The sequence below is a fragment of the Streptomyces uncialis genome, from assembly GCF_036250755.1.
Lineage (GTDB): Bacteria > Actinomycetota > Actinomycetes > Streptomycetales > Streptomycetaceae > Streptomyces > Streptomyces uncialis.
In genome coordinates, this window is sequence record NZ_CP109583.1 from 3,448,957 (window position 1) to 3,506,627 (window position 57,671).

Genomic DNA, 57,671 nt, shown 5'->3' on the forward strand with positions numbered 1-57,671 from the left:
GGACCGCCCCGGACCTGCCCGGAACGTACCGTTCCCCCAGATGTACCATCCGGCCGCATTGATCGGCGAACCGGATCACAGTGACCGTACTGATCGATTTCACCGGCGGTCGCGCTGTGTGACAGGGTGGATTTGTCCAAACCCTCACGCCCCATGGAGTTACCCCCGTGCTCACTGTCGGTGACCAGTTCCCCCTGTACGACCTGACTGCCTGTGTCTCGCTGGAGACCGGCCAGGAGTTCGCGCAGATCGACCACAAGACCTACGAGGGCAAGTGGCGCGTGGTGTTCTTCTGGCCGAAGGACTTCACCTTCGTGTGCCCGACGGAGATCGCCGCGTTCGGCAAGCTGAACGACGAGTTCGCCGACCGTGACGCGCAGATCCTCGGCGCCTCCGGCGACTCGGAGTTCGTGCACCACGCCTGGCGCAAGGACCACGCCGACCTGCGTGACCTGCCCTTCCCGATGCTCGCGGACTCCAAGCACCAGCTCATGCGGGACTGCGGCGTCGAGGGCGAGGACGGCTTCGCGCAGCGCGCCGTGTTCATCGTCGACCCCAACAACGAGATCCAGTTCACCATGGTGACCGCGGGCTCCGTCGGCCGTAACCCCAAGGAGGTCCTGCGGGTCCTCGACGCCCTCCAGACGGACGAGCTGTGCCCGTGCAACTGGACCAAGGGCGAGACCACCCTGGACCCGGTCGCGCTCCTGGCCGGTGAGTGAACATGGCCCTCGACGAGCTGAAGTCCGCGATACCGGACTACGCCAAGGACCTGCGGCTGAACCTCGGTTCGGTGATCGGCAACAGCGACCTCCCGCAGCAGCAGCTGTGGGGCACGGTGCTGGCCTGCGCGATCGCCTCCCGCTCCCCGATCGTGCTGCGTGAGCTGGAGCCCGAGGCCAAGGCCAACCTCTCCCCCGAGGCGTACACCGCCGCGAAGTCCGCCGCCGCGATCATGGCGATGAACAACGTCTTCTACCGCACCCGGCATCTGCTGTCGGACCCGGAGTACGGCACGCTGCGCGCCGGGCTGCGGATGAACGTCATCGGCAACCCCGGTGTCGAGAAGACCGACTTCGAGCTGTGGTCCCTCGCGGTGTCCGCGATCAACGGCTGCGGCCAGTGCCTCGACTCGCATGAGCAGGTGCTCCGCAAGGCCGGGGTCGACCGCGAGGTGATCCAGGAGGCGTTCAAGATCGCCTCGGTGATCCAGGCGATCGGCGTCACGCTGGACTCCGAGGCCGTCCTGCGCGGCTGAGCGCGACGGAACCGGGGAAGGGCCCGGCAACGGCTGTCTGCCGTTGCCGGGCCCTTCCGCGTACGCGGTCCGCGCCGGCCGGGTACGGATGAGGGGGCGTCAGCCGTCCGGGCGGTCGGCGGGCGACGGCGGCGTCCCCGGACCGGGTTTCTCCAGCGACATGTCCGGGGCCGACCCGGGCTGGACGGGTGCGATGCCCAGCGCGGTGGCGCCGTGCGGCGGCGGCGAGTCCCGCAGCGCGTACTCCCGCGCGTAGGTGCGCAGATAGCCGACGACCGTGTTGGTCACCGCGACCAGCGGCACCGCGACGACCGCGCCGCCGATCCCCGCGACCATGCCCCCGGTGGCGACCGCGAGCACCACCGCGAGCGGATGCACCCGCACGGCCCGGCCGAGGATGAACGGCTGGAGGATGTGCCCTTCGATCTGCTGCACCATCAGCACCACCCCGAGCGTCAGCGCCGCGGTGACCACCCCCTGGGTGACCAGCGCGACGACCACCGCCAGCGCCCCGGACACCACCGCGCCGACCAGCGGGATGAACGCGAACAGGAAGATGAACACCGCGAGCGGCACCGCCATCGGCACCCCGAGGCCGTAGATCCCGAGCCCGATGAACACCGCGTCGATGAGGGCCACGATCACCGTGCCGCGCACATACGCGGTGAGGGTCCGCCAGGCCCGCGGTCCGGCCCCGGCGATCCCGCCGCGCGCGGCGCTCGGCACCAGCTTGAGGACCCACTCCCAGATGCGGCGTCCGTCGTACAGCAGGAACAGCGTCGAGAACATCGTCAGCAGGATGCCGGTCAGGGCCTCGACGATGACGGTGACGCCCTCCAGCCCGGCGGACGTTATCGAGTCGGTGTTGGCCCCCACGGCGTCCCGCAGGGATCCCGCGATGTCGTTGATCTGGTCCTCGGTGACATGGAACGGGCTGTTGAGCAGCCAGTCGCGCAGGTCGTCGATGCCGTTCTGGACCTGGCCGGAGAGATTGTCGATGTTCTCCATGACCTGCCACACCACGAACCAGCCGACGAGCCCGAGGAAGACGAACCCGAGGATCGCGGTGAGCGCGGTCGCCGGTCCGCGGGGCACCCCGTGGCGGCGGAGCTTGGCGACGGTCGGCTGGAGCAGCGCGGTGATGAGCAGCGCGGCGACGAACGCGAGGACGACGAGCTGCACGGCACTGATGACCCGCATCAGCACCCACAACGTGCCCGCGAGGACGAGCAGTCGCCAGCCGACCTCGGCGGCGACCCGCAGCCCCCAGGGCACGGCGGCGGCCGGGTCGGGCCGGGCGGCGAGGGCCGGCAGATAGGTGACGGGGGTCGCGGGTCCGGCGTCCGGGTCGTCGACGGCCGGGCGCGGGCTCGTGTCACCCGCCGCGCGGCCGTGGTCATCCGTACGGCGGGCGCGCGGGTCGCGGTCGTCGGGGTAGTCGGGGTCGCCGCGGCGCTCGGCGGCGGCGCGGCGCGCCTCCCACTGGGCGCCGAGGTGGGTCAGCCCGGACCCCAACCGGCCCAGCCAGGCTGGTACTCGTGACATGATCCGTACCTTTTCCCGGCGTCCGTCCCGCTGTGCGCGTGCGCCGCGTTTCCCGCTCACCGATCCCCCCGGGGTCCCCGGAGCCCGCCCAACCGTACATGGCCGAAGCCCCGCACCGAAGGACGGTGAGGGGCTCGGAAAGGTTGAGCGGTGCTCCCCGGTCCGGTCGGGCGGACCGGGCCGGGGTGCGGTTCAGCGGCCGGTCAGTACCAGCGGTTGGCCTGCCAGAAGTCCCAGGCGCCGCAGGGGCTCCCGTAGCGTTCCTCCATGTAGCTGAGGCCCCACTTGATCTGGGTGGCCGGGTTGGTCTGCCAGTCGGCGCCCGCCGTGATCATCTTGGAGGCGGGCAGCGCCTGGAAGAGACCGTAGGCACCCGAGCTCGGGTTGACGGCCTTGTAGTTCCAGTCCGACTCGTGGTCGACGATGTTGCTGAAGCACTGGTACTGGTCGCCGGGGACCACGGCACGGGCCATCGACTGGATCTCGGCGATGCTGTACGAGCCCTTGGCCGTCGTCGGCAGGCTGCCGGTCGCGGAGGTGGACCGGGTGGCCGAACGGCTGGCGGCCTCCTTCTCCTCGGCCTCCTCGCGCTCCTTGGCCTCCTTCTCGGCCTTCGCCTTGGCCTCGGCGGCGGCCTTGGCCTCCGCCTTGGCCTGCTTGGCGGCCTGCTGCTTGCTGACGGCGTCCTTGGCCGCCTGGACGCGGGCGTTCTCCTCCGCGTCCTTCTTCGCCGCGGAGTCGGCGGCGATGGCCTGGGCGTCCGCCTGCTGGGTCAGCGAGGAGGTCATGACCTGGGCCTGCTGGCCCGTGGGAATTTCCGCGAGGAGGGTCGCGCCGGCCGCAGCCGCCTCGAAGTCGTTCGGGGAATCCTGCGGGGTACCCGAGGCGACGCCTACGACGGCGCCGACAGTGGTGACCGCGGTGGCGGAGGCCACGGCGAATCCCCGGACCGAGATCCGGCTCACACGATTTCCTTCCAGCATCGCCCGTACGGGTGACCCTCACGGACGCGATCGTGCCCTTGGCGCTGGCCTCCGAACTGCGGGGTCACGGGAGGCACGGACCCGGTGGACAACTCCCCTGACGGGAGCGGCCCGTGGTGCTCGGGCGGCATACGACGACAGTATGGAGTTCTGGACCGCTGTGGCGCCGGCGACCCTGAGGTGCCGGACAGCCGGGAGTGTCGTATGCGGGGCCTGACAGGACTGAGACTCTGCCGTAGCCGTACACCGCAAGGCAATTCCCGTTTACGTGGGAAAGCTCACACCCAGCTCAGGCCAGGGCTTTACCGAAAATCGCCCCATGACACGACGCCGCCCGGCTAAGCTCTCGGGCTTCCCACAGCTCCGAGGCCCGCCGGGCGGCGCCCAACACCCCCCAAAGGGGAGCGAATACGGTGAGACACCGTAAGACGCGGCTCCTGTCCTCCTACAGGTGCCCGTCCTCCAGCATCTCGGTCACCAGGGCCGCGATCTGCGAACGCTCCGAACGCGTCAGCGTCACATGGGCGAAGAGGGGATGCCCCTTCAGCTTCTCCACGACGGCGACCACCCCGTCGTAGCGGCCGACCCGCAGATTGTCCCGCTGCGCCACATCGTGCGTGAGGACCACCCGGGAATTGGCCCCGATCCGGGACAGAACGGTCAACAGGACGTTCCGCTCCAGCGATTGGGCCTCGTCCACGATCACGAACGCGTCGTGCAGCGAACGCCCCCGGATATGGGTGAGCGGCAGCACCTCCAGCATCCCCCGCGCGGTGATCTCCTCGATCACCTCACGGCTCGTCACCGCCGACAGCGTGTCGAAGACCGCCTGCGCCCACGGGCTCATCTTCTCGGCCTCGGTGCCCGGCAGATAGCCCAGCTCCTGCCCGCCCACCGCGTACAACGGCCGGAAGACCATCACCTTCTGATGCTGCCTGCGCTCCATCACGGCCTCCAGGCCCGCGCACAGCGCCAGCGCCGACTTGCCGGTACCCGCCCGGCCACCCATCGACACGATGCCCACGTCCGGGTCGAGCAGCAGATCCAGCGCGATCCGCTGCTCCGCGCTGCGCCCCTTGATCCCGAACGCCTCCCGGTCCCCGCGCACCAGCCGCACACCGCCCTCGGCGGTGATCCGGCCCAGCGCCTTGCCGCGCTCCGACTGGATCGTCAGCCCGGTGTGCACCGGGAGTTCCGCCGCCTCCGGGACGTACAGGCTGTCCTGCTCGAACAGCAGGTCGACCTGTTCGGCGGAGAGCGACAGCTCGGACATCCCGGTCCAGCCGGAGTCCGTGATGGCGAGCTCCGCGCGGTACTCCTCGGCGAGCAGCCCCACCGACGACGCCTTGATGCGCAGCGGCAGGTCCTTGGAGACGACGGTGACGTCGTACCCCTCGGCCTGGAGATTGCGGGCCACCGCGAGGATGCGGGAGTCGTTGTCGCCGAGCCGGTACCCCGCCGGGAGGACTCCCGGGTCGGAGTGGTTCAGCTCGACCCGCAGGGTGCCGCCGAGCTCCCCCATCGGGAGCGGGGCGTCGAGTCGGCCGTACCGGACCCGGAAGTCGTCCAGCAGGCGCAGTGCCTGCCGGGCGAAGTACCCGAGCTCCGGGTGATGCCGTTTGGCCTCCAGTTCCGTGACGACGACGATCGGCAGGACGACTTCGTGCTCGTCGAAGCGGGTCATCGCGTTGGGGTCGGCCAGCAGGACGCTGGTGTCGAGGACGTAGGTGCGCCGGTCTGGCAGGCGGCGCTTCGAGCTGGTCACCACGGAAGGACGTACCCCCTCGGATGAGGTCGGGGAGCCACGGAGCCGCAGGGCACCCCACAGGGATAGGGCGAACCGGGGTCGGGCCGCGAGGCGCGGGCCGCACGCCGGCCCTCCGCCTCGTCCGTACGGTACGTACGGTGCACCTGGTGCAAGGAGCCTCCCGGGCGGACGGCCCATGCCGTCCGCTGAGATCCGGCATCCCTCCCGGTACCGCTGACCGATACCGCTCGGATGCCGACCTGGGTGGCTTATTCCCTTCTGAACGCGCCCCCATGCAGGACCGGGTGACGACACCTTGACGAATGCCTGGTGAACGCCGCCCCACCGGGTGGGCACAAGACCGGATTCAGCCGCCGTAGCGCCGGTGCCGGGCCGCGTAGTCGCGCAGCGCGCGCAGGAAGTCCACCTTGCGGAACGCGGGCCAGAAGACTTCGCAGAAGTAGTACTCGGAGTGCGCCGACTGCCACATCATGAACCCGGAGAGCCGCTGCTCACCGCTGGTGCGGATGACGAGGTCGGGGTCGGGCTGGCCCCGGGTGTAGAGGTGTTCGGAGATCACGTCGATGTCCACCAGCTCGGCGAGTTCCTCGAAGCTGGTGCCCTTCTCGGCGTGGTCCAGGAGCAGCGAGCGCACGGCGTCGGCGATCTCCTGGCGGCCGCCGTAGCCCACGGCGACGTTCACGAGTATCCCCGTGTTGTCGAGCGTGGCCTGTTCCGCCTCCTTCAGGACCAGTTGCGTCCGCGCGGGCATCAGATCCATGGTGCCCACATGGTGGACACGCCAGCGTCCGTCCCGGGCGAGACCGCTCACCGCGTCCTCGATGATCCCGAGCAGCGGCCCGAGCTCGGACTCGGGGCGGTCGAAGTTGTCCGTCGACAGCATCCACAGCGTGACGACCTCGACGTCCGTCTCGGCGCACCAGCCGAGGAATTCGGAGATCTTGTCGGCCCCGGCCCGGTGTCCCTGCGTCGTGGTGCCGCCGGACGCCTTGGCCCACCGGCGGTTCCCGTCGAGGATGACCCCGATGTGCTTCGGTACCTGATCGTGGTCGAGGCGCCCCTCCACCCGGCGTGCGTAGAGTCCGTACACCAGGTCACGCAGGTTCACGTTGAGTCAGCCCCTTGGTGGAAATAGCAGTCGCCGAGGGGCGCCACCCTACCCGTGCGCACGTGCCGCGCCGACCCAGGGGCGAGCGGCTTCTGGAGTAGTTTCGGGCATATGAACGACACCACCCTCTACCGCGCGCGACCGGCCCGTTACGACACGATGGAGTACCGGCGATCGGGCCGCAGCGGACTCAAGCTGCCCGCGATCTCGCTGGGCCTGTGGCACAACTTCGGCGACGACCGCTCGCTGGAGTCGCAGCGCGCGATCCTGCGCCGGGCCTTCGATCTGGGCGTCACACACTTCGACCTCGCCAACAACTACGGTCCCCCGCCGGGCTCCGCCGAACTGAACCTCGGCAAGCTGATGCGGCAGGACTTCGCCCCGTACCGGGACGAGCTGGTCCTCTCCACCAAGGCGGGCTACCTCATGCACCCCGGCCCGTACGGGGAGTGGGGCTCCCGCAAGTATCTGCTGTCGTCCCTGGACGCCTCGCTGAAGCGGATGGGCGTCGATCACGTCGACATCTTCTACTCGCACCGTTTCGACCCGCACACCCCGCTGGAGGAGACCATGGACGCGCTGGCGTCCGCAGTCCAGCAGGGCAAGGCGCTGTACGTGGGGGTGTCGTCGTACACCGCCGAGCAGACGACGGAGGCGGCCCGGCTGCTGCGGGAGCGGGGCATCCGCCCGCTGATCCACCAGCCGTCGTACTCGATGATCAACCGCTGGACGGAGGACGACGGGCTCCTCGACGTACTGGAGGACGCCGGGATGGGCTGCATCTCCTTCGTCCCGCTGGCCCAGGGCCTGCTGACGGGCAAGTATCTGAACGGCGTCCCGGAGGGTTCCCGCGCCAGCCAGGGCAAGTCGCTGGACCCCGGTCTGCTGAGCGACGAGGTCGTCCGCCGGCTGCGCGGTCTGAACGGCATCGCGGAACGCCGCGGCCAGAGCCTCGCCCAGCTGGCCCTCACCTGGGTGCTCCGCGACGAGCGGATGACCTCGGCCCTGATCGGCGCGTCGAGCGTCCGCCAGCTGGAGGAGAACGTGGCCGCGCTCGACGGCCCCGAACTGACCGCCGACGAACTCCGCGAGATCGACGAGTACGCGGTGTCCACCCCCGGGACGAACATCTGGGCGGGCCGCGGCTGAGCGTCGGGGTTCGTGTGGATCCGGGTCGGGGCGTCCGTGTGGATCCGGGTCAGGTCCGGGGCCGCGGCTTGCTTGAGCGGGTCCGGCCCTGTGACTCGGGGCGGGCGTCGGTCCGGCGCTGTGACTTGGTGGGCCGGGCCTGATCCGGCGGTGCGCGCTGCCGGGTCGGCCCTGCGGTTTGCCGGGCCGGGCCGGGGTTCGGCGGGGGTCGCGCCCGGTGTCGGGGCGGACGGCCTGGGCCGGAACAGGGGACGGGCCGGTCCGTGGGGGGGGATACGGACCGGCCCGAGGGGGGGTTTCCACCATAACCCTTCGCCTGTGGGACCGCGTGCGCGCCACACGGACGACTACGCTCCGAAACCGTCCGGCGACCCTCCGGTGAGGTGTGCGGGTATCGCGCTCACCGGAGAAGGTGCCGGTACAGGGCCTTCGACCAGGCATTCCACGGCTCGGTGTGGTGCGGTGCGGTCCGCTCGGCACGGGCGTGCGCGGTCCCTCTTGGGGGTGACGGGGGTGGCTGCACGGGGTTGACGCACAAGTCGGGACGGGCGGGTGCCGAGCCCCGAGCGTGGGTGCCGGGACGGGGCATCGGCGGCCGGCCGAGGGGCTGTCGGCATCGCGCGGCCCCCTCCACCGCGCGATACCGCCCGCGCAGCTTTGCTGACGCGAATTACCTTGTCCGAACTTACGTGACGCTCACCGCTGGATCGAGCCATGCCCGATAACGATGTGGCGACCCCTGGGGCACCCCGGGGTGGGGGGCGGACGGGGTGGTCAGCCCTGGCCGCCGGGTTCGCCCTGCCCGGTACGGGGTGTGGTGGGCGTGCGGCCACCCGGCGCACGCAACGGACGCCCGGCACGGCGCGGGTGGTCCACCCGCGCGGGTCCGGCGGCGCCCCCGCCCCGCTGGACGGCATCGGCGCGGCGGGCGGGCGCGGTGGAGGTGACGGGGGTGGTGGGGGCGGGGGTGACCGGGGCGGTCGGGGCGGTGGCCCCGGAACCGGTGCTGCTCGGTTCCGGGGCGGGGGTCAGGCCGGGGGCGGCGGTCGGTGCGGGGGCGGAGCCCGTCCTGGGGGCGGGGGTCGAGCCGGGTGCGGGGGCGGCGGTCGGTGACGGGGCCGCCGTCGCCGCGTAGCCGGGGTGCTTGCGGGCGACGATGCTCTCCATGTGCTGGAAGCCCCACTCACCCAGGGGGCCCAGCGCGGCGTTCAGCTGGGCGCCGACCTCGGTGAGCGAGTACTCGACCCGGGGCGGGACCTCGGCGTACACCTCGCGGTGCACGATCCCGTCCGCCTCCAGTTCCCGCAGCTGCTGGATCAGCATCTTCTCGCTGACGCCCACCACCTCACGGCGCAGCTCCCCGAACCGCAGCGGACCCTCGGCGTCGTACAGACCCCAGAGGATCAGCGGCTTCCACTTGCCTCCCACGACATCGACGGCCGCGTCGAGACCGCACAGATAGGGACCCCGGACCTTACCCATGGCCAACTCCTCGTCACGGCATATCACTTGTGCCCATCACTTACGCGAACGACAGTACTGCCCCTTCGCGCGGGTGGGCACCTTCCGGCGGCTCAGCGGCCCCCCGGTCGGCGGGCCTCGATCAGGAATCGGGAGCTGTGCGCGACGAAGGGCCCGTCGCGCCGGATGTCCTCATGCAGCTCCCGGAGCCGGTCCCGGTAACGCTCCACCGTGAAGCCCGGCACCATCCACACCACCTTGCGCAGGAAGTGCACCACGGCGCCCACGTCATGGAACTCCATCCGCAGCCGCTCGGACCGCAGGTCGACCACATCGAGTCCGGCGGCCTCCGCCGCACGCCGGGCCGCCCGCGGGTCACGGGCCCGGCGCACCCGCTCGGGCTGGGGCCCCAGGAAGTACTCGACCACCTCGAAGGCGCTGGCGGGCCCGACCTCCTGGGAGAAGTACGTACCGCCGGGACGCAGCACCCGGGCGGCATCCGTCCAGTGCGCCCGCACCGGGTGACGGCTCACGACCAGGTCGAACGCCCCGTCCGCGAACGGCAGCGGATCGTCCTGCCCGGCGGCGACCACGACCACCCCGCGCGGCCCCAGCCGGGCCGTGGCACGGGCGACGTTGGGCGGCCACGCCTCGGTCGCCGCGACGAGCCGGGGCAGCACCGGAACGGAATCGAGCACCTCACCGCCCCCGGTCTGGACGTCCAGCGCGGCCGAGGCCCGCCCCATCCGCTCACCCATGGCCCGGGCGTACCCCCACGAGGGACGCTCCTCGGTGGCACGGCCCTCGAACCACGAGAAGTCCCACCCGTCGACGGGCGCGGCCTCGGCCTCGGCGACCAGAGCGGAGAAGCCGGAGGCACCGGCGGAGGGGACGGGACCGTTGGAGGCCGGGACGGTGGGGTTCTGATCGGTGGGGTTGGGATCAGCGGAGGCGGGTCCGGCCGGGGCGGGTCCGACCGGGGCTGGGCCGGCCGGGGCTGGGCCGGAGGTTGCGGAGGGGTCGGGGGCGGGGACGTCCATGACCTCGATGGTGTCAGGAGCGTCCGGGGTGGGCGAACGGATTACGGGGGGCGGGGGGCCTCGGGGGAGGCCGGCCGGAGGGCCGGGGCGGGGGTCCGGTAGCCCGGGGTACTGGTCGGGGTACTGGAGGGAGGGGGATCGGGCTGGAGGGCCCGGGGTTGTCAGTGGCCGGTGCTAGGTTCCCCGGATGAGCTCACATGTGCCCTGGACCGGGGACGAGAAGGAAGTACTCCGCGTCAGCCTGGACCGGCACCGCGACGCGGTGCTGTGGAAGCTGGAGGGGCTGGACGAGGAGCAGCTCCGCCGTCCGATGACCCCGACCGGGACCAACCTCATCGGACTCGTGAAGCATCTGGCGTCCGTCGAGTACGGCTGGTTCTGCGAGACCTTCGGGCGCCCGGTGGAGCCGCTGTGGTTCGACCCGGCCACCGATGAGGACAGCGTCCTCGGGCCGGACGAGACGTCCCGGCAGATCGTCGACTTCTACGGCCGGGCGCGCGCCGCCGCGGACCGCGTGATCCTGGAGACGGCGCTGGAGGACACGGGCACGGCGTGGCACGGGGCGACCGTGTCGATGCGGTGGGTCCTCGTCCATATGGTCGAGGAGACCGCCCGTCACGCCGGCCATGTGGACATCCTGCGGGAGCTGATCGACGGGGCGGCGGGCGACCACCGGCCCGGCTCACCCCGCTAGCGACAGGGCCTGGGACCGGTCGGGCCCCGGCGCTCAGGGGGAGGCCGAGCCCGCCGCCTTGTCGCCGCCGTTGTCCTGGGGTTCGGTGGCGGCCCCGCCGCGGGGGAACGACACCTCGACCCGCCGGTTCTTGCGGCGGCCCTGTTCGGAGGAGTTGTCCGCGATCGGATAGTCCTCGCTGTAGCCGCGGACCGCGTACGTCACCTCGGGGCCCAGGTCGGCGGCGAGCGCGTCGTGGACGGCGTCGGCGCGGCGTTTGCTGAGCAGCTTGCCGTGCTCGTACGAACCGAGGTTGTCCGTGAAGCCGAAGACCCGGATGTCGGTGGCCTTCGCCGACTTGATCTCGCCCGCGATCGTCCTGATCCGGGACAGCGCCTCCGGGTTCAGCTTGGGACTGTTCTTGGGGAACAGGACCTCCGCCTGAAGGGCGAACTTCACATCGGTGTTGGTGTCCTCGCGGCGTTCCTCGCCGCCCAGGTCCTCGACCACCGACTTGATGTCCAGCACCTTGGCCGAAGCGAGCGTGGCCCCGTCGGCGAGCCGCAGCCCTGGGCTGTTGCCGTCCACCTCTTGCGGCGGCCCCGCGTCGGAGACGCTGCCGGGCGGGGTGCTGGGGTCACCGGGGTCGGCGTGGGCGGGCGGGACGGTGAACACCAGGGTCAGCAGAAGAGGGACGGTGACGAGGGGGGTGACGACCCCGCCCGAACGCCTTCGCGGCGCACGACGGGGGTGCCCCGCGCTACGCGCGGGTTCGGGGACTCCGGTTACGGGGGCGGCGGCCATGGGTCACTCGCCCTCGGAGATCTCGATGGCGGCGGGCGGCATGGAGCCCACCTGGAAGTCGACCTTCGTAGTGCCTTCGGGGGGGGAGGGGAACTGAGCGAACCACTCCGTGGTGTCACCGGACATGATGCCTCCCGTGAATCGGGTGCACAGGCACCTGCCCTCGGTGTCGCGAAGCACGAAATACTTCTTCTTCCCCGCGTTGTCGACCAGGCTCGCACCTGCAATGGAGCCACCGTTCTTGGCGAGTTCACTCTCGTCCCCGCGCCATTCCCCGGCTGACCAGGGCTTGCCCGAGCCGTTCTGTACCTTGCCCTGAACAGTGACGAACCCTCCTTGGCCGCGCTCGGCCGAGGTAACGATCAGGGTCAGTCCCCCACCCTTGACAGTGGACATGACCTGCTCGACCGGCGCCTGCGACTGAACTTCCTCGGACTCATTCGCCGTGTTCTTATCTGGCGATGAAGCGGAAGGCTGACCGGAGACCCGCTTTTCATCGCTGCCACCATCACCTCCGCCACAGCCACCAACGGTGAGGAACAGGCCAGCGACGGCTACGACCGAGGCAAGCTTCCTGCTACTGGTTCTGTCCCGCCGGAGGTTCATCGGTACGGCTTCCTTTCATTCGGCCAGGTGCACGGAGAACAAGACGGACGCGTCAGGGAGATCATCCCGCTGGAAGTCCTCCGGGTCGATCTCGACAAGTTCACCGTCACAGTCGAGTTCGATGATCTCCGCAGGGTCTGCGTTCACGTCGAAGTCGCACCGCGGCTCGACAACTGCGACCGCTCGCGCGCTGGCATTCATCGACTCCGTGCCTGGGATGATCGAGTTCCCGACGGCGAAATTGGTCTCGATCTCTACGTCATAGCCCGGGTATCCGTTGACTTCGGTGGGGCCGAAACCCGTGACACTGGAGTCGTTCTCGGCAGCCAGTTGTTCGGCGGCCGCCTGCGCTCCGGTACCTTCCAGCAGATCGCCGGTCAGCCAGTCCAGCCAGTCCCCGTCCTCACCCAAAGCCGTACCCAGGTCGTCCAGCAACTCGCCCCGGGCGTCCTGAGCGGCAGCCAACGCTGCGGCATCAGCGGCAGACTGAGCGCCGTTGCGGGCCGCGGCAGCTTGAGCGAATGCGAAGAAGGCGAACGCGACGAAGAGCAGAATCCCTGTCATCCAGATGTAGATGGGCAGGGTCTGCCCTTGGTCGGCGTTCCGGAAGGTCGGGTACCTCAGCCTCCGAGGACGTCTGTCACGGCCGACAGAATCCGATCGGAGATCAACCCGTCGAGGCCCAAGCCATCGATCAGCGTGAAGATGCCCGCGATGATGATCAGCAGGCCCGCGTACTCCACGAAGCCGGCGCCCGCGTCGCGGGCGCGGCCGCGGAAGCGGGCGATGGTCCTGTGGCGCCATACCGTCAGACGAATCCTCATCGCGCGTCCTTCCGTTCCATCGCTGTACACAGCCGATTACGGAAAGGTACGCGATGCGGGCCGTTCTCCTCGTGGGCCCGTGGGCCCAACTCCGGTGGGGGCGCGGGGTCATCGGGACCACCCCTCGCGGAGGGGGGAGTGGGCGGTGCCGAGCCAGCGGGCGATCGCTTCGCTGCGGCTCGCGCTCTGCAACTTCGCGAAGATGCGGTTGATGTGGTTCTTGACGGTCTTCTCACTGATGAAACAGGTGGCGGCGATCTGCCGGTTGTTCATGCCGGACGCGATGAGATCCATGACCTCCACCTCTCTGGAGCTGAGACCGAACACACCTTGCTCGCGGCCGCCGTCGTGCCCACCGGGGGCGTAGCGGCCGCGGACCCGCCATGACTGTCCCACAAGTCGTTGCATCTGCGAAGGGACTTCGTTCGATCCGGACGATCCGGTGGGTGAATCCGAGACAGCCGGTCCCGATGGGGGGGCCGGAGAGAGCCACACGTCCCGCGCGGAAGCGGTGCAGGTGCCCTGACCATCCTTCATCCTCCGGACCGCGAAGACCAGTTCATCGGTGGTGAACTCGCCGTGCACCAGATATCCGCGTGCCCCGAGCCTGCGGGCCTCCCGTACCGTCCCCGGCTCCGCGCCGTACGTCAGCATCAGCACCGGGGCCAGACACGCGAGGGCGGGCAGGGCCGCGAGGCCGTCGGTGCCGGGCATCCGGACGTCGAGGAGGACGAGGTCGGGCCGGTGGTGGCGGACGGCGGCCAGGGCCTCGTCGCCGTTGGCGGCCTCGGCGACGACCGAGAGGCCGGGGCGGGCGCCGAGCAGGGCGGCGAGTCCGGCCCGGACGACCGGGTTGTCGTCGGTCACGACCACCCGGACAAGTGACGGTTCGAAGGGCTCAGCGGGCATGGTCGGCCTCCGGGAGGAGGAAGGGGACGGGGGTCGGTTCCGGTGACGCTGGGGACGGTACGGGTAGCGGCGGGAGGGTCAGGAGGATCGTCGTACCGGTGCTGCTGCCCGCTGGACCGGGTACCAGGCCTATGTGGAGGTCGGCGCCCAGGGCCGCCGCGCGTTCCGTCATCCCGAGGAGCCCGAAGTGGCCCTGTGCCCGCAGCACGGCGAGCCGCGCCGGTTCCGGGGGCACCGGGCCCCAGGGCAGTCCCCGGCCGTCGTCGGTGACGGTCACGGTCGGGCCGTGGCCGCCGCGCGGGCCGCTCACCGTCACGGTGACGCGGGAGGCGCCGGCGTGCCGGTGCGCGTTCTCCAGTGCCTCCGCCACGATCGTGACCGTCTCGCGGGCCGTGGCCCGGGGCACGGCCGGCGGGGACGCCTCCGGCTGGGGCTCCAGGACGGTGAACCGGGTGTCCGTACCGCTGCGGGCGCGGAAGGCGGCGACCAGGGACCGGAGTTCGGTCGGCAGGTCCACCATGGGGGGATCGTCGGGGGTGCGCGGTTCGGTGCCGCGCAGATCGCTCAGCAGGGTGCGGGACTCGGCCGCGGCGGCTCGGGCCGCGTGGGCGACCTGTTCGGCGCGGGTGCGCAGGGTGGCCGGGTCGACCCGGTCGGCGCAGAGCGCGAGGCCCTCGGCGGAGAGGGCGAGACCGTGCAGGGTCTTGGTGACCGAGTCGTGCATCTCGCGTGCCAGCCGAGCGCGTTCGGACTCGACCGCGTCCCGCACCGCGAGGTCCGCGTTGGCCTCGGCGAGGGCCTGGGTCGCCGCACCGAAGCGGAACATCAGGTTCCGTAAGGTCACGCCGATGATCCCGGCGGCGACGCAGAAGCCCGCCAGCAGCACCGTGCTCGGCCCCGTCCCCGGCCGGTGCTCCCAGGCCCGGTACGCCATGAGCAGGGCGACGATCTGGAGCCCCGTGAAGACCCCCGCGCCCCGCCACCCGTACAGCAGGCCGGACAGCAGCGGGGTGAGGGCGGCCACGTACCCCAGTGGGGAGGCCGGGGACGCGGTGAGGAGCAGGACGGAGCCGAGCAGGAGGTCGACGCCCAGCAGGCTGGGGTGGGCGAGGACGCGTGGGCCGAAGCGTTCCCAGTCGCGCAGCATCGCGTAGGAGCCCATGAATCCGGCGACGGCCGCGGTGAGGACGACGTAGCGGGGCGGGCCGTCGGGTGCACCGGTCATGGCGAAGGGCACCCCGATCGCGATGACCGCCAGCCGCACCCCGAAGACCTGGCGGCACAGGGCCTGGAGGGCACTGAGCTGGATGCGGAGGCTGGGCGCGGGCGCGTCGTCCTCAAGGGCGGACGGCCAGGGCCCGGGGCGGGTCGCGAGCGGTGAGCCCGGCCGGCGGGTGTACGGGGCGCTGGACGAGCGCCCGGTGAGCCGTGACGCGAGACGGGCGGTGACCCGCCCGCCGAGCCGACCGGGCAGCCGGTGGGTGGTCGGCGCGGTGCCGTACGCCGTGCGGGGGCCGGAGGCGGACGCGGACACGGCGCGGGTACCGGCGGTACCGGCGCGTCCACCGCCCGTCAGGACGGCCGCCAGCCGGCCGGCCGTCCCCATGAACCGGCCGACGGCACCCGTGAACCACCCGCCCCGGCGCCTGGACCGGTCGGCCCTCCCCCGTGCCCCCTGTGGCCCCTGTGGCCCCGTGCCGTCCTCGAAGGCCGCTTCCCCGGGTTCCATCAGCGCCCCAGGACGGAGCCGAAGTCGGTGCCGGAGCCCAGGAACATACCGGTGGCGATGAGGATCATCGTGGCGGGCAGCATGAAGACCAGGGTGACGACGGTCGCCTTGGGGATGGTCTTCGCGGCGCGGCGGCGGGCGTTCTGGGCGTCGGTGCGGCGCATGTCACCGGCGATCTGGATCAGGGTCTCGGCGATCGGGGAGCCGAGTTCCTCGCCCTGCTGGAGCGCGGAGACGAACTGGGCGACCTGCTCGGACTCGTTGCGGCGGCGCAGTTCGTCGAACGCCTGGCGGCGGCTGACGCCCATGTCCATCTGGCGCAGGGTGATCCGCAGTTCGTCGGCCCAGGGGCCCTCGTAGCGTTCGGCGACCCGGTCGAGTGCCTGGCGGAAGCCGAGTCCGGCGGAGACGACGACGGCGAGGACGTCCAGGAAGTCGGGCAGGGTGCGGTCGATGACGGCGCGGCGTTCGCGGACCGCCTGCCAGATCAGGACGTCGGCGGCGAACAGGCCGAAGGCGAGGGTGAGGGCGGCGAACAGGGTCTGGCCGTTGTTGAGGAAGACCAGTCCGAGGACGACCCCGAAGACGCCGTACACGGCGCGGCGGGCCGCGTAGCGGTCGATGGTGAGACCGCCGGGGTTGCCCGCCATGTCGATACGGCGGCGTTTGGCGTCCACGCGCCTGCGGCCCATCAGCCGCAGGACCGTCGGCGCGAACCGCATGCCGAGGCGGTCGACGGCGGACTCCGCGGTGGAGACCCGGGTGGCGCCGACCTCCAGGGCGAGGGCGAGGTCACCGGGGAGCTTGGCCTCCGAGCGGTACATCCGCACGCCGAACAGCACGCCGAACACCGCGGCGCCCATGAGCAGGGCGAGGAGCAGGGCAGTCATCGGGTGTCCACCTCACACTTCGATCTTGCCGAGGCGGCGGATCACGAAGAACCCGACCCCGTAGAGCCCGAGGGCGAGCAGCATCAGGAACTGGCCGACCGGGGAGCCGGTCACCCGGGCCAGGGCGCCCTCGTTGGAGGAGTTCACGAGGAGGAGGGAGCCGAGGCCGAGCAGGGGCACGGTGAACGCGGTGGCGTTGACCTCGGACAGCATGGTCCGCACCTCGCGGCGGGTCTCCTTGCGGTCCTCCAGGGTGTGGGTGAGGTTGCGCAGCGAGCCGACGACGGTTCCGCCCGCCTTGTTGGACAGGACGAGGGTGGTGACGAGGACGACGAGTTCGCGGGACGGGAGGCGTTCGGCGAGTTCGCCGAGCGCGTCGTCCACGGACCGGCCGAGGGTGAGCTGGTCGGCGACCAGGGACAGTTCCTCGCCGGCGGGTGCCTCCAGTTCCTCGGCGGCCATGGCGAGGGAGGTGCGCAGCGCGAGGCCCGCGGCGGTGGCGTTGGCGAGCAGCCGGGCCACGTCGGGGAGCTGGTTGATGAACGCCTCGATGCGCTTCTGTCGCTGCCAGTTGAGGAAGATCAGGGCGCTCCACACCCCGACGGCGGCGGCGACCGGTCCGAAGAACGGGGCGAGCGCCGACGCGGCGATCAGCCAGAGGGCGACGACGACGGCGACGGCGTAGGTGAAGAACTCCCCGGCGGTGAGGTCGAGTCCGGTGGCGGAGATCCGCAGGTTGATGGCGCGGCCGAGCCGGGTGCGGCGGATGCGGCGGTCGATCGCGGCGAAGCGGCGGGCCCGGGTGGTGGGGCCGTGCAGCGGGCCGCCGGAGAGCCGGTCGACGAGGGCCCGGCGCTGGGCCCGGCCGGAGGCCCAGAAGTGCAGTCCGCCGACGGCGAGGGCGCAGCACAGCAGGGTGGCGCCGAGGGCGAGGAGGGCGGTGTCGCTCATGCCGCCCTCCGGGTGCGCGCGGGGGCACGGGTGGGCCCGTGCGGTCGGGGGGTCATCCGAGGGCCTGCCTTGGGTGGGGTGCGCCGGTGTCTTCGGTGACGCCGAAGGCGGGCGGGATCGGTTCCCCGGCGACGTACAGCCGCTCGGCGACCGGCCGGGGCAGCGGCAGGTGCTCGAAGTGGCCGTGGACGAGGCGGTCGGCGCCGGGGAGGCGTGGGACGAAGCGGGAGACGGTGGCGATCCGGAAGTCGTCGCGGCCGTGCGAGACGAGCAGGGCGACCTCGGCGATCCGGCGGGAGCCGTCGGCGTGCCGGGCGAGCTGGACGACGACGTCGACCGCCGAGTTGATCTGGTCCTTGAGCGCTTCGAAGGGGATCTGGACCTCGGACATGGAGCCGAGGGTCTGGAGCCGCATCAGGGCGTCCTCGGCGGTGTTGGCGTGGACGGTGGCGAGCGAGCCGTCGTGGCCGGTGGACATGGCCTGGAGCATGTCGAGGGTCTCGCCGCCGCGGACCTCGCCGACGATGATGCGGTCGGGGCGCATCCGGAGGCTGTTGCGGACCAGGTCGCGGATGGTGATGCGGCCCTTGCCCTCGACGTTCGGGGGGCGGGACTCCAGCCGGATGACGTGTTCCTGCTGGAGCTGGAGTTCGGCGGAGTCCTCGATGGTGATGATGCGTTCGCGGTCCGGGATGAGTCCAGACAGGGCGTTGAGGAGGGTCGTCTTCCCGGAGCCGGTGCCGCCGCTGACGATGAGGTTGAAGCGGGCGCGGACGAACGCGGACAGCAGCATCAGCATGTGCTCGTCCAGGGAGCCCATGCCGATGAGTTCGGGGAGGGTGTAGGCGCGGGGGAAGCGGCGGATGGTGAGGGTGGGGCCGGTGAGGGAGAGCGGGGGGATGATGACGTTGACGCGTTCCCCGGTGGGCAGCCGGGCGTCGACCATCGGGTTGGACTCGTCCACGCGGCGGTTGACGGTGGAGACGATGCGTTCGATGGTCTGCATCAGCTGTTCGTCCGAGGCGAACCGCAGCGGGAGCTGTTCGACGCGGCCCGCGCGTTCCACGAAGACGGCGTCGGGCCCGTTGACCATGATCTCGGTGATCGAGGGGTCCGCGAGCAGCGGCTCCAGCACCCCGAGTCCGAGCGCCTCGTCGACCACACGCCGGATGAGCTGGGTGCGTTCGACGGTGGAGAGGACGGGCCCCTCACGGCTGATGAGATGGCCGAGGACGCGTTCGAGCCGGACGCGGCGGTCGGCGGCGGCGAGGGAGGACATCTCGGCCAGGTCGATCTCTTCGAGGAGCTTGGCGCGGTAGACGGCGACGAGGTGTTCGTCCTCGCGTCCGGCACCGGCGTCCTCGGGGGCGGCGGCCAGCCGTGATCTCAGGCTCATGTCCTCTTCCTCCTTCCAGGGGTACTTCCGGGGGTGCTTCCAGGGGTGCGGGTACGGCGGGTCACTCGTCGGTGGGCATGGTGACCTCCCGGCGGACCTCCATGCCGGAGCCGAGGAACGGGACGAGGAGGGGAACGTTCACGGTGACGGTCGCGCGGGACAGTTCGGGCCCCTCGGAGGTGGTCACCGTCGCGTCGAGTCCGCTGTCCATCGCGGCGAGCCCGGCGGCCTCCCCGGGGCCGCCCTGGGCGGTGACCCGGGCCGCGGCACGGGCCGCGGAGCCCGCCTGGCTCGCGGAGTACCCGATGAGCCCGAGCTGGATCGCCGCGAGCCCCACCAGCAGCAGCACCGGCAGGAACCCGGCGAACTCCAGCGTGCTGACCCCCCGGTCGCCCCGACGCCCCCGAATCCCGACGGTACGCCCGCCCGGCCCCGGACCCGCAGACGACCGCCGCCGACCCGAAGGGCCCCGAAAGGGGCGCGGGGAACTGCGCAAAACCACCAACGACCGGCCACCCGAGAACCCGGCCCGAGCCGCACCAGCGCGACCCGCACCCGCCCCCCAACGGCACAACAAGCCCCGAAGGGGGCGCGGGGAACTGCGCAAAACCACCGGCGACCGGTCACCCGACAACCGGCGCCCAGCCGCACCAGCGCCACCCGCACCCGCCCCGCGACCCCCGGACGGACGCCGACGCGAGCTCCCCGCCAGGGGTCCGCGGAACCGGGCGACCCCAGGAACCCTGGGAACTCCGGGATCCCTGGGAACCCCAGGGATCTGGCGGGACCGGACGGACCGGGAACCCCCCGGCCTCCTCACGACGCACCCCCGTCGTCACCCTCGACCGCCGCCCCGGCACTCGCGTCGACGCTCCACCCCGTGGTGACCCCCGGGAAGAACACGGGCACCTCCGCGCTCACACTGGCCCGCCACACGAGCCCGTCCCGGGCGCACGACACGGCGGCCCCGTCCCACGCGGCGGGCAGATGCCGCCGCGCGGCGGCCTCGCACGCGGCGCCGCCGCCGTCCCCGAAGGCGGCGGCGGCCGTCGCGGCCCGCGCGCCCTCGTCCGCCGCGTTCCCGGCCAGCGAGAAGGTGTACCCGTACAGCGCGCACTGCCACAGCACCGCGACCACCGCGAGCAGCAGCGGGAACATCCCGGCGAATTCGAGGGTGACCGCGCCCCGGTCGTCCCCGGCGCGGCGCCGCAGCGCGAGGGCGCCCCGGTCGCCGCCGGTACGGCGTTTGCGGGCCGCCGGGTCGGTGGGCGCGGCGACGAGGCCGAGTTCCGCGCCGAGGGCCCAGATGGCCTGCTTGACGGTGGACTTGTGGTCGAGGTCCTGGACCCGGCCCGCGTCCACGACGGCGTGGAGTTCCTTGAAGTGGGCGGGCACGCTGGTGCGGGCGACCCGGGTGCCGGTGACGCGTTCCACGAGGGACGCCTGGATCTCCGTACCGCGGGCGTGCCGGTTGAGGACGGTGACGGTCTCCTCGGCCTTGCGGATCTGGAGCCGGTCCCAGAGCCGGACCATGCGTTTGGCGGCGCGGACGGCGATGACGTCGGGGGTGACGAGGAGCAGGGCATGGTCGGAGAGTTCGACGGCGGCGGCGCCGGCGGCGCTCATCTGGGTGCCGCAGTCGACGACGACGATCTCGTAGCGGGAGCGCAGCGCGCCGATGACCTGGCGGGCGAGGCGGTCGGTGACCTCCTCGCCGCGTTCGCCCTCGGCGGGGGCGAGCAGGAGGCCGACGCCGCTCTCGTGGGTGAAGACGGCTTCCTGGAGGACGCGGGCGTTGATGTCGCCGACGGCGGCGAGGTCCGCGATGGAGCGGCGGAACTGGACGTCGAGGTAGGAGGCGACGTCCCCGGACTGGAGGTCGAGGTCGACGAGGGCGACGGTGCGGCCCCCGGCGCGGGCGGCGAGGGCGAGCTGGACGGCGGTGAGGGTGGTGCCGACGCCGCCCTTGGCGCCGGTGACGGTGACGAGGGTGCCGCCGGGTCCGGCGGCGGTCAGGGTGTCGCCGCCGCTGCCGAGGTGGCGGCGCATCCCGGTGGCCCAGGTCGCGGCGGCGTGGACGCGTTCGGCGAGGGCCTCGTAGCCGAGCGGGAGTCCGACGATGCCGCGTACGCCGGAGTCCATGGCGGCGGTGAGGACATCGGTGGAGGTGTCGGCGGAGATGAGCAGGACGCCGACGGAGGGGAACCGCTGGACGATCTCGCGGATCAGCTCGGGCACCGGGGCGGGCCCGATGCGTTCATGGACGAGGACGACCTCGGGGAGTTCGTCCAGGGACTCGGCGGCGAGCCGGGCCAGGGTGTCCAGCAGGGTGGTGGTGTCGGCGACGGGCAGCGCGGGGTCGGCGTCGGGGAGCTGACCGAGCAGGGTCGACAGTGCGCGGGCGGATTCGAGATCCCCCACGGCGGGCAGCACACGGACGCTCATCGCGACGCTCCTACCGGTCCTCGTCGAGGGTGTACTTGCGGTCGCCGGGCGGTACGTCCGCCGCGCCGCCGGGGGCGACGAGGGCGAGCCGGACATGGGTGGCGAAGGACTCGGCGTAGGCGACGCGCTGGGCGTCGGCGGTGCCGAGGGCGAAGGTGATGGGGACGGCCTCGTCGGAGCGGCGGCTGCGGTCGCGGCGGTCCGGTTCGAGGGCGGTGAGCTTGCCGACGTCGATCACCTCGGCGCCCGCGACGATGACGCGGGACTCGGACTTGGTCTTGCCGTCCTCGCCCTCGAAGGTGGCGTAGATGTTGACGGAGGCGCCGGGGTGGATCTTCCCGGCCACCCCGGTGGCCGCGTCGATCATGATGGCGATCTCCTGCTGGCCGGGGTTGAGTTCGGGGCGTTCGACGATCATGTCGGACTGGAGCAGTGAGCCGCGCTCCAGCCGGGTGACGGCGATCTTGCCGCGGATGGCGGCGAGGTCGGTGACGGCGTTCCCGGAGAGCCAGCGCTCGGGCATGCTGATCTTCTCGAACTGCCCGGTGGACAGGGCCTTGTAGGGGTCGATGTCCTGTTTGAGGCGGTAGGCGGTGACCTCGGGTCCGACCTTGGAGTTCACGTCGCGGATCACCGACAGGACCCCGGCGAAGGCGCCGACGGCGCACAGTACCGAGAGGACCAGCAGGATGACGCCACGGCGCTGGCGTGAGTTCATGGCCGGACTACCTCGATCGTGAACGTGGGCGTATGGGCGGGGCGGTGGCGCTGTGGGCGGCCGGGGCGCGGGGCCGGGACGGGCCGGGCGCCCCGGGGGGCCGCCTGGGCGGGGGCCGGGGGCCGGGTGGTCACCGGCCGGCGCGCGGGCAGGGCCCGCCGGGGGTCCGCCGGGTCCAGCGCGGGGGCCGCGCGGACGGGGGCGGCCAGGGCGGCGGCCGGTTCGGGTGGCGGGGCCAGCGGGGCGGAGCAGAACCCGCAGCGGTCGCCGATGAGTTCGAGTCCGCACCAGTGGCACTCCTCGCGCCGGACGGACGAGACGAGCTGGTAGAGCACGGAGATGTCGGGGATCGCGGCGGCGAACTCGACGACCTTGCCGGTGGCCCACCAGCGCGCCGACTCGTCGGGCAGCCGGGTCTCGGTGACGCCCTGGACCCGCCAGGCGGGGGCGAGGGTGGTGGTCACCCAGTCGGGGGTGAACTGCTGTCCGGCGGCGGTGAACAGCCGGGTGCCGAAGGCGGGTCCGGTGAGCGCCGGGGTGTCCGGGGCGGCGGCGTTCCGGTCGCCGAGCCGGACGAGTTCGGGCTGGGGGGTGGCGAGGACGGCGAACTGGGAGCCGGGGACCCAGGACCTGGCGTGGGCCTTGAGGTCGACGGGCACCCGGTCGAGGCGGGCCACGGAGCCGAGCAGGGCGCCGGCGTAGATGTAGTGGGCGAGCAGCCGGGCGGCGGAGGCGAGCACCCCGGGGCTGAAGTCGCACATGGACAGCTGGCGGAGCTGGAGGGCGAGGACGGCGAGGCCGAGCGGCGGCAGATCGGGCCGGAGCAGGGCGACGCGGTCCGTCTCCAGCACCGAACGCACGGTGTGCAGGCGCCGGATGACGGCGGGCGGGGCGGAGGCGGGGCAGAGCACGATGACGTATCCGTGGTGCTCGATGAGGGTGTGCATCTCGGCCAGGCACTGGTCGAGGGTGTACGCCCCGGGGGGCCCGGCACGTCCGGCGGCGGCCTGGCGGGCTGCTTTCCCGGTCGCGCGGTCGCGGCCCGCGCGCCCGCGCGCGGCGGCCCGGACGGCGGCTTGGAGCACGGCCGCCGAGGGCGTGTGCCGGTCCAGTGCGGGCAGCACCAGATCAGGGCTGGTGACGGCTATCGCGGTCGGCACCCGCACACCCCCGCTTCTCCCCGGCGGCCTGGTCGTACGGCCGCCCCGGCCACCGGGTGGCCGTTTCCTGAATCTGTCTGCATCTGCACCATATCCACGCTGTGGCCCGCTCAACACCCGATCTCCGCAGTTGACCTCACCGTTTGTGGGTCCGGAAGCCACGCACGGTGAAACGGATGCCCTCGTTCCGGCCGCCGGGCGTCCGCGGCTTTCCCTAAGAGAGCCCTAAGAGTGCCTGAAGTCGGACCGAAGGATTCCCCGATTGCCGTGCTCAGCAGGGGTATTGAGTCATTCTGGCGTGGCGCCGGGTGCTGTCAGAGGTCTTGACAACCCAATTGGTCTGGACCAACTTGGATGGTGACGGGGGGCACCGTACCGAATGCGCCAATTCTCCGGACGTCCCCCACGACGCCCGGCCCCCGTCGTGCTCAGCCCCGCCGAACGCTCCGCCGAAAGCTCCGCCGACAGCCCAGCCGCAAGCCCCGCCGAGCCCAGCAGACAGCCCCGCTCCCCCCACAGCCGCAGCACCCCGGACTCCACCCGGGTACGACCACAGGCACCGCCCGGCACCTCCCCGTCAGGTTCCCAGCCCGACCCCCGCGTCACGGAGCCGGTCCGAGCGCCGCACCACCCCGGACGGCCTCCCACGCCGCCCGGACAGATCCCGCTTACTCGTTGCTCCATCACCCCCACCGGAGGCAGCAAGTGGACCGCCGATCCGCACGTCCCGCGCCCGCGGGCAGCGTCAGACGATCCTTCCGTGGCACCAGCAGGACCTGGGCCGGCGCCCTGTCCGCGGTGCTCGCCGCATCAGCCCTGACCGTCACCGGTCTCGCGACCGACGCCGCGGCCGCCGACATCAACAACGCCAAGAACGCCGGTTTCGAGTCGGGCCTGGCCAACTGGACCTGCTCGTCCGCCACCGGCTCCGCGGTGACCACCCCGGTCCGCACCGGTACCGGCGCGCTCAAGGCGGCCCCCGCCGGGCACGACAACGCGCGCTGTTCCCAGGCCGTCGCGGTCAAGCCCAACTCCACCTACACCCTCAGCGCCTGGGTCCAGGGCGGACTCGCCTACCTCGGCGCGACCGGCACCGGCACCACCGACGTGTCGACCTGGACCCCGGACTCGGGGGCCTGGAAGCAGCTCAGCACCCGCTTCACCACAGGCGCCAACACCACCTCCGTCACCGTCTACACCCACGGCTGGTACGGCTCCGCCGCCTACCACGTGGACGATGTCGCGGTCTTCGGCCCGGACGGCGGCGGGGGCGGCCAGGAGGAGACGATCCCGGTGGCCCCGGCGGGCCTCGCGGTCGGCGGCCCCACCAAGAACTCGCTGGACCTGCGCTGGAACCCCGTCACCAACGCGGCGGGCTACAACGTCTACCGCGACGGTACGAAGATCCAGGCCGTCACCGGCACCTCGGCGGTGGTCAACGGGCTCACCGCGGACACCGCGTACTCGTTCCAGGTGACCGCGACCAACTCCGCCGGTGAGTCGCCCAGGTCGGCGTCCGTCAGCGGCCGCACGCTGGCCGGCGGCGGCGGGGGCGGCGGCGACCTCCCCAAGCACGTGGTGACGGGCTACTGGCAGAACTTCAACAACCAGGCCACCGTCCAGACGCTCGCCCAGGTCCAGAACAACTACGACATCATCGCGGTGGCCTTCGCGGACGCCACGACGACCCCGGGCGCCGTCACCTTCAACCTGAACTCGGCCGAGCTCGGCGGTTACACCGACGCCCAGTTCCGCGCCGACATCCGGGCGAAGCAGGCCGCGGGCAAGAAGGTCATCATCTCGGTCGGCGGCGAACTCGGCACGGTCCGGGTCAACGACGCCACCTCGGCGGCGAACTTCGCCAACTCCCTGCACACGCTGATCCAGACGTACGGCTTCGACGGTGTCGACATCGACCTGGAGAACGGTCTCAACGCCACGTACATGACGCAGTCGCTGCGCTCCCTGTCGGCGAAGGTCGGGCCCTCGCTCGTCATCACGATGGCCCCGCAGACGATCGACATGCAGTCGACCACCGCCGAGTACTTCAAGACGGCGCTGAACATCAAGGACATCCTGACCGTCGTCAACACCCAGTACTACAACAGCGGTGCGATGCTCGGCTGCGACGGCAAGGTGTACAGCCAGGGCACGGTGGACTTCCTCACCGCGCTGACCTGCATCCAGGTCGAGAACGGGCTCGACCCGTCCCAGGTGGGCCTCGGTCTGCCGGCCTCGACCCGCGCCGCCGGTGGCGGCTATGTCTCGCCCTCGGTGGTCAACCAGGCCCTCGACTGCCTGACCAAGCTCACCAACTGCGGTTCGTTCAAGCCCGCCCGTGCCTACCCGGCCCTGCGCGGCGCGATGACCTGGTCGACCAACTGGGACGCCACGGCGGGCAACGCCTGGTCGAACGCGGTCGGCCCGCACGTCCACGCCCTGCCGTAGCCGGGCTCCTCGTCGGCGGTCACCGGGCCCCACACCGGTGACCGCCCGCACCCAGCACCACGGTCGTCACCGCGTACCCCCTACGGGGTGACGACACCTCCTGACAGCGCCGCCGGCCCCCCGGCGGCGCTGTCGCATGTCCGGACGCGGCGGACCGTGCCCGTCACAGCCGCATCCGGCACAGGGGTTCCGGTCAGAAGAACTCCGACCAGGGCTGGTCCCACACCTGCTTGACGCAGAGCACCACGAACAGCAGCCCCGCCCCCTCCAGCATGGTGTTGCTGAGCCGGCCGTTGCGCCACTCGCGCGGGGTCCGTGTGGAGTTGAGCAGCCAGAGCAGGGTGAGCGCGAGGAACGGCATGAACGCGGCGCCCAGCACCCCGTACACGATGACGAGCCGGAACGGCTGGTCCTGGAAGAGCAGGACCATCGGAGGGAACGTCAGCCACAGCAGATAGGCGCGGAAGGCCCAGGAGCGCTCGTGCCTGCCGGAGGCCACCTCCGCGCCGGTCGTGGTGTCCGCCGACGGGCCGCGCAGCCGGGCCACGAAGTCGGCGAACATCAGGCTCACCCCGTGCCACACCCCGATCAGCGAGGTGAACGACGTGGCGAAGAAGCCGATCAGGAACAGTTTCGCGGTAACGGTCCCGTACTCCGCCTCCAGCACCCGGGACAGGTCCAGCAGTCCCCGGTCACCGCTGGAGATCGCGATCTGCGACGAGTGCAGCAGCTCCGCGCCGACCAGCAGCATCGACACGACGAAGACGCCCGTGGTCGCGTAGGCCACCCGGTTGTCCAGGCGCATCACCTTCATCCAGCCCGGTCCGGTCCAGCCCTTGGCGTTGACCCAGTAGCCGTACGCGGCCAGCGTGATGGTGCCGCCGACCCCGCCGATCAGTCCGAGGGCGTTGAGCTCCGAGCCCCTCTCGTCGGGCAGGACGGGCAGCAGTCCCGCCACCGCGTCCCCGAGGTTGGGGGTGACCCGGACGGCCAGATAGACCGTCACCACGAACATGACCCCCACCAGCAGGGTCATCACCTTCTCGAACACCGCGTAGCGGTTGAACCAGACGAATACGAGTCCGACCAGCCCGCAGACGATCCCCCAGGTCCGCAGGGACCAGCCGTCGGGGAACAGCGCCTGCAACGGGAGCGCGCTGGACGCCATCGCGGCGGCGCCGTACACGAAGCCCCAGACCACGACGTACACGGCGAAGAACACGGTGGTCCAGCGGCCCAGGCTGTGCCAGCCGTCGAACAGGGTGCGGCCGGTGGCCAGATGCCAGCGGCCGACCGCCTCGGCGAGGGAGATCTTCACCAGACAGCCGATGACGGCCGCCCAGAGCAGGGTGTATCCGAAGTTGCTTCCGGCGATGAGGGTCGCCACGAGGTCGCCCGCGCCCACTCCGGTCGCGGCGACGACGACGCCGGGTCCGATGTGCCGCCAGGTCGACCGGCGGGGCGGGGGGACGGGGGTGCCCGTCGCGTGGGTGGGGGTGTCCGTTGTCTCGGCCATGCCCCATAAGGAAGCGCAGCGCCGGGCCCCGCACAACCCCGCCCGGGGCGTCCTTCACCCCTCCCCCACGCGCCCCTTCCGGGTCCCGCCGGGTGTCTCCCCGCCCACCGGCCGGGGGTCGCCGTCCGCCGGACCCGCACTCTTGACCGTGCCATGACAGCCCTTCACGATGTGTCCGACCACCCCCCACACAGGAGGTCCGATGCGACCAGGCCCAGGCGGCCGCCGCGCCAGAACCACGGTGCTCGCCGCCCTGCTCACCGCAGCCCTCGCCGTCCCCCTCACCGCCACGGCCGACACGGGGCGCACACCCCCGCCCGTGGCACCCGCCGCCCAGGAACAGCCCCTCCAGTACGAGATCCAGGGCCATCTCACCGCCGCCGACCGGACGGCCATGTCCCGGACCGGCGCCACCATCGACGAGGCGGGCGACCACACGGTCGTCGTCTCCGCCCGCGCGAGGGAACTGCGGGCCCTGCGCGCCCTCGGGTACGCACCCACCCGGGCCGGCGCCACCCCCGACCGCTCCGGCGAAGGGCCGGTCCGGGCCCTGGACTTCCCGCCCGCGGACTCCCGCTACCACAACTACGCCGAGATGACCGCGGAGATCGACCAGCGGCTGAACGCGTACCCGTCCCTGATGACCAAGCGCGTGATCGGGAAGTCGCACCAGGGCCGGGACATCGTCGCGATCAAGGTCAGCGACAACGCGGCGGTGGACGAGAACGAGCCCGAGGTGCTGCTCACCTTCCACCAGCACGCGCGGGAGCACCTCACCGTCGAGATGGCCCTCTACCTGCTGCGTGAGCTGGGCGCGGGCTACGGCTCCGACACCCGGATCACCAACGCCGTCAACTCCCGCGAGATCTGGCTGGTCCCGGACCTCAACCCGGACGGCGGCGAGTACGACATCGCCTCCGGCGCGTACCGCAGCTGGCGCAAGAACCGCCAGCCCAACACCGGTTCGTCGGCCGTCGGCACCGACCTCAACCGCAACTGGAACCACCGCTGGGGCTGCTGCGGCGGCTCCTCCGGCTCGGCGGCCTCGGACACCTACCGGGGCACCGCACCGGAGTCGGCGCCCGAGGTGAAGGTCGTCGCGGACTTCGTCCGGGGCCGGGTCGTCGGCGGCCGTCAGCAGATCAGGACGGGCATCGACTTCCACACGTACAGCCAGCTGGTGCTGTGGCCCTACGGCTACACCTACAGCGACACGGCGGCGGGGATGACCCAGGACGACCGGGACGCGTTCGCCGCGCTGGGCCGCCGGATGGCCACGAGCAACGGCTACACGCCCGAGCAGTCGAGCGATCTGTACATCACCGACGGCTCGATCGACGACTGGCTGTGGGGCAGCCAGAAGATCTTCGGCTACACCTTCGAGATGTACCCGGGCTCGGCGGGCGGCGGCGGCTTCTATCCGCCCGACGAGGTCATCGAACGCGAGACCAGCCGCAACCGGGACGCGGTGCTCCAGCTGCTGGAGCAGTCGGACTGCGTGTACCGGACGATCGGCAAGGAGGCGCAGTACTGCACGGCGTGACGGCGTGAGGACATGACGGGGTACGGCCCCGGATCACGCCCGCGTCCGCGTACGTGATCCGGGGCCGTACCCGTCTCAGGCCGTACCCGTCTCAGCTCCCGGACGACCCGGAATCGCCGCCGGGCTCGCTGCCGACAGCCTTGCCACCGGCGGCCTTTCCGCCCCCGGCCCGTTCCACCGCCTTCACCACGGCGACGGCGGTCGCACCGGCGGACCTGTCCTTCGCCTCGTCCGATGTCCCGGCCGCCGGCGGTTCCTCGTCCTCGAACCACGCGTCGAGTGCCGCGTCCAGCCGCTCGGTCCACTCCGTGAGAACGCCGCGCGCGGGCGCCTGGATCTCGTTGGGGTACCAGCGGCGGTCCGGGGTGTGGACGTATACCGTCAGTCGGCGGCTGAAGCGGGTCGTCGTGTACTCGACCGCGCCGATCTCGTCCCAGGTCCATTCGGCGGCCTGGTCGTCGAGGGTGAACGAGACACCGGTCCCGTCCACGAGGATCGAGCCGCGCCGGTCCGACACCTCGAACACCGGACCGTCGGGGACCTCGGCCGTCCCGGACTCCTCCGGGCCGTCGGCGTCGTCGGTGCCGTCAGGGTGGTCCGTGTCGTCCGTGTCGTCCGTACCGGCCGTGTCCTTGGGGACGGCGTCCGGGCGGCCGTCCGGGGTGTCGTCGTCGGTCACGTCCCCGGGGACGGCCCGCGGCTCGTCCCGGGGTTCCTTGCGCCCGTCTCCGTCAGGGCGGCCCACCGCCCCCGGTTTGGTGAGCGCGACCGGGGTCGCGAGGCCGGGGACGTGCGCCGGGTCGATGGCTGCGGCGTCGACGAGCGGGGGGTTCTTGCCTATGGGCTGCTCCACGGCACCGCAGTATGGCCGAGATTCCTGTGACGTGCATGGGCGGGGTGCCCGATCGTGTCGTTCCCGCCCGGAAAGGACCGTTTGTACGGCCTTTCCGGGCGGGAACGACAGCCCTAGACGAAGAGGCTGAGCGTGGCGGCGACGGCGAAGCCGGCCACGGAGAGCACCGACTCCAGAACGGTCCACGACTTCAGCGTGTCGCGCTCGGAGATGCCGAAGTACTTGGCCACGATCCAGAACCCGCCGTCATTGACGTGGGAGGCGAAGATCGAGCCCGCCGAGATCGCCATGATGACGAGCGCGACGAACGGCTGCGAGTGGTCCCCGGCCTCGATCAGCGGCCAGACGATCCCGGCGGTCGTCACGATCGCCACGGTCGCCGAGCCCTGCGCCACCCGCAGCACCAGCGAGATCAGATACGCGAGCACGATCACGGGCAGCCCGAGGTCGTTGAACGTGTCCGAGAGCGCCTGGGCGACCCCGCTGCCCTTGAGGACGGCGCCGAAGACCCCGCCCGCGCCGACCACCAGCAGGATGTTGCCGACCGGCTTCAGGGACGACGTGGAGACCGTCTCCAGCGACTTGCGGGACCAGCCGCGCCGGACCCCGAGCAGCCAGTACGCGAGCAGCAGCGCGAGGGTGAGGGCGACGAAGGGGTGTCCGAAGAACTCGACGACCGAGCGGGTCGTGGACGGGTCGAAGGCGATCGACGAGAACGTCGCCAGCAGGATGAGGACCAGCGGGGTGCCGATGATGAAGAGCACCGTGGCGAGCGGGACGGGCTCCTCCCGGGGCACGGTCCCCGACGCGCGCTGTTCGGCGGCGAGCGCGGCCCGTGACTCCTCGGCGGCCTCGACCATGTCCTGCGGGACGGGGACGAAGAGCCGCTTGCCGATCCACGCGGCGTAGACCCAGGCGGCGATGACGGCCGGTACACCGACGACGACGCCCATCAGGATCACCCAGCCGAGGTCGACGCGCAGGAGTCCGGCGGCGGCGACGGGGCCGGGGTGCGGCGGCAGGAAGGCGTGGGTCATCGAGAGACCGGCGAGCAGCGGCATGCAGTACAGCAGGATCGATTTGCCGCCGCGCTTGGCCGCCGCGTAGACGATCGGGGCGAGGACGAAGATGCCGACGTCGAAGAAGACGGGGATACCGAAGATGACGCCGGTGAGGCCCATCGCGAGCGGTGCGCGCTTCTCGCCGAAGAGGCCGAGCAGCCGGGAGGCGAGCACCTCCGCGCCGCCGGAGACCTCCAGGATGGCGCCGAGCATGGTGCCCAGGCCGATGATGATGGCGACATGGCCGAGGGTGCCGCCCATCCCGGACTCGATGAGGGAGACGGCGTCGGACTTCTGGACGGTGCCGAAGAGCTGGGTGACGGAGAGCCCGGCGGACAGGCCGACGGCGATGGAGACCGCGAGCAGCGCCACGAACGGCTGGAGCCTGACCTTGATGATCAGGAACAGCAGCAGCACGATGCCGAGGGCGGCGACGGTGAGGAGTCCGGCGGTGCCGGGTATCAGCGCCAGCAGTCCGGTGGTGGGGGTCTCGGGGGCGGCGGGGTCGCCTCCGGCGGCGAGGGTGAGGGTGGGAGGACGGTGGGCGAGGAGGTGCATGAGGGGTCCTCGTGGTTCCGTGGCGCGCCGGTGGGCCGTACGACGCCGTGCGCCCCGTGCACAGGGGGCTGCCGGACGCCTCCGCCGGCGCTGCGGGCAGGGCGGATCGCGGTACGGCGCCGTGCGGGGCGCCGCACCGGTCGTGGTGCGGTACGCGGTGCTGGGGCTCGGTACGGGCAGGGCCGCTGCGGTACCGAGGAGGACCGGCGGGAGCCGATGCGGGGGTCCGGGCCGTCGGCGGCCCGGTGGCCGGGTCCGGCGGGCCCTGGGGCCCGCCGGAGGGGGACGGCTCTAGCCGAGGACGGCCAGGGCGTCGATCTCGATCAGCAGGCCCTTGGGCAGGCCGACGTAGACGGTGGTGCGGGCGGCGGGGGGCTGGGTCAGGCCCTGCTCCTCGAAGTACGCGTTGTAGATGCCGTTCATCTCGGCGAAGTGGTCGACGTCGGTGAGGTAGACGCGGATCATCATCACGTCGTCCCAGGAGGCGCCGCCCTCCTCCAGGATCGCCTTGACGTTGGCGAAGGTCTGGAGCGTCTGCTCCTTGAGACCCGGGCCGGCGGGCGTCGGGGGCCGGCCCTCGACGGCGGGCAGGAAGCCGACCTGTCCGGCGACCTGGAGGATGTTGCCCTTGCGGACGCCGTGCGAGAACTTCGCGGGCGGCGTGGTGTGGGTGGCGGGGACGAGTGCGGTCTTCTGCGTGTCGGTCATGGGTGTTCCTTGGTCGGGATCGTTCGGGATGTGCCGTGGGCACCGGCGGGGCCGGAGGCGGCCGGGTTGCCGGAGTACTCGCGGCTGATGGCGTCGGCGGTGCGCCGCACCAGGGGAAGGAGGGTGAGGAGTTCGTCGGCGGTGACGACGACGTTCGGCGCGGACACCGACATCGCGGCGACGACCCGTCCGTCGGCGCCCCGGACGGGCGCGCCGACGCAGTTGATGGACTCCTCGTGGCCACCGAGGTCGGTGGCCCAGCCCTGTTCGCGGACGGCCGCCAGTTCCCGGAGGAAGGCGGCGGCGCTCGGGGTCGAACGGGCCGTGTACATGGGGTAGTCGAGCTTCTCGGCGATGGCGCGCCGCTCGTTCTCGGGGAGGTCGGAGAGCAGGAGTTTGGCGACGGCGGCGACGGTGAGCGCGACGGGTTTGCCGATGCGCGAGTACATCCGTACCGGGTAGCGGCTCTCGACCTTGTCGATGTAGAGGACCTCGTTCTCCTCGTGGACGGCGAGATGGACCGTGTGGCCGATCTTCTCGTTGAGGGCGACGAGGTGGGGGTGGGCGATCTCGCGTACGTCGAGGTTCTCGACGGCTTCCTGGGCGAGCGCGAACAGCCGGGCGCCGAGCCGGTAGCGCTGGTCGGACTGCCGGTAGACGAGCCCGTGCTCGTGGAGGGTGCGCAGCAGCCGCAGCGCGGTGGACTTGTGGACGCCCAGCCGGTTCGCGACCTTGCCGAGATCGGCGGGTCCTTCGGCGAGCAGCGGCAGGATCGACAGCGCGCGGTCGACGGTCTGGCTCATCTGGTGGGTACCTCCTCCTGGGCCCTGGGGTCGGCGTCGGTCCAGCCGGGGCCGAGTCGCAGTGTGCCCCACGCGGTGTCGTCGAGTGCCACGAGCCGGTCGGCGCGCTCGCGGGACGGGGGGACGGCGAGGTCGCCGGGGACGGTGAGGGCGGCGGCGGCCATCAGATGTCCGTGGCGGAGCCGGTCGCGGACGGGCAGCGCGCGCAGGGTGGCGGAGAGGAATCCGGCGGCGAAGGCGTCGCCCGCGCCGACGGGGGCGACCACGTCGACGGTGAGGGCGGGCACGAAGTCGCGGGAGCCGTCGGCGCCGAGCGCGACGGCTCCGTGGGCGCCCTGTTTGACGACGACGAGCGCGGGTTTCGGCAGGGCGGCGCGGATGGCCTCGGGTCCGCCGGTGACGCCCCAGGCGACGGCGGCCTCGTCCTCGCCGACGAAGACGAGGTCGCTGGCGTCCGCGAGGACGCGGAGCACGTCCCCGGCCTCGGTGGCGTCCGGCCACAGGCTGACCCGGTAGTTGACGTCGAAGGAGACGAGGGGGCGTCCGGGGCGGGGCGCGGTGACCTCGCGCAGCAGGGCGAGGCAGCCGGCGGAGAGGGCGGCGGTGATCCCGGAGACATGGAGGATCCGCCCGGCGAGGAGGGCCGGGACGTCCATGGTGGCGGGGGACATCGCGGAGGCGGCCGATCCGGCGCGGTAGTAGACGACCTCGGCGAGCGGGGCGGCCTCGGCGGCGGCGCGTTCGTCCTTGCGGACGGCGCGCTCCCCGGCGGTGCGGAAGTAGATCCCGGTGGGCCTGCGGTCGTCGTGGCGCACCCCGCCGGTGTCGACACCGCAGGCGGCGATGGCGCGTACGAGGTGGGTGCCGAAGCCGTCCTCGCCGACCCGGCTGATCCAGCGGACGCGGTGACCGGCGCGGGCGAGGGTGCAGGCGAGATTGGACTCGGCGCCGCCGATGCCGCGTTCGAAGGCGGGTACGTCCGCGAGCGGTCCGGGGACCGTGGGGAGGAAGGTGACCATCGACTCCCCGAGGGTGACGACCTCGGGCCGCCCGCCGTCGTCGTGCCGTACCGGGGTGCCGGTCCCGGGGGCGGCGGGCTCGGTGGTGGCTCGGGGCGTCTCGGCTCCGGGTGCGGTCACGACGGTGGGGCTCCTCGCTGGTCGTCGGCCGGTCGTCGGCCGGCCGTGGGGTGTCCGGCTCCGTTGACCGGGCGTCGGCTCGGATGTTAGACACCTGTCTGCGACATACGCAATGAGCGTTGCACATGTCGCAATGTGCAGACTGGACGCCGCAGACCCCTGGCACCCTCGCCCCGACCCCGGGAGACCTCATGGCCGCCGCCGACGACGCCGCGCAGACCACGACACCCCACCCCGCCGTCGCCGCCCTCCGCGGCGAACGTGTCGACCACCGCTTCAAGGCGCTCCCCCCGGACGCCGACGGGCTGACCGTCGGGGAGCTCACCGCCCAGCGGCGCAACCTCTTCACCGGCGGATTCACCACCCCCGTGCTCGCCCTCTCCGCCGAGCGCCTGGAGCACAATCTCGCGCTGATGGAGTCGTACGCCGCGCGCCACGGTCTCGCGTTCGCCCCGCACGGCAAGACCTCGATGGCCCCCCAGCTCTTCGCCCGGCAGATCGAGCGCGGCGCGTGGGGCGTCACCCTCGCCGTCCCGCACCAGGTACGGGTGGCCCGCGCCTTCGGGGTACGGCGGATCTTCCTCGCCAACGAACTGGTCGACGCCGCCGCCCTGGCCTGGCTGGCCGCCGAACTCGCCGCCGACCCCGACTTCACCTTCGTCTGCTACGCCGACTCCGTCGACGCGGTCCGTCTCATGGACGGGGCGCTGCGCGGCTGCGCCCGCCCGCTGGACGTCGTCGTCGAGCTCGGTGCGGGCGAGGGCGCCCGCACCGGAGCCCGCACCGAGGCCGAGTGCGCGGCGATCGCGGACGCCGTCGCCGCCACGGACACCCTGCGGCTGGTCGGGGTCGCGGGCTACGAGGGCGAGGTCCCGGACGCCGACCCCGAGCGGGTCCGCGCCTGGCTGCGCCGCCTGACCGCGCTGGCCGTCGCCTTCGACACGGCGGGCCGCTTCGCCGGAGTGCCCGAGATCGTGGTGAGCGCGGGCGGCAGCGCCTGGTTCGACGCGGTCGCCGATGTCTTCGCCGAGCTCCCGGAACTCTCCGCGCCCACGCTCAAGCTGCTGCGCTCGGGGGCGTACGTCTCCCACGACGACGGCCACTACAAGCACCTCACCCCGTTCAACCGGGTCCCCGAGGAGGGCGCCCTGCACCCGGCGTTCCGGCTGTGGACCCAGGTGGTGTCCCGCCCCTCCCCCGAGCAGGCGTTCACCAACGCGGGCAAGCGGGACGCCGCGTACGACCTCGATCTGCCCGTGGCGCAGACCGTGCGCCGCGACGGGGTGGAGCGGCCGGCGACCGGGGTGCGCGTCACGTCCCTGTCGGACCAGCACGGCTGGGTGTCCACCACCGGGGACGCGGATCTGCGGGTGGGCGACTGGATCTCGCTCGGCCTCTCGCACCCCTGCACGTCCTTCGACAAGTGGCAGCTGATCCCCCTCGTCGAGGCGGACGGCACGGTCACGGACTACATCCGCACGTACTTCTGACCCGGCCGACCCCGACAGCCTGCCCGTCCCCGACCCGAGAGGAACCCCCATGGACCTGGTGATCGCAAACGCCCAGGTGGTCGACGGCTCCGGCGCCGCCGGATACCCCGCGCACGTGACGGTCAGGGACGGCCGGATCGCGCAGATCCACCGCGACGGACCGCCCCCGGCCACCACCGGCGAGTCCCTCGACGCGGACGGGCTGACCCTCGCCCCCGGCTTCATCGACATGCACGCCCATACCGATCTGGCCCTGCTGCGCGACCCCGAGCACACCGCGAAGGCGGCCCAGGGCGTCACCCTGGAGGTCATCGGCCAGGACGGCATCTCCTACGCCCCCGTCACCGACACGACCCTGCCCACGATCCGCCGGGCCATCGCGGGCTGGAACGGCAGCGGCGACGACATCGACTTCGACTGGCGCACGGTCCGCGAGTACCTCGACCGCCTCGACCGCGCCCACACCGACCCGCACGGCGGTACGGGCATCGCGGTCAACGCCGCCTATCTGATCCCGCAGGGCACCCTGCGGATGCTCGCCCTCGGCTGGGACGACCGCGACCCCACCGCCGCCGAACTGGACCTGATGCGCGCCGAGATCACCGAGGCGATGCACGCGGGCGCGGTCGGCATGTCCTCCGGTCTGACGTACACCCCCGGCATGTACGCCAAGGACGCCGAGCTCACCGAGCTGTGCCGGACCGTCGCCGCCCACGGCGGCTACTACTGCCCGCACCACCGCAGCTACGGCGCGGGCGCCCTCGCCGCGTACGAGGAGATGGTCGCCCTCACCCGTGAGGCGGGCTGCCCGCTGCACCTCGCGCACGCCACCATGAACTTCGGTGTGAACAAGGGCAAGGCCCCCGACCTGCTGGAACTCCTAGACCGGGCGCTCGCCGACGGCGCGGACATCTCCCTCGACACCTACCCGTACACCCCCGGCTGCACGACCCTCGTGGCCGTCCTGCCGAGCTGGGCCAGCGAGGGCGGCCCCGACGCGACCCTCGCCCGGCTGCGCGACGACGACACCGCCGAACGCATCCGCCACCATCTGGAGGAGATCGGCTCCGACGGCTGCCACGGTGTCCCCATGGAGTGGGAGACCATCGAGATCTCCGGCGTCACCGACGACGCCAACACCCCCTACGTGGGCCGCACCGTCCTGGAGACCGCCCGCGCGAACGGCGAGACCCCCTGGACGACCGCCCGCCGGCTCCTGCTCGACGACCGCCTCGGCGCGACGATCCTCCAGCACGTCGGCCATGAGGAGAACGTCCGTACGATCATGCGCCACCCCGTCCACACCGGCGGCTCCGACGGCATCCTCCAGGGCGCCAAGCCCCACCCCCGCGCGTACGGCACCTTCCCCGAGTACCTCGGCAAGTACGTCCGCGACGAGGGCGTGCTGTCGCTGGCGGAGTGCGTCGCCCACCTCACGTCCCGCCCGGCCGCCCGGCTGCGGCTCGCGGACCGGGGCCTGGTCCGCGAGGGCTACCGCGCCGACCTCGTCCTGTTCGACGCGGACACCGTCGCCGCGGGCTCCACGTACGACGACCCCCGGGTGTACCCGACCGGTATCCCGTACGTCCTGATCGACGGCAGGTTCGTGATGCGCGACGGTCTCCGCACCGACGTGATCGCGGGCCGCACCGTCCGGGGCGCCGCCTACCGGCCGTGACTCCGGGGCCATTTGCCCCTCCCGCGAACCGGTCGCGCATGGCACCATCCCGTCCCATGATCACAGCAACCGAGGTCATCCGGCGCTCGGGCGTGAACGGCCAGATGCCCCTGCTCACCCTGGACGAGTTCTTCGACGGCAACACCGACGAGGAGTGCGTGGCCCCCCAGCAGTGGGGCCACGGACGCCCGCCGCTCGCCGAACTGACCGCCAGGCTGCGGGAGATCGAGCGCCGCGAGGATGTCCTGTGGGTGCGGGTCCAGCTGCACCCCGGTTCGGTGGAGACCAGCACCCTCACCGCCCAGGCGATAGCCGTCTGCACCCCGGCGGACGAGGCCGCGTGCGCGCAGTGGGTGGACGGCTTCGAGGCGGACGTGTTCCTCGGCCTGGTCGACGCCTACCGCGACGTCCCGAAGGCCCCGGAGGGCACCTACGTCTGGTCCGTCGTCTGGGAGTGACCCACGCGAACCGGTCCTACCGATCCCGTACGGCCGTGCGCGAGGGCCGGTGCGGTGACCGTCGGCGTCGCGGAGCCGCGCTGCCCGTGATCAATGGGCGGGCGGGACCCAGGCATCACGGGATACGGTCTCGCCATGTCCCGATCAGCCGCATCCCACCCCGCCCCGTCCCCCGTCGGCGCGGACGATCTCGATCTCGCCGTGCGGCTCGCGCTCGCGGTCCTCCGTAAGGCGCCGCCGGCCGCGTGGGACGGCAAGGCGGGTTCGCTGGAGTGGGACTGCTGGGAGACCGTCGAGCATCTGAGTGACGACCTCTTCGCCTACGCCGTGCAACTGGGGCCGAGGAAACCGCCCCTGGACACCGAGGTGCCCTTCGTCTGGGAGAGCCGGCGGCCCGGCGGTCCGGAGGTCACCGTCCGGGCCGACCGGAAGGCGGGACCCGCCGGGCTGCTCCAGGTGCTGGAGGCCAGCGGCGCGCTGCTGGTCGCCATGGTGCGTACGACGGCCCCGGAGGTGCGCGCCTACCATGTGTTCGGCGTCTCGGACGCGGCGGGCTTCGCGGCGATGGGCGTCGTGGAGACCCTGGTGCACACACATGACCTGGCGCAGGGGATCGGGCTCGACTGGAACCCGCCCGCCGATCTGTGCGCGCGGGTGCTCGCCCGGCTGTTCCCGGACGCCCCGGCGGCCACGGACCCCTGGACCACCCTGCTGTGGGCCACCGGCCGCGCCGAACTCGACGGCCGCCCCCGGCCGGCCACCTGGCGCTGGGACGGGACGGTCCGCGCGTAGCGCCGATGCGAACGCCCCGCGCTCCCCGATGGACTCGGGGCTCGCGGGGCCGGTCACGGTGACTAGTGGCGGGGCAGCTGGTCCAGGAGCCAGGTGCCGAGCTGTTCGGTCACCCGGGAGTGGCGGGTGTTCTCGTTCGAGAAGAGGATCTCGTCCAGGCCGCTCTCCTGCTGGTTCGCGTCCTTCAGGTTCTCGTACAGGGTGCTGTCGTCGATGTCCCGGAGGTCGACCGCGCTGCCGGAGGGGACGAAACAGATCTCCGGGTGGTGGGCCACGGCCGCCATGCCGAGCAACGGCTTGGTGAGGTTCTTGGCGGCGATGTCGTAGGAGTCGAGGGTGCCGCCGGGGGCTCCGTCGGCGGCGGCCAGGCCCCGGTGCCGGACGTCGATCTCGCGCACGTAGTCCTTGAGATGGGCGAGGACGACCCGGTTGTCCGGGCTCTGGGTACGCAGGGTGGTGGGCCGGAATCCGCCCTTGGTGCACTCCAGCGCGGGCTCCCCCGCCGGGACGTCGATCCCCGTACCGTCGCCGCGGCCGTTGGCGATACCGATCTTGCGGGGACGCATGGGCCAGTCGCCGACCCGCTTCAGCGCTTCCAGGAACTCGGTGCGCAGCGGGTCCTCGACGGGCTCGGCCTGGACGGTCTCGATGTGCCGCCAAAGGAGTTGCCGGGCGGCGGGGCTGTTGATCTGGGCGCTCAGCTTCGGCGCGGTCGGCTTCAGGAAGTGGGCGAGGGCCTGGAGGGCGATGGGGATGGACGCGCCCCGGTGCGGGCTGTCGAAGCTGAAGTACAGCGCGGTCTGGTGATCCATCTTCTGGGTTTCCATCTTGGCCAGCGCGTAGCGGGTGATGAGCCCGCCCATGCTGAAGCCACCGACGGTGAGCGGGGCATCGCCCTGGCGCTCGGAGAGGGCCCGGAAGACGCACTCGGTGGCGACCTTGGCGTTGTCGAGGATCGACGCGGCCCGGTCCTCGTAACCGAGGAGGATCAGGTCGTAGCCGCGGTTGTGGAGTTCGGTGACGAACGGGAAGTCGGCGCGCTCCAGGGCGTCGTAGAGCGCGGCGAAGTTGCTGGGACCGGCGTTGAAGCCGTCGGAGACGATCACCGGGCGGCGCAGGACGCGCGGGCCGGGCGCGAGGTGGACATGGGCCTCGCCGCCCGGGAAGTCCCACACGATGTGGTCCGGCTCCGCCGGGGGCGCGGGCGGGTTCTCGACGCCGAACAGGCTCCAGTCCTGCTGGGGGATGTCCTCGCTGGTCATACGGGTCCTCCGATGTGTCGCCGGTGCACTGACGTGGTGTCACGGGTGGCAGCCCGGACCGAACGTAGCGGTCCTCGAACACGTACGGGTGTGGATCAACGACACCGAGTGAGTTTGGCCGAAAACCGGCAAGAGCCAGCAAAAACCACAACCGGCGCACGTCCGTCCACATGCCCCACCCATGCGCCCGCGTGAGCCGGTCATGCGCGGGGGCGCACGATGCCACGGGCCCGCCTCCCCGGACGCCCCACGCCGGGCCCCGCACCGCAAATCTCCACCCTTACGGGTGAGTTGATCACCGTTCGGCCGGTTCGGAGGCGACTTCATCCGCTATCCCAGGGTTCATGACCAAGCTTCCGCGCCCGGCCCGCACCACGCTGGCCCCCGCGCTGTCCCTCGGACTGGCCCTGGCCCTCACCCCCGCCCTCCCGGCCACGGCGGCCCCCGCACCCACCGCCGCCCGCGGCACCGTGATCGCCCAACTGGAGGACGCCCTCTCGACGCTGCTCACCGAGGACGAGCGGCGGGCCGGGTACACCCCCGACAAGTTCCGCCACTGGAACGCCGGTACGGACCGGACGGACGGCTGCGACACCCGTAAGGAGGTCCTGATCGCCGAGGCCGTGGAGGCGCCGACCGTGGGCGCCCGCTGCGCGATCAAGGGCGGCAAGTGGGTCTCGTACTACGACAACCAGACCGTGAACGGCACGGACGGACTCGTCGTGGACCATGTCGTCCCGCTCGCGGAGGCCTGGGGATCGGGCGCGTCCTCGTGGACATCGGCGCGCCGTGAGGCGTACGCGAACGACCAGGGCGTCCCCACGACGCTGACCGTGGTGACCGCCCGGACGGTCCGCGAGAAGGCCGCGCGGGACGTGGCCGACTGGCTGCCGCTCGCGGGCGACAAGTACTGCCGGTACATCGGCGAATGGGTGTCCACCAAGCACCGCTGGAACCTGAGCGTCGACAAGGACGAACTGGAGTCGCTGAAGCTCTTCGCCGACAACGCCTGCGAACAGACCGTGGTGATCTACACCCCCGCCCCCGCCTAGCGCATACGTACGAGAGGTCGCCCACGCGGGGTCGACCATCCGGGCATATGCCGCGCCGGACGGATCACCGCGTGACCCCTGGCCCGCCCGCCGGATAGACGAGATGACGAACGGCATCCCGACGACGAAGCAGGCGAGTCGATGAGCGACACCAGGAAGACCACGAAGTCCCGGACCCGGGCGCGGCTGACACTGACCGCTCTGGGCGCGGTGGCCCTCGCCTCGACCCTCCCCACGGGTACGGCGACGGCCGACGACGAGACGCATATCGACTCGCACAACGGCCACCACGTCACCCTGGTCTCGATCGGCGAGATCGACGACCCGGCGGAGGACGTACTGGAGCACGCGGCGATCTTCGGCAGCGAGACCTCGACGGTCGGCTGACCCCAGCCCCCCTCAGTCGGGCCTCAGCGCACCCCGCGCGGACGGAACTGCACGCTGATCCGGGGCCCGGTCGCTCTCGCGCTCTTCGGTACGGCGTGCTCCCAGGTCCGCTGGCAGGAGCCGCCCATCACGATCAGGTCGCCGTGGCCGAGGGCGTACCGCGTGGTGGGGCCGCCGCCGCCACGGGGGCGCAGCAGCAGATCGCGGGGCGCGCCGACGGACACGATGGCGACCATCGTGTCCTCGCGGGCCCCGCGGCCGATGCGGTCGCCGTGCCAGGCGACGCTGTCGCGGCCGTCGCGGTAGTAGCACAGGCCCGCCGTGACGAAGGGTTCGCCCAGCTCCGGGGCGTAGTGGGCGTTCAGCGCGGTGCGCGCTTCGTCCAGCGCGGGGTGGGGCAGCTCCCGGCCCTCCACGTAGTGGCACAGCAGCCGGGGCACGTCCACCGTCCGCTCGTACATCTCCCTGCGCTCGGCGCGCCAGGGGACGTCGGACGCGAGCCGCTCGAACAGCTCGTCGGCGCCGTGCAGCCACCCGGGGAGCACGTCCACCCAGGCACCGGCGCCGAGCACCACCCGGCGGGCCCCGCCCAGGTCCCCGAGCGTCGCGCCGTCCCCGCGGGGGTCTTCCCCGACCTGGCCGAAGAGGGAACCTTGCAGTGACTGGGACATATCCCCACCCTACCCCACCCACTCGAACACCCGATCGATTCCCTCCGTCCGAGGTCTGTCCGGCTGGGCCCACTTTGTCCCTGTGCGGGTCGGACGGGGGTGCGCAGTTCCCCGCGGGTCGCCTTCGCTCGCGCTCCCCAGGTCCGTCCGGCTGGGCCCACTTCGTCCCTGTGCCGTCGCTCGTGGGGTGCGCAGTTCCCCGCGCCCCTGGATGCTGCCCCTGTTCGTCGCTCTTCGAGTGCGGGTCCGCCCTCGTCTTTTGCGCAGTTCCCCGCAGGTCGCCTTCGCTCGCGCTCCCCAGGTCCGTCCGGCTGGGCCCACTTGTCCCTGTGCCGTCGCTCGCGGGGTGCGCAGTTCCCCGCGCCCCTTTGGGGCGCCCCCTGCCGGTTCTTCGGGTCGGTGCCGGTCGGGATTCTCCGTCCTCGATCCGACACGCTCGGTAGGTCCAGGAAGGTGACCCCACTGAAGCATCGGAGTCTGCGAGCAGAGATTCCCGCCCACCCCCTCCCGCAGCCGTGCGCCTGCACGAGGAGAAGGGTGAAAAGCAACCCCAGGCGGCTGAGGCGCCCCCAAAGGGGCGCGGGGAACGGCGCAAAACCCACGAGCGACGGCACAGGCAACAAGTACGCCAGCACCGAGTACCCAGGGGCGCGGGGAACTGCGCACCCCCGTCCGACCCGCACAGGAACGAAGGGCGTCCAGCCGGACGAACCTAGGAAGCGCAAGCGAAGGCGACCCGCGGGGAACTGCGCACCCCACGAACGACCGCACAGGAACGAAGTACTCCCAACCGGACAGACCTCAGAAGCGCAAGCGAAGGCGCCCCGTGCTGCAAAACACAGCCCCCACCTCGCGACCTCACCGTAAGGTGACCCGCATGCAGGTGATTCAGTCGACGAAGCTCGCCAATGTCTGTTACGAGATCCGGGGCCCGGTCCTCGAAGAGGCGATGCGGCTGGAAGCAGCGGGCCACCGCATCCTCAAGCTCAACACGGGCAACCCCGCGGCGTTCGGTTTCGACTGCCCCCCGGAGATCCTGGAGGACATCCTCCGCAATCTGGGCGACGCCCACGGCTACGGCGACGCCAAGGGCCTCCTCGCCGCCCGCCGCGCGGTCGTCATGCACAACCAGACCCTCGGCATCGAGACGGACGTCGAGCACGTCTTCGTCGGCAACGGTGTGTCCGAGCTGATCGTGATGGCGATGCAGGGCCTGCTGGACAACGGCGACGAGGTCCTCGTCCCCGCGCCGGACTACCCCCTGTGGACCGCCGCCGTGTCGCTGTCCGGCGGCACCGCCGTCCACTACCGCTGCGACGAGCAGTCCGACTGGATGCCGGACCTCGCCGACATCGAGCGGAAGGTCACCGACCGCACCAAGGCGATCGTGATCATCAACCCGAACAATCCGACCGGGGCCGTCTACGACGACGAGATGCTGCGCGGGCTGACCGACATCGCCCGCCGCCACAACCTCCTGGTCTGCTCGGACGAGATCTACGACAAGATCCTCTACGACGACGCCACCCACACCGCGACCGCCGCGATCGCCCCGGACCTGCTGACCCTCACGTTCAACGGGATGTCGAAGGCGTACCGGGTCGCCGGGTACCGGGTCGGCTGGATGGCGATCTCCGGGCCCCGCGCGCACGCCGACTCGTACATCGAGGGGCTGACGATACTGGCGAACATGCGGCTGTGCGCGAACATGCCCGGTCAGCACGGGGTCGTCGCGGCCCTCGGCGGACGCCAGACGATCGACGACCTGGTGCTGCCCGGCGGGCGGCTGAAGGAACAGCGGGACACCGCGTACGAGCTGCTCACCCGGATCCCCGGGGTGAGCTGTGTGAAGCCCAAGGGCGCGCTGTACCTGTTCCCCCGGCTGGACCCCAAGGTGTTCAAGATCAAGGATGACCGGCGGATGGTCCTCGATCTGCTTCGCCGCGAGAAGATCATGGTCGTCCAGGGCACGGGCTTCAACTGGCCGGAGCCCGATCACTTCCGGGTGGTCACCCTGCCCACGGTCGCCCAGCTCACCGAGGCCGTCACCCGGATCGGCAACTTCCTGGACGGCTACAGCCAGCCCTGACAGATCCGGTACCGCTCCTGACGCGGGTCCCGCACCGGCCCCGGCCCCCGGCCGGGAACCGGGGCGCAAACCGTCCCGGCGGGCATCCGTGGCAGCACACGGGTGATTCGCCGTACGGCAAACGGGCAGGGCCGAGTGTCCCGCCCGGTCGGTCTCCCGCGCGCGTGCGACAACGGCGGGTATGAGACCACTCCTTTCCCGGTTGCCGGGACGCGGCCCCGACCGGCCGCGACCGGCAGCCCCGCGGTCCACACGCAGACGCGCGTGGACCCTGGCCACCGCCTATGTCGTGGCCGCCGCGTCCGCACCGCTGATCGCGTTCGGCACCGCCGCCGCCCCGGCCGTCGCCGCGCCCCTGCCCGGGGGCCTCGGCCCCTGTGTGCCGGGCGACTGTCCCGACCCGTTCCCGCCGATCAGCAACGGTCCGATCATGGGCCGGGACAACGCGATCAACGTCTTCGCGGGCGGGGACTTCCGGGTCCGGGAACGGGCCGCCGAGGCCGAGGGCCGGGTCGTCGTCCTCGGCGACTTCGACCAGGACAAGGTGGCCGGCGCCAGCGCCATCTACAACGTCGGCATCGTCGGTGTGGGCTCCCGGGTGCCGCCGTCCGACGGGGCCGACTTCCTCACCACGGGCGGCGACGTCACCGTGGCCGCCGGGGAACGGCTCCTCGCCGACGGCGGAGTGGTCCGGCACGCGGGCACCGCGACCGGCACGATCACCGGGACCGTGGTCCAGGACCCGAACGCCGCCGCCCCCTACACCGCGCTGCGCGGTGAGCTCACGACCGCGAGCCAGTGCTACGCGCGTGACGACCAGGGGACCCGGCCCGCGACGGGCACGGCGGTGAACCAGGGCGGTCAGACCGTCTTCACCGGCGACAACACCTCCGCGCTCCAGATCTTCAACGTCGACTTCGACATGACGACGGCGAGCGGCGGCCAGCAGGGGCTGGTCTTCCAGAACATCCCCGCGAACGCGACCGTGCTGGTCAACGTGCTGGGCACCACCCGCACGCTGAGCACCTACAGCGGCAGCCCGTTCGACACGGACCCGCTCAACCAGCTGCGCTCGCGGCTGCTGTGGAACTTCCCGGACGCCACCACCGTGAACCTGGCCGGTACCGGCCAGTTCCAGGGCAGTGTGCTGATCGGCAACCAGGCGTCGCAGGCGACGGTCACCCTGCCGGGTGTCAACGGCCGCTTCTTCAGCACCGGCACCATCACCCACACCAGCCCGCCGGGCGGCGGTGGCGGTCAGGAGTTCCACGCCTACCCGTTCAACGCGACGAACCTTCCCGACTGCACCGTGGCCCCCGTGCAGGGGCCGGTGAAGGTCGTCAAGGAGGACGCGGCGACGGGTGACAACCTGCCCGGCGCCGTGTTCGAGCTGTGGCAGGAGACCAACGGCCAGACCGGTCTCCAGACCACCGGCGCCGACCCCGACACCCAGGTGGGCGCCACCTGCACCACCGACGCCAACGGCGAGTGCACCCGCACCGTCGACCTCGGGACGTACTACTGGCGTGAGACGCAGGCACCACCGGGGTACGACCTCCCGGCGAACCCGGTCTTCGGCCCGCTGACCCTGGGCGCCGGTGATCTGCCGGACGGGGTGAGCATCACCGCCCAGGACACCCGTATCCCGGTCACGGGCGCGGTGTCGGTCCTCAAGCAGGACTCCGTGACCCAGGCCCCGCTCGCGGGTGCGACGTTCCAGCTGTGGGAGGAGACCAACGGCGTCCCCGGTCTCCAGACCACGGGCGGTGACCCCGACACCCAGATCGGCAACTCCTGCGTCACCCCGGCCGACGGCCGGTGCAGCCGGACCGTCGAGGCGGGTACGTACTACTGGCGCGAGACCCAGGCGCCCGCCGGGTACGACCTGCCCGGCAACCCGGTCTTCGGGCCGCTGGTGCTCACCGACCAGAACGCCCCGACCGGCGTGACCGTCACCGCGAACAACACGGCGACAGCCCCGGTCACGGGTGCGGTCACCGTGGTGAAGAAGGACTCGGACACCGGCGCGAACCTCGCGGGTGCCGTGTTCCAGCTGTGGCAGGAGACCAACGGCATCGCCGGTCTCCAGACCACCGGCGGCAACCCCGACGTCCAGGTGGGCGCGTCCTGCACCACGGGCGCGAACGGCGAGTGCACCCGCGACGTCGAGACCGGCACGTACTACTGGCGCGAGATCCAGGCACCGCCCGGGTACGAACTGCCGACCAACCCGGTGTTCGGCCCGCTCGCGCTGACCGACGAGAACGCCGAACAGGGTGTCACCGTCACCGCGAACAACAGCCCGACCGCCCCGGTCACCGGCACGGTCACCGTCGTCAAGCAGGACTCCACCACCCAGGCACCCCTCGCGGGCGCGGTGTTCCAGCTGTGGGAGGAGACCAACGGCATCCCCGGCCTCCAGACCTCCGGCACCGACCCCGACACCCAGGTCGGCAGCCCCTGCACCACCCCCGCCAACGGCCAGTGCACCCGCACCGTCGACCTCGGCACCTACTACTGGCGCGAGACCCGCGCCCCCGACGGCTACGACCTCCCGGCCAACCCCGTCTTCGGCCCGCTCGTCCTGACCGAGGCCAACGCCCCCACCGGCGTCACCGTCAACGCCAACAACTCCACGACCGCCCCCGTCACCGGTGAGGTCACGGTCGTCAAGAAGGACGCGGACACCGGCGCCAACCTCGCCGGAGCCGTCTTCGAACTGTGGCAGGAGACCAACGGCACGCCCGGCCTCCAGACCACCGGCGGCAACCCCGACATCCAGGTCGGCGCCCCCTGCACCACCGGCGCGGACGGCGAGTGCACCCGCACCGTCGAGACCGGCGCCTACTACTGGCGCGAGACCCAGGCGCCCACCGGCTACGAACTGCCCTCCAACCCGGTCTTCGGCCCGCTGAACCTCACACCGGAGAACGCCCCGGAAGGCGTGACCGTCACCGCGAACAACAGCGGAACGGCCCCGGTCATGGGCGCGGTCACCGTCGTCAAGAAGAACGCGGCCACCGGCGTGAACCTCGCCGGAGCCGTGTTCCAGCTGTGGGAGGAGACCAACGGCGTCCCCGGCCTCCAGACCACCGGCAGCGACATCGACACCCAGATCGGCAGCCCCTGCACCACCCCGGCCAGCGGCCAGTGCACCCGCACCGTCGAGATCGGGACGTACTACTGGCGCGAGACCCAGGCGCCTCCCGGGTACGACCTCCCCGCCAACCCGGTCTTCGGACCGCTCGTCCTGACCGCGGAGAACGCCCCGACCGGCGTCACCGTCACCGCGAACAACACACCGACGGCCCCGGTCACGGGCGCGGTCACGGTCGTCAAGAAGGACTCCGTGACGGGCGCGAACCTCGCCGGCGCGGTGTTCGAGCTGTGGGAGGAGACCAACGGCCAGGAGGGTCTCCAGACCACCGGCGGTGTCCCCGACACCCAGATCGGCGTCTCCTGCACCACCGGCGCCGACGGCCGCTGCTCCCGCACGGTCGAGACAGGTACGTACTACTGGCGCGAGACCCAGGCGCCCGCCGGGTACGACCTCCCCGCCGACCCGGTCCTCGGCCCGCTGCACCTGACCGAGGACAACGTCGAGGACGGCATCACCGTCACGGCGGACAACACCCCGACCGCTCCGGTCACCGGTGATGTCACGGTCGTCAAGAAGGACGCGAACACCGGCGCGAACCTCGCCGGAGCCGTGTTCCAGCTGTGGGAGGAGACCAACGGCGTCCCCGGCCTCCAGACCACCGGCGCCGACCCCGACACCCAGGTCGGTGCGTCCTGCACCACCCCGGCCAGCGGCCGGTGCACCCGCACCGTCGAGGTCGGCACCTACTACTGGCGCGAGACCCAGGCGCCCACCGGCTACGACCTCCCGGCCAACCCGGTCTTCGGTCCCCTCGTCATCATGCCGGAGGACGCGGAGCAGGGCGTCACGGTCACGGCGAACAACACCCCGACCGGTCCGGCCACCGGCGCGGTCACGGTCGTGAAGAAGGACTCGGACACCGGGGCGAACCTCCCGGGTGCCGTGTTCCAGCTGTGGGAGGAGACCAACGGCATCGCCGGTCTCCAGACCACCGGCGGCAACCCCGACACCCAGGTCGGCGGCTCCTGCACCACCCCCGCGAACGGCCAGTGCACCCGCACCGTCGAGACGGGTACGTACTACTGGCGCGAGACCCAGGCGCCCGACGGGTACGACCTCCCCTCCGACCCGGTCTTCGGCCCGCTGAACCTCACGCCGGAGAACGCCGGACAGGGCGTCACGGTCACGGCCGGCAACAGCCGCACCCCGGCCGAGGAGAGCGTCATCAAGGTCGAGAAGACCGACGCGAAGAACGGCCGCCCCCTCGCGGGCGCGGTCTTCGAACTGTGGGAGGAGACCAACGGCGTCCCGGGCCTCCAGACCCGGCCCTCCGGCTCCACCCCGCCCGACACCCGTACCGGTCCTGGCTGCGCCACGGACCGCGCGGGACTGTGCGTCTTCGACGAACTGCCGACGGGGACGTACTACGTGCGCGAGACGGACGTGCCCGAGGGCTACGTCCTGCCCGACAACCCGGTCCGCGGCCCGATCGTCATCACCCCCGAGGACGCGGGTGAGACCGTGACGGTCAAGATCGCCAACAAGCGCGGGGAGCCCGGCAAGGGCAAGTAACCCACCCGCACAACCATGAGGCCGGGGACCGCACACGCGGCCCCCGGCCTCACTGCATCGGCCCAATCCCCCCGGCGCCCGGCAACGGCTGCTGGTACCTCTGGGAGGACCCGACGAACGGAGACATTCGATGACCGGGGACAGCGGCATACGCGGCACGCAGGGCGGGGCGGACGGTACGGGGGCGGCCGGGGGCGGCGCGGTATCCGGGGGCGGTGGTGCGGTCAGGGCCCCGGGTGCGCGGAAACGGGCGGGGGCGGTGGCGGTGGGCGCGGGGCTGCTGCTCGCGGTGGCGCCCCCGGCGGCCGTCGGGGCCGGGGAGGACCGCGGCCGGGCGGCGGCCGACGAGTGCGTGTCGTCCACCGGGCCCTACCAGCGGGAGCTGGAGGGGTATCTGAGGCGGCCCGTGGACGGGGTCCAGTCGCCGGAGGACTGCGCGGCGATCCGCGCCTTCCAGACCTCCGAGGCGATCACCCCGGCCGACGGCTACGCGAACCTCGTCACCTACCGCACGATGACGGCCGTGGACGCCCGCGGCAATCCGAACGCGGAACGGATGTGCCCCGACCGCTCGTACAGCGTGACGTGCGTTGACCTCGACCGGCAGATCCTGTGGACGCAGACCGACGGAGAGGTGGTCTTCGACCCCGTACCGATCCGGACCGGGCGCGACGACGAGGAGACCCGGCCCGGGTGGCACGCCATCTACTGGCGGGACATCGACCATGTCTCCACCGAGTACAACGACGCACCGATGCCGTACGCGCAGTTCTTCGACGGCGGCCAGGCGCTGCACGGCCGTCCCGACGACCTGTTCGACGGAGGCGGCTCCGCGGGGTGCGTGAATCTGCGGCTGTCGGACGCGCGGGACCTGTGGGACCTGCTGGACGTCGACGACGCGATCTTCGTCTGGGGCACCAAACCGGGCACCGCGGACTGAGTATCCGCGGCGGCGGGCGGAATGACGCCCCTTCCTGGGACTTCGCTCAACTTTAGACGAGTTCCAAGGTAGGATGGCTTCGTCACAGCAGAGGAGGCCGTCCATGTACGAGCCGATCCGCACCAAGTCGGTCCACACCACGACCGGCACCGCCGCGGACTACCCCCACCGCTCGCGCGAGGAGGAGCTGGACATCCAGCTCGCCGGGCATCTCGCCGCGCTGCTCGCCGTCACCGACGAGCTGCGTGTCCTCAGCCCCGGCCCGGATCTCGACGAGGCGGCCGAACGGGTCGCGGAGCAGGTGTCCCGCTTGCGCGGGGGCGGTGCGCCGGTCCGGGCGGCGGTCGCCGGAGCCGTGCACGAACCGGGGCTCGGGGCGCTGCATCAGCGTGCGCACGCCCTCGCGGGGCGTGCGCTGGTCGTCGCGGCGTCGCGGGCCGACACGACTGTGGCGATTCTCGCGGCGGAGCGGATGGACGCGCACGCCGTCGCCGTGCGGGGTTCCGCCGCGGAGCGGAGTCCCGAGCTGGCGTCCGGCGGTGCGCGGCGTGGGGCCCGGCGGCACAAGCTGTCCCCGACGCACTGACGGTCCCCGTCGGTCCCGGGTTTCCTGTACTGGGCGAACTTGTCCCGGTGCGGGTCGCTCGGTGGGTGCGCGGTTCCCCGCGCCCCTGGGGTTCCACACCTGGACGTAGCTTGTCCCCATGCGGCCCGTTCGTGGGTGCGCAGTTCCCCGCGCCCCTGGGGTTCCACACCTGGACGTACTTGTTCCTGTGCGGGTATGTCCGTGGGTGCGCAGTTCCCCGCGCCCCTGGATGCTGCCCCCTTGCGGTCGCTTTTCGGGTGCGGGCCGGTCCTCCTCTTTTGCGCAGTTCCCCACGCCCCTTTGGGGGCGCCTCAGCCCCTTGCTGTTGTTGTTCACCCTCCTCCTCGCGGACTCGCGCTGCTGCGGGAGGGGGTGGGCGGGAATCTCTGCCCGCAGACTCCGATGCTCTTCAGTCCGGCAAGAGGGACGTCCGACCGAGCGCGTTGGAGCGAGGACGGAGAATCCCGACCGGCCCCGACCCGAAGAACAAACAGAACGCGCCCCAAAGGGGCGCGGGGAACTGCGCACCCCACGAGCGACGGCACAGGAACGAAGGGCGTCCACCCGGACAGACCTCGGAAGCGCAAGCGAAGGCGACCCGCGGGGACAAGTACGTCCAGCACAGGGAACCACGGGCCGCGCCCACGCACAGAAGGCCCTCGCGGGTCGTGACGGTCCCGCGAGGGCCTTGCTGTGTGTACCCGTACGTCATTGGACGGGTACGGGTCCGGGCCCGGTCAGGTCGGGAACAGGCCCGGTCCGATCGGGACGGCCTCAGCCGAGACGCTGGACCAGGGACCGGTACTCGTCCCACAGCTCCTTCGGGGTGTGGTCACCGAAGGTGTTGAGGTGCTCGGGCACCAGCGCGGCCTCCTCGCGCCAGACCTCCTTGTCGACCGTCAGCAGGAAGTCCAGGTCGGCGTCGGAGAGGTCGAGGCCGTCGGTGTCCAGGGCGGCCTTGGTCGGCAGGACGCCGATGGGCGTACCGACCCCCTCCGCCGTGCCGTCCAGCCGCTCGACGATCCACTTCAGGACCCGGCTGTTCTCGCCGAACCCGGGCCACACGAAGCGGCCGGCGGCGTCCTTGCGGAACCAGTTGACGTAGTAGATCCGCGGCAGCTTCGCCGGGTCCTTGTCCTTGGCGACGTTCACCCAGTGGGCCATGTAGTCGCCCATGTTGTAGCCGCAGAACGGCAGCATCGCGAACGGGTCGCGGCGCAGCTCGCCCACCTTGCCCTCGGCGGCGGCGGTCTTCTCGGAGGCGACGTTCGCGCCGAGGAAGACACCGTGGTTCCAGTCGAGCGACTCGGTCACCAGCGGGACCGCGCTGGCGCGGCGGCCGCCGAAGAGGATCGCGGAGATCGGGACGCCCTTGGGGTCCTCCCACTCGGGCGCGATGGTCGGGCACTGGGCCGCGGGGACGGTGAAGCGGGCGTTGGGGTGGGCGGCCGGGGTGCCGGACTCCGGCGTCCAGTCGTTGCCCTTCCAGTCGGTGAGGTGCGCCGGGGTGTCCTCGGTCATCCCCTCCCACCAGATGTCGTTGTCGTCGGTGAGGGCGACATTGGTGAAGACGGAGTTGCCCCACAGGGTCTTCATCGCGTTGGCGTTGGTGTGCTCACCGGTGCCGGGGGCGACGCCGAAGAACCCGGCCTCGGGGTTGATCGCGTACAGCTGGCCGTCCTCGCCGAAGCGCATCCACGCGATGTCGTCGCCGATGGTCTCGACGGTCCAGCCCTTGATGGTGGGCTCCAGCATCGCGAGGTTCGTCTTGCCGCAGGCGGAGGGGAACGCGGCGGCGACGTAGCGGGCCTCGCCCTGCGGCGGGGTCAGCTTGAGGATCAGCATGTGCTCCGCGAGCCAGCCTTCGTCGCGGGCCATCACGGAGGCGATGCGCAGCGCGTAGCACTTCTTGCCGAGCAGGGCGTTGCCGCCGTATCCGGAGCCGTACGACCAGATCTCCCGGTCCTCGGGGAAGTGCGAGATGTACTTGGTGCTGTTGCACGGCCACGGGACGTCGGCCTCGCCCTGCGCGAGGGGCGCGCCGAGGGTGTGGACGGCCTTGACGAAGAAGCCGTCGGAGCCGAGCTCGTCGAGGACGGGCTGTCCCATCCGGGTCATGGTGCGCATCGCGACGGCGACGTACGCGGAGTCGGTGAGCTCCACGCCCAGCGCGGACAGGGGGGAGCCGAGGGGACCCATGCAGAACGGGACGACGTACAGGGTGCGACCGCGCATCGAGCCGCGGAAGATGCCGCCGCGGCCTTCCTCACCCTGGAAGATCTCCCGCATCTCGGCGGGGGCCTTCCAGTGGTTGGTCGGGCCCGCGTCCTCCTCCTTCGCGGAGCAGATGAAGGTGCGGTCCTCGACGCGGGCGACGTCCGTCGGGTCGGACGCGGCGTAGTAGGAGTTCGGACGCTTGACCGGGTCGAGCTTGCGGAAGGTGCCCTTGGCGACGAGCTCCTCGCACAGGCGCTCGTACTCGGCTTCCGATCCGTCGCACCAGACGACCTTGTCGGGCTGGGTCAGTTCGGCGATCTCGTTCACCCAGGTGATGAGGCCCTGGTGGGTGGTGGGGACGCCGGTGTCCGTACGGGTGGTCGTGCTGGTGGTGGGAGCCGCGATGTCGCGCGCCACGATTGCTCCTAAATGGGGGTTTGTTGTTTTCTGCCCCTTGGGGGCCGCGACCCGGATGCTTCATGGTGCGGGCCGAGAAGCCCGCGCCCCGGCGCTCATCCGGTGCCGTCCGCACTCATTTGATCATCCGACGGTTGCGCCCATATGTCCAGAGGGCCTCACAGGTGAGCGGCGTGACTCTCCCCACGGGGCGCCTTCGCTTTGCGCTTCCGAGGTCTTCCCCGGCTGGGTGCGCCTGTCCCTGCGGGTCGCCTTCGCTTGCGCCTCCGGGGTTCCACACCTGTGCGCACCTGTTTCCCGCGCGGGTCGTCCGGGGGTGCGCAGTTCCTCGCGCCCCTTTGGGTTCCATACCTGTGCGCACCTGTTCCCGCGCGGGTCGTTCAGGGGTGCGCGGTTCCTCGCGCCCCTTGGGTTCCACACCTGGGCCGACTTGCTCCTGTGCGGGTACTTCGTGGGTGCGCGGTTCCTCGCGGCTTTTTGGGGGCGGCTCCGGGTGGCCGATGAGGGGGTGGGGCGTCAACCTTGTAGAGGGGTGCGGACGTGAAGTCGGTCACTCGGGGCGCCCCCGAAGGGGCGCGGGGAACTGCGCGAAGACGAGGACGGACCCGCACCCGAAGGACAACCCGAAGGGGCAGCATCCGGGGGCGCGGGGAACTGCGCGAAACGCGAGGACGCGCCCGCACACGACGAACAGCCGGGCGGGGCAGCATCCAGGGGCGCGGGGAACTGCGCACCCACGGACGACCCGCACGGGACAAGTACGGGCAGGCGTGGAACCCCGGGGGCGCGAGCGAAGGCGAGCCGTACTGACGGGCACCCGGAAAGGTGACCGGGCCTGACCACTTGCACTGTACTTACGGGGCCGTAGGTACGATGCCGGGCATGACTGCGCCCGTCCCCGACGCACTCCCGGACTCCCCGGTCCTCCCGGCCCCCCGGCTGACCGCCGGGGCGGTCACCACCCCACAAGGCCCCGCCACGGCAGGCACCGCGCAGGAAGGCATCGCCTTGGCCGGCATCCCGCAGAACGACCCGCAGGGCGGCACCGCCACCGCGGACACCTCCGCCGACGGCCCGATCGAAGCGATGGCCACCGTCCTGCGCGAAGAGGTCAAACCCAAGCTGCGGGGCTGGCTCCACGCGGGCATGTTCCCCGCGGTCCTCGTCTCCGGACTGTTCCTGACCGCCCTCGCGGACTCCACCCGGGGCCGCGTCGCGTGCGGGATCTTCGTCCTGACGGCCTGCCTCCTGTTCGGCGTCAGCGCCCTGTACCACCGGGGCGACTGGGGCCCCCGCGCGGGCGGTGTCCTGCGCCGCCTCGACCACGCCAACATCTTCCTGATCATCGCGGGCACCTACACGCCCCTGACCATGCTGCTCCTGCCCGGCGCGAAGGGTCAGTGGCTGCTGTGGAGCGTCTGGGCGGCGGCCGCGGCCGGGATCGTCTTCCGGGTGTTCTGGGTGGGCGCCCCCCGCTGGCTCTACACCCCCTGTTACATCGCGATGGGCTGGGCCGCGGTCTTCTTCCTGCCGGACTTCCTGCGCACGGGCGGCATCGCCGTCCTCGTCCTGGTGATCGTCGGCGGGCTCCTCTACAGCGCGGGCGGTGTGATCTACGGGATCAAGCGCCCGAACCCCTCCCCCCGCTGGTTCGGCTTCCACGAGGTCTTCCACTCGCTCACGCTCGCCGCGTTCGTCGTGCACTACGTGGGCATCTCGCTGGTGGCGTACCGGCACGGCTGAACCGCCCCGGGCGGCGGCGGACACACATTCGGCCGAGGTGGCCGTGACCTGAGGGTCACGGCCACCTTTTCGTTGCCCCGCCCCACCCCACCCGACCCGACCCGACAAATAATTGACAGCGACTCTCACTTAGAGGTTACTGTCACTTCATGGTTGCTGTCACTTCAGAGCTGGAGATGCGGCGGGACCCCCGCCGCTGGTGGGCCCTCGGGGCCCTGGTCGCGTGTCTGCTGGTGCTCGGATTCGATCTCACGATCCTGAATGTCGCGCTGCCGACGATCGCCGGAGAGCTCGGTGCCACCACGGGCGAGCAGCAGTGGACGGCCGACGCGTACGTGGTCGTCCTCGCGGCGCTGATGCTGCCCGCCGGGCTCCTCGGCGACCGCTTCGGACGCCGCCGCGCGCTGATCGCGGGGCTGGTGCTCTTCCTGCTGGGCTCCGTGGCGGGCGCGCTCGCGGACGACGTCGCCACGGTCGTCGCGGCCCGCGCGGCGATGGGCGTCGGCGCGGCTCTCGTGATGCCGCTGAGCCTGTCCGTCCTGCCGTCGCTGTTCGCCCCCGACGAGCGGACCAAGGCCATCGCCGCGGTGTCGGCCGCGTCCGCGCTGGGGCTGCCGCTCGGCCCGATCGTCGGCGGCTGGCTCCTCGACCACTTCTGGTGGGGCTCGGTCTTCCTGATCAACATCCCGATGGCGCTGATCGGGATCATCGCCTGTCTGCTGCTGCTCCCGGAGACCCGGGACCCGCACGCGCCCCGGGTGGACCCCGTCTCCGCCGCGCTGACGGTGACCGGGCTCGGCACCCTGGTGTACGCGGTGATCGAGGCCCCGCACCGGGGCTGGGCGGACCCGTCCACCCTCGGGTCCCTGCTCGGCGGCACCGCGCTGATCACCGCGCTGGTGCTCCGCGAGCGCAAGGCGGCCCGTCCGATGCTGGACCTCACGCTGCTCGCCCGGCGCGACTTCCTCCTCAACACGCTGACCGCGACGCTGGTCATGTTCGTGCTGTCGGGCCTGATGTTCGTGCTGCCGCCGTACCTCCAGACCGTCCTCGGCAACGACGCGCTGGGCACCGGGGTGCGGATGCTGCCACTGATGGGCGGACTGCTCGTCGCGGCGAAGGCGTCGGCCCCGGTGGTGGCGCGGTACGGGCCGCGCGCGGCGATCGGCGGGGGCCTGGTGGTGCTGTCGTTCGCCGCGCTCCTCGGCAGCCGTACGGAGGCGGGCTCGGCGTACGGGTTCGTGGCGCTGTGGATGTCGCTCGCCGGACTGGGCTTCGGTTTCGCGGTGGTCCCGGCGATGGACACGGCGTTGGGCACCCTGCCGCCGGAGCGGGCGGGCAGCGGCTCGGGCCTGCTGATGACCGTACGGCAGATGGGCAGCGCCCTCGGGATCGCGCTGCTGGGCTCGCTGCTGGCGGGCCGCTACGCGGACCGGCTGGCCACGGGCGCTCTGGCGGCCGGGGACGCGGACACCGCGCGGGAGTCGGTGGTGGCCGCGCATCTCGTCGCGGAACGTCTCGGCGAGCCCGGGCTCGCGTCGGCGGCGGACACCGCGTACGTCCAGGGCATGGGCGTGATCCTGGTCGTCTGCGCGGTCGCCGCGCTGCTGACCGCGCTGGCCGCGCTCGCCCTGCTCCCGGCCCGCCCGGAGCGGGGCGGCGGCCTCCCGGGCGGCCCCGCCGACCCGTCCGATGGCCGACAATGAGGGTATGTCCGTCACCACGCAGCCGTCGTTCCCGCCGGTGGACCCGTCACAGCTCGGGCTCCGTGAGCGCAAGAAGCTGAGGACCCGGATCGCGATCCGGGAGGCCACCTACCGGCTCATCGCGGAGCAGGGGTACGAGGCGACGACGGTCGAACAGATCGCGGAGGCGGCGGAGGTCTCCCCCAGCACGGTGTTCCGGTACTTCCCCACCAAGGAGGACATCGTGCTCACCGACGAGTACGACGCCGTCCTGGAGGACGTGCTGCGGGCCCGGCCGGCCGAGGAGCCGTTCCTGGAGTCGCTGCGCGCGATCCTCGCCCAGGCGCTGGAACTCGCGCTGCGTACGGAGCCGGAGACCACGAAGGTCCGGATGCGGCTGATGGCCGAGGTCCCGGCGGTCCGCGCCCGGACCCTGGAGAGCATGTCCGTCACCGGGCGCATGCTGTGCCGGGTGATCGCGGAGCGCGCGGGGCTGGACGAGGAGACCCTGGAGGTCCGGGTCTACGCGATGAGCATCCTCGCCGCCCTGCACGAGGCGTCCCTGTACTGGGCGGAGACCGACTACCGCGACGACATCCGGACCCTGGTGGACCGCGCCCTGACGACGATCGACGGGGGCCTGCCGGGCTGACCCGCGTACCGGCCGTCCCGAGAGGACGGCCGAGGGTACAACCAAGCGCCCCGCACAACGGTCCTGATGACCGGCGCCCTCTTCCCGGCCGCCCATCATCAGGACCGAAGGAACACATGAACCCCTACAGAGGCGTGCCCGTCGCCGTCGTGCTCTGTGCCTGCACGGTGGTCCCGCTCCTCGTGGCGACCCCTGCCGCCGCCGACGGAGCGCTCGCCACGTCCCGCTTCGCGGCGGCGGGCCGTGACACCGTCAAGCCCGCCGCTCCCACCGGCGTCAAGGCGACGTACAGCACCTCGACCCGCAAGGCGAAGGTGACCTGGTCCGCGAACCGGGAGCGGGATCTCTCGGGCTACCGGGTGTACCGGCGCGTCAAGGGCAGCACCAGCTGGACGAAGCTGGTCACCACGAAGACGAGGTCCCACACCGACAGCCCGCCCGCCACCGGCGCCACCTACTACTACGAGATCCGTGCCTACGACAGGTCGGGCAACACCTCCAAGGGCAGCACCGACCGTGCCGTCACCAGCGTCGACAGGACGCCTCCGGGCAAGCCCTCAGGGGTCACCGCGAAGAACAGCCAGCCGGGCATCACGGTGGCCTGGAAGACGGTGCCCGGCGCGAAGTCCTATGTCGTGCACCGCCGCTGGGAGTACGACGGCGAGGGCAATCCCGTACTGAAGATGGCGACGGTGACCTCCCCGACGTGGCGTGACACCACGATCAAGGAGAACCTGGACTACAGCTACTGGGTGACGGCGGTGGACGCCGGCGGCAACGCCTCCGCGAAGTCGGCGCCCAGGTTCATCTCACGCGGCGACCAAGCGCCCTCGG

At 71.7% G+C, this 57,671-nt stretch carries 47 protein-coding genes and 1 pseudogene (1 of these 48 running past the window's edge); 20 read left to right on the forward strand and 28 right to left on the reverse strand.

What is annotated here, in order from left to right:
* Positions 1-167 precede the first annotated feature (167 nt).
* Both OG711_RS14025 and OG711_RS14030 read left to right on the forward strand, forming a co-directional pair.
* On the forward strand, positions 168-722 hold the full coding sequence (locus tag OG711_RS14025; protein ID WP_329559379.1) for a peroxiredoxin: 555 nt from the start codon (positions 168-170) through the stop codon (positions 720-722).
* 2 nt (positions 723-724) lie between these two features.
* Positions 725-1,258 carry an alkyl hydroperoxide reductase gene (locus tag OG711_RS14030; RefSeq protein ID WP_073784508.1) on the forward strand — a complete coding sequence of 178 codons (534 nt, stop codon included), beginning with the start codon at positions 725-727 and terminating at the stop codon, positions 1,256-1,258.
* 99 nt (positions 1,259-1,357) lie between these two features.
* Here the strand turns inward: OG711_RS14030 and OG711_RS14035 are convergent, their stop codons facing one another.
* The 4 genes from OG711_RS14035 to OG711_RS14050 all read right to left on the reverse strand — a co-directional run bounded on the left by OG711_RS14035 (position 1,358) and on the right by OG711_RS14050 (position 6,662).
* The gene (locus OG711_RS14035; RefSeq protein ID WP_329559380.1) at positions 1,358-2,803 is read right to left on the reverse strand and encodes an AI-2E family transporter; all 1,446 of its coding nucleotides are present in this window, start codon (positions 2,801-2,803) and stop codon (positions 1,358-1,360) included.
* Between the two features lie 203 nt (positions 2,804-3,006).
* Positions 3,007-3,768 carry an aggregation-promoting factor C-terminal-like domain-containing protein gene (locus OG711_RS14040; protein ID WP_455433314.1) on the reverse strand — a complete coding sequence of 254 codons (762 nt, stop codon included), beginning with the start codon at positions 3,766-3,768 and terminating at the stop codon, positions 3,007-3,009.
* Positions 3,769-4,231: 463 nt separating this feature from the next.
* Positions 4,232-5,554, reverse strand: a complete 1,323-nt coding sequence (locus OG711_RS14045; RefSeq protein WP_073784504.1) for a PhoH family protein — start codon at positions 5,552-5,554, stop codon at positions 4,232-4,234.
* A 346-nt stretch (positions 5,555-5,900) separates the two neighbouring features.
* Positions 5,901-6,662 (reverse strand): isoprenyl transferase, encoded by a 762-nt coding sequence (locus OG711_RS14050; protein ID WP_073784502.1) that lies wholly within the window; start codon positions 6,660-6,662, stop codon positions 5,901-5,903.
* A gap of 111 nt (positions 6,663-6,773) precedes the next feature.
* Here OG711_RS14050 and mgrA point away from each other — a divergent pair, with 111 nt between their 5' ends.
* Positions 6,774-7,811 carry an L-glyceraldehyde 3-phosphate reductase gene (gene mgrA / locus OG711_RS14055; protein ID WP_266508236.1) on the forward strand — a complete coding sequence of 346 codons (1,038 nt, stop codon included), beginning with the start codon at positions 6,774-6,776 and terminating at the stop codon, positions 7,809-7,811.
* A 1,137-nt stretch (positions 7,812-8,948) separates the two neighbouring features.
* Here the strand turns inward: mgrA and OG711_RS14060 are convergent.
* A pseudogene (locus tag OG711_RS14060) lies at positions 8,949-9,293 on the reverse strand (winged helix-turn-helix transcriptional regulator); the annotation flags it as partial.
* A gap of 92 nt (positions 9,294-9,385) precedes the next feature.
* Positions 9,386-10,312, reverse strand: a complete 927-nt coding sequence (locus OG711_RS14065; RefSeq protein WP_329559381.1) for a methyltransferase domain-containing protein — start codon at positions 10,310-10,312, stop codon at positions 9,386-9,388.
* Positions 10,313-10,499: 187 nt separating this feature from the next.
* Between OG711_RS14065 and OG711_RS14070 the strand changes: the two genes are divergently transcribed.
* On the forward strand, positions 10,500-11,006 hold the full coding sequence (locus tag OG711_RS14070) for a DinB family protein (RefSeq protein WP_266508240.1): 507 nt from the start codon (positions 10,500-10,502) through the stop codon (positions 11,004-11,006).
* A gap of 33 nt (positions 11,007-11,039) precedes the next feature.
* Here the strand turns inward: OG711_RS14070 and OG711_RS14075 are convergent, their stop codons facing one another.
* From OG711_RS14075 to OG711_RS14135, 13 genes are all read right to left on the reverse strand, one after another.
* Positions 11,040-11,660, reverse strand: a complete 621-nt coding sequence (locus OG711_RS14075; protein ID WP_405673444.1) for an OmpA family protein — start codon at positions 11,658-11,660, stop codon at positions 11,040-11,042.
* A gap of 132 nt (positions 11,661-11,792) precedes the next feature.
* Positions 11,793-12,395 carry a hypothetical protein gene (locus OG711_RS14080; RefSeq protein WP_329559382.1) on the reverse strand — a complete coding sequence of 201 codons (603 nt, stop codon included), beginning with the start codon at positions 12,393-12,395 and terminating at the stop codon, positions 11,793-11,795.
* Positions 12,396-12,410: 15 nt separating this feature from the next.
* Positions 12,411-13,019: a pilus assembly protein TadG-related protein gene (locus OG711_RS14085; RefSeq protein WP_329563805.1), complete on the reverse strand. Its 609-nt coding sequence runs from the start codon at positions 13,017-13,019 to the stop codon at positions 12,411-12,413.
* Positions 13,016-13,219 carry a hypothetical protein gene (locus OG711_RS14090; RefSeq protein WP_329559383.1) on the reverse strand — a complete coding sequence of 68 codons (204 nt, stop codon included), beginning with the start codon at positions 13,217-13,219 and terminating at the stop codon, positions 13,016-13,018. Before OG711_RS14090 ends, OG711_RS14085 begins: the two co-directional genes overlap by 4 nt.
* A 108-nt stretch (positions 13,220-13,327) precedes the next feature.
* A complete protein-coding gene (locus OG711_RS14095) occupies positions 13,328-14,128 on the reverse strand; it encodes a response regulator transcription factor (RefSeq protein ID WP_329559384.1) in 801 nt (266 codons plus the stop codon).
* Positions 14,118-15,734, reverse strand: a complete 1,617-nt coding sequence (locus OG711_RS14100; RefSeq protein ID WP_329559385.1) for a sensor histidine kinase — start codon at positions 15,732-15,734, stop codon at positions 14,118-14,120. Before OG711_RS14100 ends, OG711_RS14095 begins: the two co-directional genes overlap by 11 nt.
* Positions 15,735-15,856: 122 nt before the next feature.
* On the reverse strand, positions 15,857-16,747 hold the full coding sequence (locus OG711_RS14105) for a DUF5936 domain-containing protein (RefSeq protein WP_073784498.1): 891 nt from the start codon (positions 16,745-16,747) through the stop codon (positions 15,857-15,859).
* 12 nt (positions 16,748-16,759) lie between these two features.
* Positions 16,760-17,698 carry a type II secretion system F family protein gene (locus OG711_RS14110; protein ID WP_073784496.1) on the reverse strand — a complete coding sequence of 313 codons (939 nt, stop codon included), beginning with the start codon at positions 17,696-17,698 and terminating at the stop codon, positions 16,760-16,762.
* A gap of 52 nt (positions 17,699-17,750) precedes the next feature.
* The gene (locus OG711_RS14115; RefSeq protein ID WP_073784494.1) at positions 17,751-19,094 is read right to left on the reverse strand and encodes a CpaF family protein; all 1,344 of its coding nucleotides are present in this window, start codon (positions 19,092-19,094) and stop codon (positions 17,751-17,753) included.
* A 61-nt stretch (positions 19,095-19,155) separates the two neighbouring features.
* Entirely contained in the window at positions 19,156-19,503 is a 348-nt protein-coding gene (locus tag OG711_RS14120) for a TadE/TadG family type IV pilus assembly protein (RefSeq protein ID WP_329563807.1), read from the reverse strand.
* Positions 19,504-19,910: 407 nt separating this feature from the next.
* Complete coding sequence (locus tag OG711_RS14125) at positions 19,911-21,539, reverse strand: AAA family ATPase (RefSeq protein WP_266508279.1); 1,629 nt, start codon at positions 21,537-21,539, stop codon at positions 19,911-19,913.
* A 10-nt stretch (positions 21,540-21,549) separates the two neighbouring features.
* On the reverse strand, positions 21,550-22,257 hold the full coding sequence (gene cpaB / locus OG711_RS14130) for a Flp pilus assembly protein CpaB (protein ID WP_073784490.1): 708 nt from the start codon (positions 22,255-22,257) through the stop codon (positions 21,550-21,552).
* Positions 22,254-23,423 carry a hypothetical protein gene (locus tag OG711_RS14135; RefSeq protein WP_329559386.1) on the reverse strand — a complete coding sequence of 390 codons (1,170 nt, stop codon included), beginning with the start codon at positions 23,421-23,423 and terminating at the stop codon, positions 22,254-22,256. Before OG711_RS14135 ends, cpaB begins: the two co-directional genes overlap by 4 nt.
* 783 nt (positions 23,424-24,206) lie before the next feature.
* Here OG711_RS14135 and OG711_RS14140 point away from each other — a divergent pair.
* Positions 24,207-25,865 (forward strand): chitinase, encoded by a 1,659-nt coding sequence (locus OG711_RS14140; RefSeq protein ID WP_266510413.1) that lies wholly within the window; start codon positions 24,207-24,209, stop codon positions 25,863-25,865.
* Between the two features lie 193 nt (positions 25,866-26,058).
* On the opposite strand, the gene OG711_RS14145 is transcribed toward OG711_RS14140, so the two are convergent.
* The gene (locus OG711_RS14145; protein WP_329559387.1) at positions 26,059-27,381 is read right to left on the reverse strand and encodes an Nramp family divalent metal transporter; all 1,323 of its coding nucleotides are present in this window, start codon (positions 27,379-27,381) and stop codon (positions 26,059-26,061) included.
* Between the two features lie 202 nt (positions 27,382-27,583).
* Here OG711_RS14145 and OG711_RS14150 point away from each other — a divergent pair, with 202 nt between their 5' ends.
* Positions 27,584-28,924, forward strand: a complete 1,341-nt coding sequence (locus OG711_RS14150) for a M14 family metallopeptidase (RefSeq protein ID WP_329559388.1) — start codon at positions 27,584-27,586, stop codon at positions 28,922-28,924.
* Positions 28,925-29,015: 91 nt separating this feature from the next.
* Here OG711_RS14150 and OG711_RS14155 read toward each other — a convergent pair whose 3' ends face one another.
* From OG711_RS14155 to OG711_RS14175, 5 genes are all read right to left on the reverse strand, one after another.
* On the reverse strand, positions 29,016-29,777 hold the full coding sequence (locus OG711_RS14155) for a hypothetical protein (protein ID WP_329559389.1): 762 nt from the start codon (positions 29,775-29,777) through the stop codon (positions 29,016-29,018).
* Between the two features lie 113 nt (positions 29,778-29,890).
* Entirely contained in the window at positions 29,891-31,396 is a 1,506-nt protein-coding gene (locus OG711_RS14160; RefSeq protein ID WP_073784482.1) for a GntP family permease, read from the reverse strand.
* A gap of 291 nt (positions 31,397-31,687) precedes the next feature.
* A complete protein-coding gene (locus OG711_RS14165; protein ID WP_073784480.1) occupies positions 31,688-32,104 on the reverse strand; it encodes a RidA family protein in 417 nt (138 codons plus the stop codon).
* Positions 32,101-32,907, reverse strand: coding sequence for an IclR family transcriptional regulator (locus OG711_RS14170; protein ID WP_329559390.1), 807 nt, complete (start codon positions 32,905-32,907; stop codon positions 32,101-32,103). The genes OG711_RS14165 and OG711_RS14170 overlap by 4 nt, the downstream gene beginning before the upstream one ends.
* Positions 32,904-33,926: a sugar kinase gene (locus OG711_RS14175; RefSeq protein WP_405674864.1), complete on the reverse strand. Its 1,023-nt coding sequence runs from the start codon at positions 33,924-33,926 to the stop codon at positions 32,904-32,906. Before OG711_RS14175 ends, OG711_RS14170 begins: the two co-directional genes overlap by 4 nt.
* 311 nt (positions 33,927-34,237) lie before the next feature.
* Between OG711_RS14175 and OG711_RS14180 the strand changes: the two genes are divergently transcribed.
* The 4 genes from OG711_RS14180 (at position 34,238) to OG711_RS14195 (ending at position 38,464) form a co-directional block, all read left to right on the forward strand.
* Positions 34,238-35,536, forward strand: coding sequence for an alanine racemase (locus tag OG711_RS14180; RefSeq protein WP_266510415.1), 1,299 nt, complete (start codon positions 34,238-34,240; stop codon positions 35,534-35,536).
* 49 nt (positions 35,537-35,585) lie between these two features.
* Complete coding sequence (locus OG711_RS14185) at positions 35,586-37,214, forward strand: N-acyl-D-amino-acid deacylase family protein (protein ID WP_073784475.1); 1,629 nt, start codon at positions 35,586-35,588, stop codon at positions 37,212-37,214.
* A 56-nt stretch (positions 37,215-37,270) separates the two neighbouring features.
* Positions 37,271-37,672 carry a hypothetical protein gene (locus OG711_RS14190; protein WP_073784473.1) on the forward strand — a complete coding sequence of 134 codons (402 nt, stop codon included), beginning with the start codon at positions 37,271-37,273 and terminating at the stop codon, positions 37,670-37,672.
* Between the two features lie 135 nt (positions 37,673-37,807).
* On the forward strand, positions 37,808-38,464 hold the full coding sequence (locus OG711_RS14195; RefSeq protein ID WP_073784471.1) for a maleylpyruvate isomerase N-terminal domain-containing protein: 657 nt from the start codon (positions 37,808-37,810) through the stop codon (positions 38,462-38,464).
* Between the two features lie 62 nt (positions 38,465-38,526).
* On the opposite strand, the gene OG711_RS14200 is transcribed toward OG711_RS14195, so the two are convergent.
* Entirely contained in the window at positions 38,527-39,726 is a 1,200-nt protein-coding gene (locus OG711_RS14200) for an esterase/lipase family protein (protein WP_329559392.1), read from the reverse strand.
* 344 nt (positions 39,727-40,070) lie between these two features.
* On the opposite strand from OG711_RS14200, the gene OG711_RS14205 reads away from it, so the two are divergent.
* Both OG711_RS14205 and OG711_RS14210 read left to right on the forward strand, forming a co-directional pair.
* Positions 40,071-40,778 carry an HNH endonuclease family protein gene (locus OG711_RS14205; RefSeq protein WP_266508310.1) on the forward strand — a complete coding sequence of 236 codons (708 nt, stop codon included), beginning with the start codon at positions 40,071-40,073 and terminating at the stop codon, positions 40,776-40,778.
* A 141-nt stretch (positions 40,779-40,919) separates the two neighbouring features.
* Positions 40,920-41,165 carry a hypothetical protein gene (locus tag OG711_RS14210; protein ID WP_073784465.1) on the forward strand — a complete coding sequence of 82 codons (246 nt, stop codon included), beginning with the start codon at positions 40,920-40,922 and terminating at the stop codon, positions 41,163-41,165.
* 23 nt (positions 41,166-41,188) lie between these two features.
* On the opposite strand, the gene OG711_RS14215 is transcribed toward OG711_RS14210, so the two are convergent.
* Entirely contained in the window at positions 41,189-41,836 is a 648-nt protein-coding gene (locus OG711_RS14215) for an alpha-ketoglutarate-dependent dioxygenase AlkB (protein ID WP_329559393.1), read from the reverse strand.
* An 877-nt stretch (positions 41,837-42,713) separates the two neighbouring features.
* Here OG711_RS14215 and OG711_RS14220 point away from each other — a divergent pair.
* The 4 genes from OG711_RS14220 (at position 42,714) to OG711_RS14235 (ending at position 50,123) form a co-directional block, all read left to right on the forward strand.
* The gene (locus OG711_RS14220) at positions 42,714-43,925 is read left to right on the forward strand and encodes a pyridoxal phosphate-dependent aminotransferase (RefSeq protein WP_329559394.1); all 1,212 of its coding nucleotides are present in this window, start codon (positions 42,714-42,716) and stop codon (positions 43,923-43,925) included.
* Positions 43,926-44,106: 181 nt separating this feature from the next.
* Positions 44,107-48,597, forward strand: a complete 4,491-nt coding sequence (locus tag OG711_RS14225) for a SpaA isopeptide-forming pilin-related protein (RefSeq protein WP_329559395.1) — start codon at positions 44,107-44,109, stop codon at positions 48,595-48,597.
* A 130-nt stretch (positions 48,598-48,727) separates the two neighbouring features.
* Positions 48,728-49,537 carry a L,D-transpeptidase family protein gene (locus OG711_RS14230; protein WP_329559396.1) on the forward strand — a complete coding sequence of 270 codons (810 nt, stop codon included), beginning with the start codon at positions 48,728-48,730 and terminating at the stop codon, positions 49,535-49,537.
* Between the two features lie 103 nt (positions 49,538-49,640).
* On the forward strand, positions 49,641-50,123 hold the full coding sequence (locus OG711_RS14235; protein ID WP_329559397.1) for an SCO4983 family protein: 483 nt from the start codon (positions 49,641-49,643) through the stop codon (positions 50,121-50,123).
* Positions 50,124-50,897: 774 nt separating this feature from the next.
* Here the strand turns inward: OG711_RS14235 and OG711_RS14240 are convergent.
* On the reverse strand, positions 50,898-52,757 hold the full coding sequence (locus OG711_RS14240; protein ID WP_187337655.1) for a phosphoenolpyruvate carboxykinase (GTP): 1,860 nt from the start codon (positions 52,755-52,757) through the stop codon (positions 50,898-50,900).
* Positions 52,758-53,843: 1,086 nt separating this feature from the next.
* On the opposite strand from OG711_RS14240, the gene trhA reads away from it, so the two are divergent.
* The 4 genes from trhA to OG711_RS14260 all read left to right on the forward strand — a co-directional run.
* On the forward strand, positions 53,844-54,500 hold the full coding sequence (gene trhA, locus OG711_RS14245; protein ID WP_073785537.1) for a PAQR family membrane homeostasis protein TrhA: 657 nt from the start codon (positions 53,844-53,846) through the stop codon (positions 54,498-54,500).
* A 149-nt stretch (positions 54,501-54,649) separates the two neighbouring features.
* The gene (locus OG711_RS14250; RefSeq protein ID WP_329559398.1) at positions 54,650-56,206 is read left to right on the forward strand and encodes a DHA2 family efflux MFS transporter permease subunit; all 1,557 of its coding nucleotides are present in this window, start codon (positions 54,650-54,652) and stop codon (positions 56,204-56,206) included.
* Between the two features lie 4 nt (positions 56,207-56,210).
* The gene (locus OG711_RS14255) at positions 56,211-56,837 is read left to right on the forward strand and encodes a TetR/AcrR family transcriptional regulator (protein ID WP_266508329.1); all 627 of its coding nucleotides are present in this window, start codon (positions 56,211-56,213) and stop codon (positions 56,835-56,837) included.
* Between the two features lie 116 nt (positions 56,838-56,953).
* Positions 56,954-57,671, forward strand: the 5' portion of a protein-coding gene (locus OG711_RS14260; RefSeq protein WP_073784449.1) for a fibronectin type III domain-containing protein. 611 nt of this gene lie beyond the right edge of the window; 718 of the gene's 1,329 nt are visible here — the first part of the coding sequence; it begins with the start codon at positions 56,954-56,956; the stop codon falls past the right edge of the window.

Bases quoted from the DNA above. Each gene is read 5' to 3' on its own strand.
- OG711_RS14030 (WP_073784508.1), top strand. From the start codon at position 725: ATGGCCCTCGACGAGCTGAAGTCCGCGATACCGGACTACGCCAAGGAC.
- OG711_RS14035 (WP_329559380.1), bottom strand. From the start codon at position 2,803: ATGTCACGAGTACCAGCCTGGCTGGGCCGGTTGGGGTCCGGGCTGACC.
- mgrA (WP_266508236.1), top strand. From the start codon at position 6,774: ATGAACGACACCACCCTCTACCGCGCGCGACCGGCCCGTTACGACACG.
- OG711_RS14065 (WP_329559381.1), bottom strand. From the start codon at position 10,312: ATGGACGTCCCCGCCCCCGACCCCTCCGCAACCTCCGGCCCAGCCCCG.
- OG711_RS14070 (WP_266508240.1), top strand. From the start codon at position 10,500: ATGAGCTCACATGTGCCCTGGACCGGGGACGAGAAGGAAGTACTCCGC.
- OG711_RS14080 (WP_329559382.1), bottom strand. From the start codon at position 12,395: ATGAACCTCCGGCGGGACAGAACCAGTAGCAGGAAGCTTGCCTCGGTC.
- OG711_RS14090 (WP_329559383.1), bottom strand. From the start codon at position 13,219: ATGAGGATTCGTCTGACGGTATGGCGCCACAGGACCATCGCCCGCTTC.
- OG711_RS14095 (WP_329559384.1), bottom strand. From the start codon at position 14,128: ATGCCCGCTGAGCCCTTCGAACCGTCACTTGTCCGGGTGGTCGTGACC.
- OG711_RS14100 (WP_329559385.1), bottom strand. From the start codon at position 15,734: ATGGGGACGGCCGGCCGGCTGGCGGCCGTCCTGACGGGCGGTGGACGC.
- OG711_RS14105 (WP_073784498.1), bottom strand. From the start codon at position 16,747: ATGACTGCCCTGCTCCTCGCCCTGCTCATGGGCGCCGCGGTGTTCGGC.
- OG711_RS14110 (WP_073784496.1), bottom strand. From the start codon at position 17,698: ATGAGCGACACCGCCCTCCTCGCCCTCGGCGCCACCCTGCTGTGCTGC.
- OG711_RS14115 (WP_073784494.1), bottom strand. From the start codon at position 19,094: ATGAGCCTGAGATCACGGCTGGCCGCCGCCCCCGAGGACGCCGGTGCC.
- OG711_RS14125 (WP_266508279.1), bottom strand. From the start codon at position 21,539: ATGAGCGTCCGTGTGCTGCCCGCCGTGGGGGATCTCGAATCCGCCCGC.
- cpaB (WP_073784490.1), bottom strand. From the start codon at position 22,257: ATGAACTCACGCCAGCGCCGTGGCGTCATCCTGCTGGTCCTCTCGGTA.
- OG711_RS14145 (WP_329559387.1), bottom strand. From the start codon at position 27,381: ATGGCCGAGACAACGGACACCCCCACCCACGCGACGGGCACCCCCGTC.
- OG711_RS14150 (WP_329559388.1), top strand. From the start codon at position 27,584: ATGCGACCAGGCCCAGGCGGCCGCCGCGCCAGAACCACGGTGCTCGCC.
- OG711_RS14160 (WP_073784482.1), bottom strand. From the start codon at position 31,396: ATGCACCTCCTCGCCCACCGTCCTCCCACCCTCACCCTCGCCGCCGGA.
- OG711_RS14165 (WP_073784480.1), bottom strand. From the start codon at position 32,104: ATGACCGACACGCAGAAGACCGCACTCGTCCCCGCCACCCACACCACG.
- OG711_RS14170 (WP_329559390.1), bottom strand. From the start codon at position 32,907: ATGAGCCAGACCGTCGACCGCGCGCTGTCGATCCTGCCGCTGCTCGCC.
- OG711_RS14175 (WP_405674864.1), bottom strand. From the start codon at position 33,926: ATGGTCACCTTCCTCCCCACGGTCCCCGGACCGCTCGCGGACGTACCC.
- OG711_RS14180 (WP_266510415.1), top strand. From the start codon at position 34,238: ATGGCCGCCGCCGACGACGCCGCGCAGACCACGACACCCCACCCCGCC.
- OG711_RS14185 (WP_073784475.1), top strand. From the start codon at position 35,586: ATGGACCTGGTGATCGCAAACGCCCAGGTGGTCGACGGCTCCGGCGCC.
- OG711_RS14190 (WP_073784473.1), top strand. From the start codon at position 37,271: ATGATCACAGCAACCGAGGTCATCCGGCGCTCGGGCGTGAACGGCCAG.
- OG711_RS14195 (WP_073784471.1), top strand. From the start codon at position 37,808: ATGTCCCGATCAGCCGCATCCCACCCCGCCCCGTCCCCCGTCGGCGCG.
- OG711_RS14200 (WP_329559392.1), bottom strand. From the start codon at position 39,726: ATGACCAGCGAGGACATCCCCCAGCAGGACTGGAGCCTGTTCGGCGTC.
- OG711_RS14205 (WP_266508310.1), top strand. From the start codon at position 40,071: ATGACCAAGCTTCCGCGCCCGGCCCGCACCACGCTGGCCCCCGCGCTG.
- OG711_RS14210 (WP_073784465.1), top strand. From the start codon at position 40,920: ATGAGCGACACCAGGAAGACCACGAAGTCCCGGACCCGGGCGCGGCTG.
- OG711_RS14215 (WP_329559393.1), bottom strand. From the start codon at position 41,836: ATGTCCCAGTCACTGCAAGGTTCCCTCTTCGGCCAGGTCGGGGAAGAC.
- OG711_RS14220 (WP_329559394.1), top strand. From the start codon at position 42,714: ATGCAGGTGATTCAGTCGACGAAGCTCGCCAATGTCTGTTACGAGATC.
- OG711_RS14225 (WP_329559395.1), top strand. From the start codon at position 44,107: ATGAGACCACTCCTTTCCCGGTTGCCGGGACGCGGCCCCGACCGGCCG.
- OG711_RS14230 (WP_329559396.1), top strand. From the start codon at position 48,728: ATGACCGGGGACAGCGGCATACGCGGCACGCAGGGCGGGGCGGACGGT.
- OG711_RS14235 (WP_329559397.1), top strand. From the start codon at position 49,641: ATGTACGAGCCGATCCGCACCAAGTCGGTCCACACCACGACCGGCACC.
- trhA (WP_073785537.1), top strand. From the start codon at position 53,844: ATGGCCACCGTCCTGCGCGAAGAGGTCAAACCCAAGCTGCGGGGCTGG.
- OG711_RS14250 (WP_329559398.1), top strand. From the start codon at position 54,650: ATGGTTGCTGTCACTTCAGAGCTGGAGATGCGGCGGGACCCCCGCCGC.
- OG711_RS14255 (WP_266508329.1), top strand. From the start codon at position 56,211: ATGTCCGTCACCACGCAGCCGTCGTTCCCGCCGGTGGACCCGTCACAG.